General features: G+C 54.5%; 51 protein-coding genes, 1 pseudogene and 1 other annotated feature (2 of these 53 only partly in view). Of the genes and pseudogenes, 31 read left to right on the top strand and 21 right to left on the bottom strand.

Translation table 11 applies throughout. The features are described 5' to 3' along the window. From RE418_RS22950 to wcaJ, 7 genes are all read left to right on the top strand, one after another. Positions 1–2,603: the 3' portion of a DUF4214 domain-containing protein gene (locus RE418_RS22950; RefSeq protein ID WP_089180711.1), read on the top strand. 37 nt of this gene lie to the left of the window's left edge; the window shows 2,603 of its 2,640 coding nt (coding positions 38–2,640); the start codon falls outside the window, past its left edge; its stop codon occupies positions 2,601–2,603. Between the two features lie 390 nt (positions 2,604–2,993). Then, complete coding sequence (locus tag RE418_RS22945) at positions 2,994–4,766, top strand: type I secretion system permease/ATPase (RefSeq protein WP_025302175.1); 1,773 nt, start codon at positions 2,994–2,996, stop codon at positions 4,764–4,766. A gap of 52 nt (positions 4,767–4,818) precedes the next feature. Then, positions 4,819–6,150, top strand: coding sequence for an HlyD family type I secretion periplasmic adaptor subunit (locus tag RE418_RS22940; RefSeq protein WP_025302176.1), 1,332 nt, complete (start codon positions 4,819–4,821; stop codon positions 6,148–6,150). Positions 6,151–6,152: 2 nt separating this feature from the next. After that, positions 6,153–7,529, top strand: coding sequence for a TolC family outer membrane protein (locus RE418_RS22935; protein ID WP_049207878.1), 1,377 nt, complete (start codon positions 6,153–6,155; stop codon positions 7,527–7,529). A 602-nt stretch (positions 7,530–8,131) separates the two neighbouring features. Continuing rightward, positions 8,132–9,556 (top strand): mannose-1-phosphate guanylyltransferase/mannose-6-phosphate isomerase, encoded by a 1,425-nt coding sequence (locus RE418_RS22930; protein WP_399675593.1) that lies wholly within the window; start codon positions 8,132–8,134, stop codon positions 9,554–9,556. A 12-nt stretch (positions 9,557–9,568) separates the two neighbouring features. Next, positions 9,569–10,942: a phosphomannomutase CpsG gene (gene cpsG / locus RE418_RS22925; RefSeq protein WP_089180712.1), complete on the top strand. Its 1,374-nt coding sequence runs from the start codon at positions 9,569–9,571 to the stop codon at positions 10,940–10,942. 69 nt (positions 10,943–11,011) lie between these two features. After that, on the top strand, positions 11,012–12,409 hold the full coding sequence (gene wcaJ, locus RE418_RS22920; RefSeq protein WP_060447519.1) for an undecaprenyl-phosphate glucose phosphotransferase: 1,398 nt from the start codon (positions 11,012–11,014) through the stop codon (positions 12,407–12,409). 364 nt (positions 12,410–12,773) lie between these two features. On the opposite strand, the pseudogene RE418_RS22915 reads toward wcaJ, so the two are convergent. Next, a pseudogene (locus RE418_RS22915) lies at positions 12,774–13,747 on the bottom strand (IS3 family transposase). A 414-nt stretch (positions 13,748–14,161) separates the two neighbouring features. Between RE418_RS22915 and galE the strand changes: the two are divergent. The 11 genes from galE (at position 14,162) to gndA (ending at position 26,600) form a co-directional block, all read left to right on the top strand. Next, positions 14,162–15,175 (top strand): UDP-glucose 4-epimerase GalE, encoded by a 1,014-nt coding sequence (galE, locus tag RE418_RS22910; protein WP_049295295.1) that lies wholly within the window; start codon positions 14,162–14,164, stop codon positions 15,173–15,175. 553 nt (positions 15,176–15,728) lie between these two features. Beyond that, a complete protein-coding gene (gene rfbC, locus RE418_RS22905; RefSeq protein WP_049295296.1) occupies positions 15,729–16,262 on the top strand; it encodes a dTDP-4-dehydrorhamnose 3,5-epimerase in 534 nt (177 codons plus the stop codon). Next, a complete protein-coding gene (gene rfbD / locus RE418_RS22900) occupies positions 16,263–17,144 on the top strand; it encodes a dTDP-4-dehydrorhamnose reductase (RefSeq protein WP_049295297.1) in 882 nt (293 codons plus the stop codon). A 1-nt stretch (position 17,145) separates the two neighbouring features. Next, complete coding sequence (locus RE418_RS22895; RefSeq protein ID WP_049295298.1) at positions 17,146–17,925, top strand: ABC transporter permease; 780 nt, start codon at positions 17,146–17,148, stop codon at positions 17,923–17,925. Continuing rightward, entirely contained in the window at positions 17,915–19,132 is a 1,218-nt protein-coding gene (locus RE418_RS22890) for an ABC transporter ATP-binding protein (RefSeq protein ID WP_072070345.1), read from the top strand. Before RE418_RS22895 ends, RE418_RS22890 begins: the two co-directional genes overlap by 11 nt. Before the next feature lie 2 nt (positions 19,133–19,134). After that, positions 19,135–20,109: a methyltransferase domain-containing protein gene (locus tag RE418_RS22885; protein ID WP_089180713.1), complete on the top strand. Its 975-nt coding sequence runs from the start codon at positions 19,135–19,137 to the stop codon at positions 20,107–20,109. A 24-nt stretch (positions 20,110–20,133) separates the two neighbouring features. Further along, positions 20,134–22,098 carry an HAD family hydrolase gene (locus RE418_RS22880; RefSeq protein WP_060447517.1) on the top strand — a complete coding sequence of 655 codons (1,965 nt, stop codon included), beginning with the start codon at positions 20,134–20,136 and terminating at the stop codon, positions 22,096–22,098. Beyond that, the gene (locus tag RE418_RS22875) at positions 22,098–23,342 is read left to right on the top strand and encodes a glycosyltransferase family 4 protein (protein ID WP_089180714.1); all 1,245 of its coding nucleotides are present in this window, start codon (positions 22,098–22,100) and stop codon (positions 23,340–23,342) included. Before RE418_RS22880 ends, RE418_RS22875 begins: the two co-directional genes overlap by 1 nt. Then, on the top strand, positions 23,343–24,257 hold the full coding sequence (locus tag RE418_RS22870; protein ID WP_049295303.1) for a glycosyltransferase family 2 protein: 915 nt from the start codon (positions 23,343–23,345) through the stop codon (positions 24,255–24,257). It begins immediately after the preceding gene. Positions 24,258–24,330: 73 nt separating this feature from the next. Beyond that, positions 24,331–25,047 (top strand): glycosyltransferase, encoded by a 717-nt coding sequence (locus RE418_RS22865; protein ID WP_080350752.1) that lies wholly within the window; start codon positions 24,331–24,333, stop codon positions 25,045–25,047. A 146-nt stretch (positions 25,048–25,193) separates the two neighbouring features. Further along, positions 25,194–26,600 (top strand): NADP-dependent phosphogluconate dehydrogenase, encoded by a 1,407-nt coding sequence (gene gndA / locus RE418_RS22860; RefSeq protein ID WP_025302186.1) that lies wholly within the window; start codon positions 25,194–25,196, stop codon positions 26,598–26,600. A 73-nt stretch (positions 26,601–26,673) separates the two neighbouring features. Here the strand turns inward: gndA and hisIE are convergent, their stop codons facing one another. The 9 genes from hisIE to hisL form a co-directional block, all read right to left on the bottom strand. Next, positions 26,674–27,294, bottom strand: coding sequence for a bifunctional phosphoribosyl-AMP cyclohydrolase/phosphoribosyl-ATP diphosphatase HisIE (gene hisIE, locus RE418_RS22855; protein WP_015377251.1), 621 nt, complete (start codon positions 27,292–27,294; stop codon positions 26,674–26,676). Next, positions 27,288–28,064: an imidazole glycerol phosphate synthase subunit HisF gene (gene hisF, locus RE418_RS22850; RefSeq protein WP_033637764.1), complete on the bottom strand. Its 777-nt coding sequence runs from the start codon at positions 28,062–28,064 to the stop codon at positions 27,288–27,290. The genes hisIE and hisF overlap by 7 nt, the downstream gene beginning before the upstream one ends. Beyond that, a complete protein-coding gene (hisA, locus tag RE418_RS22845) occupies positions 28,046–28,783 on the bottom strand; it encodes a 1-(5-phosphoribosyl)-5-[(5-phosphoribosylamino)methylideneamino]imidazole-4-carboxamide isomerase (protein ID WP_025302188.1) in 738 nt (245 codons plus the stop codon). Before hisA ends, hisF begins: the two co-directional genes overlap by 19 nt. A gap of 5 nt (positions 28,784–28,788) precedes the next feature. Further along, positions 28,789–29,379 carry an imidazole glycerol phosphate synthase subunit HisH gene (hisH, locus tag RE418_RS22840; RefSeq protein WP_025302189.1) on the bottom strand — a complete coding sequence of 197 codons (591 nt, stop codon included), beginning with the start codon at positions 29,377–29,379 and terminating at the stop codon, positions 28,789–28,791. Next, complete coding sequence (gene hisB, locus RE418_RS22835; protein ID WP_016928404.1) at positions 29,379–30,446, bottom strand: bifunctional histidinol-phosphatase/imidazoleglycerol-phosphate dehydratase HisB; 1,068 nt, start codon at positions 30,444–30,446, stop codon at positions 29,379–29,381. Before hisB ends, hisH begins: the two co-directional genes overlap by 1 nt. After that, a complete protein-coding gene (gene hisC, locus RE418_RS22830) occupies positions 30,443–31,531 on the bottom strand; it encodes a histidinol-phosphate transaminase (protein WP_049205882.1) in 1,089 nt (362 codons plus the stop codon). The genes hisB and hisC overlap by 4 nt, the downstream gene beginning before the upstream one ends. Then, a complete protein-coding gene (hisD, locus tag RE418_RS22825; protein WP_089180715.1) occupies positions 31,528–32,835 on the bottom strand; it encodes a histidinol dehydrogenase in 1,308 nt (435 codons plus the stop codon). Before hisD ends, hisC begins: the two co-directional genes overlap by 4 nt. 4 nt (positions 32,836–32,839) lie before the next feature. Next, a complete protein-coding gene (hisG, locus tag RE418_RS22820) occupies positions 32,840–33,739 on the bottom strand; it encodes an ATP phosphoribosyltransferase (RefSeq protein WP_015377256.1) in 900 nt (299 codons plus the stop codon). Between the two features lie 71 nt (positions 33,740–33,810). Continuing rightward, positions 33,811–33,937, bottom strand: a sequence feature (His leader region). Further along, complete coding sequence (gene hisL / locus RE418_RS22815) at positions 33,913–33,960, bottom strand: his operon leader peptide (protein WP_100396937.1); 48 nt, start codon at positions 33,958–33,960, stop codon at positions 33,913–33,915. Its footprint overlaps the feature before it by 25 nt. A 229-nt stretch (positions 33,961–34,189) precedes the next feature. Here hisL and RE418_RS22810 point away from each other — a divergent pair, with 229 nt between their 5' ends. Further along, positions 34,190–35,014, top strand: a complete 825-nt coding sequence (locus tag RE418_RS22810) for an SDR family oxidoreductase (protein ID WP_043137858.1) — start codon at positions 34,190–34,192, stop codon at positions 35,012–35,014. Positions 35,015–35,029: 15 nt separating this feature from the next. Here the strand turns inward: RE418_RS22810 and RE418_RS22805 are convergent, their stop codons facing one another. Then, entirely contained in the window at positions 35,030–35,914 is an 885-nt protein-coding gene (locus tag RE418_RS22805) for a LysR family transcriptional regulator (RefSeq protein WP_089180716.1), read from the bottom strand. A 137-nt stretch (positions 35,915–36,051) separates the two neighbouring features. Here RE418_RS22805 and RE418_RS22800 point away from each other — a divergent pair, with 137 nt between their 5' ends. After that, positions 36,052–37,242 (top strand): MFS transporter, encoded by a 1,191-nt coding sequence (locus RE418_RS22800; RefSeq protein WP_025302194.1) that lies wholly within the window; start codon positions 36,052–36,054, stop codon positions 37,240–37,242. Here the strand turns inward: RE418_RS22800 and RE418_RS22795 are convergent. Continuing rightward, positions 37,233–38,138 carry a LysR family transcriptional regulator gene (locus RE418_RS22795; protein ID WP_025302195.1) on the bottom strand — a complete coding sequence of 302 codons (906 nt, stop codon included), beginning with the start codon at positions 38,136–38,138 and terminating at the stop codon, positions 37,233–37,235. The two genes, RE418_RS22800 and RE418_RS22795, sit on opposite strands and share 10 nt — an antisense overlap. A gap of 249 nt (positions 38,139–38,387) precedes the next feature. Here RE418_RS22795 and speB point away from each other — a divergent pair, with 249 nt between their 5' ends. The 4 genes from speB to RE418_RS22775 all read left to right on the top strand — a co-directional run bounded on the left by speB (position 38,388) and on the right by RE418_RS22775 (position 43,036). Further along, complete coding sequence (gene speB, locus RE418_RS22790) at positions 38,388–39,320, top strand: agmatinase (protein ID WP_043137848.1); 933 nt, start codon at positions 38,388–38,390, stop codon at positions 39,318–39,320. Positions 39,321–39,397: 77 nt separating this feature from the next. Further along, on the top strand, positions 39,398–40,783 hold the full coding sequence (locus RE418_RS22785) for a sodium:solute symporter (protein ID WP_049205893.1): 1,386 nt from the start codon (positions 39,398–39,400) through the stop codon (positions 40,781–40,783). Positions 40,784–40,799: 16 nt separating this feature from the next. Beyond that, positions 40,800–42,227 (top strand): cytosine permease, encoded by a 1,428-nt coding sequence (locus RE418_RS22780; protein WP_049205896.1) that lies wholly within the window; start codon positions 40,800–40,802, stop codon positions 42,225–42,227. After that, a complete protein-coding gene (locus tag RE418_RS22775; protein WP_089180717.1) occupies positions 42,224–43,036 on the top strand; it encodes a nitrilase-related carbon-nitrogen hydrolase in 813 nt (270 codons plus the stop codon). The genes RE418_RS22780 and RE418_RS22775 overlap by 4 nt, the downstream gene beginning before the upstream one ends. 74 nt (positions 43,037–43,110) lie before the next feature. Here the strand turns inward: RE418_RS22775 and RE418_RS22770 are convergent, their stop codons facing one another. Both RE418_RS22770 and RE418_RS22765 read right to left on the bottom strand, forming a co-directional pair. Further along, the gene (locus RE418_RS22770) at positions 43,111–44,094 is read right to left on the bottom strand and encodes a magnesium and cobalt transport protein CorA (RefSeq protein WP_043137840.1); all 984 of its coding nucleotides are present in this window, start codon (positions 44,092–44,094) and stop codon (positions 43,111–43,113) included. 11 nt (positions 44,095–44,105) lie between these two features. Beyond that, the gene (locus RE418_RS22765; protein WP_025302201.1) at positions 44,106–44,525 is read right to left on the bottom strand and encodes a GNAT family N-acetyltransferase; all 420 of its coding nucleotides are present in this window, start codon (positions 44,523–44,525) and stop codon (positions 44,106–44,108) included. A 130-nt stretch (positions 44,526–44,655) separates the two neighbouring features. Between RE418_RS22765 and RE418_RS22760 the strand changes: the two genes are divergently transcribed. Then, positions 44,656–45,756 carry a PQQ-dependent sugar dehydrogenase gene (locus RE418_RS22760; protein WP_049207932.1) on the top strand — a complete coding sequence of 367 codons (1,101 nt, stop codon included), beginning with the start codon at positions 44,656–44,658 and terminating at the stop codon, positions 45,754–45,756. Positions 45,757–45,769: 13 nt separating this feature from the next. Here RE418_RS22760 and RE418_RS22755 read toward each other — a convergent pair whose 3' ends face one another. Together RE418_RS22755 and RE418_RS22750 are read right to left on the bottom strand one after the other, a co-directional pair. Further along, complete coding sequence (locus tag RE418_RS22755) at positions 45,770–46,390, bottom strand: glutathione S-transferase family protein (RefSeq protein ID WP_025302203.1); 621 nt, start codon at positions 46,388–46,390, stop codon at positions 45,770–45,772. 89 nt (positions 46,391–46,479) lie between these two features. Further along, positions 46,480–47,136, bottom strand: coding sequence for an HAD family phosphatase (locus RE418_RS22750; protein WP_025302204.1), 657 nt, complete (start codon positions 47,134–47,136; stop codon positions 46,480–46,482). 107 nt (positions 47,137–47,243) lie between these two features. Between RE418_RS22750 and RE418_RS22745 the strand changes: the two genes are divergently transcribed. Continuing rightward, on the top strand, positions 47,244–47,480 hold the full coding sequence (locus RE418_RS22745) for a hypothetical protein (protein ID WP_072008235.1): 237 nt from the start codon (positions 47,244–47,246) through the stop codon (positions 47,478–47,480). Beyond that, the gene (locus tag RE418_RS22740; protein WP_089180718.1) at positions 47,425–48,447 is read left to right on the top strand and encodes an isopenicillin N synthase family oxygenase; all 1,023 of its coding nucleotides are present in this window, start codon (positions 47,425–47,427) and stop codon (positions 48,445–48,447) included. Before RE418_RS22745 ends, RE418_RS22740 begins: the two co-directional genes overlap by 56 nt. Before the next feature lie 59 nt (positions 48,448–48,506). Here the strand turns inward: RE418_RS22740 and RE418_RS22735 are convergent, their stop codons facing one another. Both RE418_RS22735 and RE418_RS22730 read right to left on the bottom strand, forming a co-directional pair. Beyond that, entirely contained in the window at positions 48,507–49,652 is a 1,146-nt protein-coding gene (locus RE418_RS22735) for a PLP-dependent aspartate aminotransferase family protein (RefSeq protein ID WP_025302206.1), read from the bottom strand. A gap of 12 nt (positions 49,653–49,664) precedes the next feature. After that, a complete protein-coding gene (locus RE418_RS22730; RefSeq protein WP_089180719.1) occupies positions 49,665–51,032 on the bottom strand; it encodes a cystathionine beta-synthase in 1,368 nt (455 codons plus the stop codon). 466 nt (positions 51,033–51,498) lie between these two features. On the opposite strand from RE418_RS22730, the gene RE418_RS22725 reads away from it, so the two are divergent. Further along, on the top strand, positions 51,499–52,704 hold the full coding sequence (locus RE418_RS22725; RefSeq protein WP_043137823.1) for a serine hydrolase: 1,206 nt from the start codon (positions 51,499–51,501) through the stop codon (positions 52,702–52,704). Positions 52,705–52,801: 97 nt separating this feature from the next. Here the strand turns inward: RE418_RS22725 and RE418_RS22720 are convergent, their stop codons facing one another. The 3 genes from RE418_RS22720 to RE418_RS22710 all read right to left on the bottom strand — a co-directional run bounded on the left by RE418_RS22720 (position 52,802) and on the right by RE418_RS22710 (position 54,696). Beyond that, complete coding sequence (locus tag RE418_RS22720) at positions 52,802–53,293, bottom strand: fimbrial protein (RefSeq protein WP_225735588.1); 492 nt, start codon at positions 53,291–53,293, stop codon at positions 52,802–52,804. 19 nt (positions 53,294–53,312) lie between these two features. Further along, the gene (locus tag RE418_RS22715; protein WP_038630232.1) at positions 53,313–54,131 is read right to left on the bottom strand and encodes a fimbrial protein; all 819 of its coding nucleotides are present in this window, start codon (positions 54,129–54,131) and stop codon (positions 53,313–53,315) included. Between the two features lie 232 nt (positions 54,132–54,363). After that, positions 54,364–54,696 (bottom strand): hypothetical protein, encoded by a 333-nt coding sequence (locus RE418_RS22710; protein WP_025302211.1) that lies wholly within the window; start codon positions 54,694–54,696, stop codon positions 54,364–54,366. Positions 54,697–55,361: 665 nt separating this feature from the next. On the opposite strand from RE418_RS22710, the gene RE418_RS22705 reads away from it, so the two are divergent. From RE418_RS22705 to RE418_RS22695, 3 genes are all read left to right on the top strand, one after another. Then, positions 55,362–55,883 carry a fimbrial protein gene (locus tag RE418_RS22705; protein ID WP_025302212.1) on the top strand — a complete coding sequence of 174 codons (522 nt, stop codon included), beginning with the start codon at positions 55,362–55,364 and terminating at the stop codon, positions 55,881–55,883. Between the two features lie 78 nt (positions 55,884–55,961). Next, positions 55,962–56,498, top strand: a complete 537-nt coding sequence (locus RE418_RS22700; RefSeq protein ID WP_025302213.1) for a fimbrial protein — start codon at positions 55,962–55,964, stop codon at positions 56,496–56,498. 47 nt (positions 56,499–56,545) lie between these two features. Continuing rightward, positions 56,546–57,671, top strand: partial view of an outer membrane usher protein gene (locus RE418_RS22695; RefSeq protein WP_075201352.1) — the 5' end (the start) only. The gene runs 1,409 nt beyond the window's last position; 1,126 of the gene's 2,535 nt are visible here — the first part of the coding sequence; it begins with the start codon at positions 56,546–56,548; its stop codon lies off the right edge, out of view.

The raw sequence follows: 57,671 nt of genomic DNA, 5'->3' as shown, positions 1-57,671 counted from the left end.
TACTTTATGCCGTTATGGGTAAAGAGACATACACAGGTGTTGTTGCGTTTGACGATGCTGCCTTGAAAATTGGCCATGGGCAGCTTACATATCAATCATATATAGATGGTCTACTTACTTCATCCGCTGGCCAAGCGTTGTACGGCAATCAAACTGAAGTCGAGATTTTGCAGTCTATTTATCAGAAAGTTTATGGTTCATCACCAGCTGTTAATGATTTGCAGCAAATACTAAATAATACTTCTTTGAGTAATGCTATTTTCAATGCAATAGACTCTCTTCTAAATTATCAAGGGTTTGATGCTGCAACGCTGCAGAGTCAGTCTGTTTTTGATGCCCATGTTGAACCTATTATTTATAAGTCTTATGGTTCGGCAGCATGGAACCAGTGGTCTGTCGATCTTGCTTCTCAAGAACGTGTTGCCTCAGTCTACCTTGCAGTGCCTTATCGCGGCATTGATGCTTTAGGATTGGATTCATGGACAACCTATTTACTCCAACCTAACAAATCGTTTGATCTTTTGATTAAGAATCTTTTGGGTTCTGTGGAATTCCAGAGAAAAGGTGCCCAGTTAACTGGTGATGATTTTATTAAGCATGTTTACTTTGGGGTTTATGGTCAAGATCCGACTGCGCAAGAGATTGCTATTTATAGTGGTTTGACAGATAAAGTAGCCATTACTTCGGCTATCATCAACGATCTGCGCAATTCAACGGCTACTGATGCGGCTACGATGACCCAGCAGCATGCGTTTGAATATGACATCGGCACCAGTCTGTTATACAAAACTGCGGCAACTCTTACGGCGACAACTGGAGGGGGGAATGCTACAAGTGCGGTAAACACTGGTTCTTCCCATCAAATCAGCAACGCCGAAACAGCGGTACTGACGAATGTTCAACTGAACGCCAATGCCGCCAGCACCGTGAACCTGAAGTTCGCCGACCATCTGGCGAATCTGACCATCAACGGCACCAGCGCAGCAACGGTCAACTTGTCTGACAATGGTGTTAATCCAGGTGTAGATATCACCGTGAATAACGGCAACGTCATCCTGAACGCCAGTTCGGGTGCGGATGACGTAGTTGTCACATCGACGGCCAACATCGCGACCGGTACCGCACAGTTCAACCTCGGCGCCGGCAACGACAGCCTGCACTGGGTGGGCAACGGGGTTTCCGGTGGGGCGAACACTGTCGCGAACACGGTTAAGGCTGATGGTGGTGCGGGTACGGACTCCATCTCCGCCAACTTCATCACCAAAACTGTAGTAACCAACCAAAACGCCCTGGGCGTTCGCACCAGTACCGTGACTAGCAACGCCAACAACTTCTCGAACTTTGAGAAAATTGACCTGACCGGCTATATCGGCAAGTCCGTCGGTACGCTGATTACGACTCCGCTAATCGGTTCACCGACCACCACCAGCGTCACAACGCCGACCCACACCTTTGACTTTGGCCTGACCAACGGCACATCTACGGTGGAAGGCACCACGGGCGGCACGGTTACGCAGAACGCGGCGGCCACCAACCTGGGCTCACAAGGTTTTGTGATCTCCGGTCTGGCTAACGTCAACGTCATTAACGCCGCCGGCGGCAACGCCGCGCAGTTGGAAGTGAAAGGGGACGCGACTTCCGCCAGTACGCTGAACTTCACCTTCGTGCAGAACGCCACCGATCATTTCAATATCAACTTTGATGCGGTGAGTTCTTCCAATGTGAATGCCGGCGCCATTACCCTTAACAGCAGCAGCAGCGCCTTGTTGGGCACCGCTCTGACCACGGTGAACGTGGCCTCAGGCGGTACCGGCAGCTTTGACAACATTCTGTCACTGGCCGGCACCAATGCGCAGGTTCAGACCATCAACGTGACCGGTGATCACGCGCTGGATCTGACGTTGGGCAGCGGTTTCAGCAACGTGCGTGATATCAATGCGTCCACCAACACCGGGGGGCTGAATCTCGACTCCAGCCATGGCGGTACCGGTGACGGTATCATCGTTCAATTGCTGAACATTCTGCCGCTGAGCGTCATTACCACCAACCTGTTGGCGCCGGTGTTGACGGCGTTGGGCCTGAACGGTTACCAGATGACCGTAGAAGGCTCCAGTGCTGCCGATACCCTGGGCGTGATTGGCAACACCACGCTGACCGGTGGCGCAGGTGCCAACACCTATGACATCAAGGCGAGTAACACGCAGGCGGGTGTGACCATCAAGGACTTTAATAGCCTCAAGGACTCGATTGTCGACGTGAACCATGGCGGCCTGACTATTTCCGATGACGCCAGCGGCACTGCGGTAGCGAACTACGGTACGCGCTCTGCCGACACGTTGGATGCGTTGTTGGGGACACTGGTGGGCGGTTTGACCAACGGCGTTATCGGCCTGTTGGGTGGTATCTTGGGTCTGGATAGCAGCAACTCGCTGACGGCGAAAGTGGGTGTGGCATCCGTTGTATTCAGCGGTGGCGGTAACACTGCAAGCTCGTATGTAATTATCGACAACAACGATAACCACACGCTGGACCTCAACGATACCGTGGTATACCTGACAGGGCAAAACCACCAGCAATTGGTGGATACTCTGCACTACGCGTAAGTATGAATTCCAGTGGGTTATAATGCCCATTGAAACTGTTAGTCAATCAATAATACGGGGTGTGTAAACACCCCGTATTCTTTGAAAATTGTGAACTACGTCATTATCTCTAATTTATTCCCTTTCGTACTAAACTCGCGTTGCCCTGTCTACTATTTACCTCACTGTTTTCATTTGTTTTTTTCTGTAGTTCGTGAGGCGATTTTTTTTGCTTACGGCCTTGCTGATATCCGCTTTCTCTACCTATAGTTAGAAAAAGTATCTGCAGTCTCGAGCATGTCTGGGGTGGGGGTTCTTTAGGATTTATTTTATTTTTCCCTTTTTAGGATTTTCCTTATAAGAGTCCAATGCGGATTTTGACTGACAGTGCACATGATGTAAGGGCAGAAAGTGAATCAATTTATACCGCGCAATGAAATTGCGGATGTTATACGGACTCGCAGTAAGGTTTTTTGGACCGTTGGCATATTTACCGCATTTATTAATTTATTAATGCTAGTTCCTTCTATCTATATGCTCCAGGTTTACGACCGGGTGCTTCCTTCGCGTAATGAAATCACGCTGTTGATGCTGACGCTGATCATGCTGGGCATGTTCGGCATGATGTCGCTGTTGGAATACGTGCGCAGCATGGTGGTGATCCGTATCGGCAGTCAGCTGGATATGCGTCTCAACACGCGAGTCTACACTGCGGCCTACGAGGCGAATCTGAAAAACGGTTCTTCTGACGCCGGCCAGATGCTGAGCGACTTGACCAATCTGCGCCAATTCCTCACCGGCAGCGCGCTGTTCGCCTTCTTTGATGCACCGTGGTTTCCGATCTATCTGTTGGTGATATTCCTCTTTAACCCTTGGTTGGGGCTGTTCGCCCTGGTCGGTGCACTGTTGTTGATCGCATTGGCGGTGATCAACGAAATGGTGTCGAAAAAGCCGCTGGCGGAAGCCAGCAAGCTGTCGATTATGTCCGGTACGTTGGCCAGCACCAATCTGCGAAATGCCGAAGTGATCGAGGCTTTAGGGATGTTGCCTAACCTGAAACGCCGGTGGTTCGGTCTGCACCAGCGATTCTTGAACAGCCAACGCATCGCCAGCGAACGCGCATCGCGGGTCACGTCGATCACCAAGTTTGTGCGCATGTCACTGCAATCACTGGTGTTGGGGCTGGGGGGGTGGCTGGCTATCGATGGGCACATCACACCCGGTATGATGATTGCCGGCTCCATTCTGATGGGGCGAACGCTGGCGCCGATTGAGCAGGTTATTAACGTCTGGAAGAGCTACAGCGCGGCGAAGCTTTCTTATGGCCGGTTGGTCAAGCTGCTGGAAACGCACCCGCAACGTGGTACCGGTATGTCCTTGCCGCGTCCGGAAGGGGTGCTTGCCGTAGAAGGCGTCACCGCCACGCCGCCGGGATCCAAAGGCGATGCGGTATTGCATAACGTGAGTTTTGCCATTCAGCCTGGTGACGTGCTGGGGATCATTGGCCCGAGCGCGTCGGGGAAATCGACGCTGGCTCGTTTGCTGGTCGGCATTTGGCCGGTCAGTGAAGGGATTGTTCGGTTGGATAATGCTGACATCTATCAGTGGAACAAGGATGAGTTGGGGCCGTATATCGGCTATCTGCCGCAGGACATTGAGCTGTTTGCCGGGACTATCGCCGAGAATATCGCTCGCTTTAACGAGATCGACTCAGAGAAGGTCATTGAAGCTGCTAAGTTGGCCGGTGTGCACGAACTGATCCTGCGTTTCCCGAACGGCTATGATTCGGTGCTCGGCAACGGTGGCGCTGGGCTGTCCGGTGGGCAGAAACAGCGTATCGGCCTGGCGCGCGCACTGTACGGCGACCCTTCGCTGGTGGTTTTGGATGAGCCTAACTCCAATCTGGATGATGCAGGCGAGAAAGCGTTGAACCAGGCCATTATGTTCCTCAAGCAACGTAATAAAACGGTGGTTCTGATTACCCATCGCACCAATTTGCTGTCGATGACCAGCAAGCTGTTGCTCTTGGTGAATGGCAACGTCAACGCGTTCGGCCCGACTCAACAAGTGCTTCAGGCGTTAGCCAATGCGCAAAAAGCGCAGACGCAACAGCCTCAGCAAGCGGTGAGGGCGGTAAATTCTGAGCCAGATGAAGGCAATATCCCAAAAACGCAAATTAATTAAGCCGTGAATTGCCTGATGGCTTTATTGCCGTCCGCAGTTTAAAGGAGTTGGTATGTCGACGCACATTGGCGAGCCGCAAGACTCGTATATTGAAGAGATCCCACAGGATGAACGGCGGTTTACCCGGATGGGCTGGCTGGTCGTGGGAATTGGTCTGTTCGGATTTTTGGCTTGGGCAGCGTTTGCGCCCCTGGATAAAGGGGTGGCATCACCGGGATCGGTAACCGTTTCCGGCAACCGCAAAACGGTGCAGGCACCGGCCAGCGGCATCATCAAAAATATCGCGGTGAAAGAGGGCGACAAGGTGAAAGCCGGTGAAGTCCTGGTGCAGTTGAGCCAGGTGCAGGCACAGGCGCAGGTCGATTCCCTGCGCGACCAGTACTACACCACGCTGGCCACCGAAGGGCGTTTACTCGCCGAACGCGATGGTCTGAGTAGCGTCACTTTTTCTCCCATTTTTACCCAGATCAAGGATCAGCCGCGTGTGGCTGAAATTATCGCGTTGCAAACGCAGCTGTTCGCTTCCCGCCGCCAGGGGCTGCAAAGTGAAATTGACGGTTATAAGCAGTCGATGGACGGGATTCGTTTCCAATTGAAAGGCCTGCAGGATTCACGCGTCAACAAGCAGATCCAACTTTCCAGCCTGCGTGAACAGATGAACAGCATGAAGCAGCTGGCTGCGGACGGCTACCTGCCACGCAATCGCTATCTGGAAGTTCAGCGTCAGTTCGCCGAAGTGAATAGCAGCATCGATGAAACTGTCGGGCGGATTGGCCAATTGCAAAAGCAGCTGCAAGAATCTCAGCAGCGTATCGATCAACGTTTCGCCGACTATCAACGCGAGGTCAGAACGCAACTGGCACAAACCCAAATGGACGCCAGTGAGTTTCGCAATAAGCTGCAAATGGCCGATTTCGATCTGGGCAACACCGCCATCACCTCACCGGTGGACGGCACCGTGGTCGGATTGAATATCTTCACTCAGGGGGGTGTCGTGGGAGCGGGTGACCACCTGATGGACGTTGTACCCAGCCAGGCGACGCTGGTGGTGGATTCTCGCCTGAAAGTCGACCTGATCGATAAGGTGTACAACGGGTTGCCGGTGGATCTGATGTTTACCGCCTTCAACCAAAACAAAACCCCGAAAATTCCGGGAACGGTCACGTTGGTTTCCGCCGACCGTCTGGTCGACAAAGCCAACGGTGAGCCTTACTACCAGATGCAGGTTACGGTCTCACCGGAGGGCATGAAGATGCTCAGTGGCGAGGACATCAAGCCGGGGATGCCGGTAGAGGTGTTCGTGAAAACGGGGTCGCGCTCACTGCTGAGTTATCTGTTTAAACCTATTTTGGATCGCGCTCATACTTCATTAACCGAGGAATAATTTTGATTCAATCAAAACGACAGGCTGCCGGTCTGGTTATCGGCACCCTTTTGTTTGCGATATCTGCGCCGGTTTATTCGATAGGGATTTTAGACGCATATTCGCTGGCATTAGAAAAGGACCCGACCTTCCGGGCGGCTATAAAAGAGAAAGAAGCGGGAGATGAGAACGAAAACATCGGCAGGGCGGGGCTGCTGCCGAAAGTGTCGTTGAACTATCAGAATTCGCCGCGCAATTGGCAGACGCAAAAATATCCGCAGAGCGACTTTTTCGGCAATGTTTCGGAGGTCACCCGGCGGCAACAATATCGCAGTTATTCCAGTTCGATCACGCTGACGCAGCCGCTGTTCGATTATGAAGCTTACGCGCGTTACAAAGCCGGCGTAGCGCAGACGATGATGTCGGACGAGCGCTATCGCAGTAAGTTGCTGGATCTTGCTGTTAGGGTGATTAACGCCTATGTCGAAGTGGCCTATTCCAAGGATCAAATCGCGTTGGCCGAAGCGCAAAAGGCGGCTTACAAGGAACAGTTAACCTTGAACGATCGCCTGATGAGCGCCGGTGAAGGCACCATTACCGACGTATCAGAAACCCAGGCGCGCTACAGCCTGGCCGAAGCGCAGGTAATCGAAGCGCGCGATGCGCTGGACGCCGCGCAGCGCGAATTGGAAGTGATTATCGGCATACCGCTGAACCAACTGGATGAATTGCAGGTTTTGCGGCCGGGCAAGTTTAAGGTGGCGCCGCTGATCCCGTCCAAATTTGAAGAGTGGCAAAAGATCGCGCTGGAGAACAACCCGGTGCTAGCCGCCTCGCGTCATGGCGTGGATGCCGCGAAGTATGACGTCGAAAGGAATCGGGCGGGCTTTATGCCGCAGGTTCAGCTGTATGCTTCGCATTCGGAAAACGATTCCAGCAGCGATAACACGGTTAACCAGAAATACCGTACCGACAGTATCGGCGTGCAGGTCAGTATGCCTATTTATTCCGGCGGCGGCGTTTCGGCGTCGACCCGGCAGGCGGCGGCGCGCTATGGCCAGGCGATGTATGAAATGGATGCGCAGACGGGCACCACGCTCAACGATCTGCGCAAGCAGTACAATCTGTGCATCAGCAGCCGCGCCAAGGTGGCGGCCTATGAGCTGGCGGTACAGTCTGCCACCACACAGGTGACGGCGACCCGGCAAAGCGTGCTGGCCGGGCAACGTGTCAACGTTGACGTGCTCAACGCCGAACAGCAGCTCTATAGCGCTCAGCGCGATCTGGCCTCCGCCAAGTACGCCTACATCAAGTCCTGGATTACCTTGCTGAGCGACTCCGGGACGTTGGACGAGAAAGATGTTATGCGGGTAGCGCAGTATTTTTCTGCTGCGCGTTGAACAATAATTCGACGAACAGCTCCGCTACCCTAAGTATAAATCTGAAAGAGCAGCTCAAAGCTGCTCTTTTTTGTGTTTATACGCTATGTTAACGCTTAAAAGATGGGGTGAGATAGAAATGTCCTACCTCTCTTTTATAAGAGCAATGGCGTTAAGTGACGTAACACGCTCTCTCATTTTTCATCACTTGCCGCGCGGTGTTTGTGAAAAGCAAGGTGTAGTAATGAACAATAATGATGACAAATTAGGGTACGGATCAGGGATTGGTAACTGGAAGCCAGGGGCGGTAGCGTGCAAGATGCAAATGTTTCTTTTAACTTATTGATTTTAAATTGATTTTTATTTGATTTCATTATGAAACTATAAGAATTTCTGGAAGGGGCGACTATACTTCATAGTATGATATATTCCCCTCTATTTGGTAATATTATGATTAAGACACATCTGGTTGATAATTTCGGTGTGTTGCCGATTTTTATATTTTATGTGATCTTGGATTTAGTTCAGTGTGGAAGGTGATGTGATTAATTCCGCCTGCTGCTTTACAGCTGAAGATAAATTTAAAGTTTATTTAAAATAATAGGTTAATGAAGGGTTTAATTATGTCTAAAATAGTTCCGGTAATTATGGCCGGAGGAACAGGCAGTCGCCTATGGCCTTTGTCCAGAGAATCTTTTCCTAAACAATTCCTATCTATTGACGATAGTGGATTAAGCTTGCTGCAACAAACGTTAGTGCGATTGGAAAATACCTCCAACCTAGAAGTTGCATCTCCATTAGTGATTTGCAATGAAGAGCACCGTTTTTTGGTCGCCGAGCAGTTGCGAGAAATTGGTCAACTTGGCTCAAATATTATTTTGGAGCCTATTGGTCGGAATACGGCGCCGGCGGTGGCTTTAGCGGCGCATCTTGCCGCAGAAGAGACTCCTGACAGCATGTTGTTGGTATTAGCTGCCGACCACTTGATTACCAAAGTCGATAGATTTCATGATGCAATCAATACGGCAGCCCGGTTTGCAGGGCAAGATCGCTTGGTAACGTTTGGCATCATACCTGAACACCCGGAAACGGGATATGGATATATCAAACGAGGGGCCAGCCTCTCGAGGGAATGTTTTGAAGTTGACTCTTTTGTTGAGAAGCCGTGTCTGGAAAAAGCAAAGGAATACGTAGCCTCCGCTGAGTATAGCTGGAACAGTGGCATGTTTATGTTCAAAGCTGATAAGTTCCTCAGCGAGCTGGAAAAATTCAGTCCTGACATTTATCAGTCTGCGAAGGAATCCGTTATTAAAAGCCAACGGGATATGAACTTCATTCGCGTTGAGCCAGAAGCTTTTCAACGTTGTCCGAGTGACTCCATTGACTATGCGGTTATGGAAAAAACTCAAGATGCCGTCGTGATCCCCATCGATGCTGGGTGGAGTGATGTCGGGTCGTGGTCATCACTGTGGGATGTGTCTGTAAAAGACAATTTAGGTAATGTGAGCGTTGGTGAAGTTATTTCCATTGACTCAAATAACAATTACATTTCCTCCGATTCAGCGCTAGTCGCAACGATCGGATTGAATGATATGGTTGTTGTCACTACCAGTGATGCCGTACTTATTGCTACCAAAGATAAAGTACAAGAGGTGAAGAAGATCGTTGAGGAGTTAAAAAAACGCAATCTTCATCATTTCCGTCAGCATTCTGCGTCCTATCGTCCCTGGGGCAAGATTTGCGACGTCGACAGCGGCACGCACTTCCAGGTGAAGAAAATCATTGTCCGGCCAGGTGAAGGCTTGTCAGTACAACGCCATCTCCACCGTGCTGAACATTGGGTCGTCGTGAGTGGGACAGCAAGAGTTAACGTTGATGACCAAGAGTTCTTCTTGTCGGAAAATCAGTCTACCTTCATTCCTGCGGGCAGTGTCCATACGCTAGAAAACCCGGGAAAAATCGATTTGGAAATGATCGAGGTCAGGTCGGGGCACTATCTGGAAGAAGATGATATTGAGCGTTTGCAAGATCGCTATGGCAGAGTTTAATAGGGTTTGGTAATGCAAAAATTGACGTGTTTTAAAGCTTATGACATTCGGGGAAAGCTGGGCGAAGAGCTGAATGAGGACATCGCGTATCGTATTGGACGCGCCTATGGCGAGTTTTTAAAGCCCAAAAATATCGTGTTGGGCAGCGATGTGCGGTTAACCAGTGAAAGTCTGAAGTTGGCGCTGGCGAAGGGTTTACAGGATGCGGGTACTGATGTGATAGACATCGGTTTAACCGGTACCGAAGAAATCTATTTCGCCACAACCTATTTAAATACTGATGGTGGCGTAGAAGTCACCGCCAGCCATAACCCTATTGATTACAACGGCATGAAGTTAGTGCGTGAGGGCTCTCGCCCGATTAGCGGCGATACCGGGTTACGGGCGATCCAAGAGCTGGCGGAGAAAAACCAGTTTCAGGCGCTAGCAGCAACAGCAACGCGCGGCAGCTACGTACGCCAGGACGTATTAGGGGCTTATGTAGAACACATTCTGTCCTATGTAGACGTGAAAAATTTCAAACCGTTGAAGCTAGTGATCAACTCGGGCAACGGTGCTGCGGGGCATGTGATCGATGCTATTGAAGCGCAACTGAAGGCGCGGGGGGTGCCGCTGGAGTTTATCAAGGTGCATCACCAGCCGGACGGCTCTTTCCCCAACGGCATTCCAAATCCACTGCTGCCTGAGTGTCGTGCGGATACCGCCGATGCGGTGCGAGAGCATGGCGCTGATATGGGCATTGCGTTCGACGGCGATTTTGATCGCTGCTTCCTGTTCGATGAAAAAGGCGATTTCATTGAGGGCTATTATATCGTCGGCTTGCTGGCGGAGGCCTTCTTGCAGAAACAGCCGGGCGCGAAGATAATCCACGATCCACGCCTGAGTTGGAACACCGTCGATGTGGTCACCGGTGCCGGGGGCGTACCCGTGATGTCGAAAACCGGTCATGCTTTCATTAAAGAACGCATGCGTGCGGAAGACGCCATTTATGGCGGCGAGATGAGTGCTCACCACTATTTCCGTGATTTTGCTTATTGTGATAGTGGCATGATCCCATGGCTGCTGGTCGCTGAGCTGGTCAGTGTGAAGGGACAAACTCTGGGGCAACTGGTACAGGATCGCATTGCCGCCTACCCGTCTTCCGGTGAAATTAATATCAAGTTATCGAACCCAGAAAGTTCGATTGAAGGTGTGAAAAGCCATTATGTTTCTAAAGCAAATTTAGTCGACTATACCGACGGCATAAGCGTTGAATTCCCTGAGTGGCGTTTCAACCTTCGTTCATCAAATACGGAGCCCGTAGTTCGGCTTAACGTTGAGTCTAGAAATAATAAGGAATTGATGGAAGAGAAGGTTAAGGAAATTTTGAATCTGTTAAGTTTATAATTTAAAGAATACGCTTTTCTTCTTTTTATAGGGGTGATTGCGTATTCTTTTAATAAGAGTGCTTTTATTATGAAAATACAGCATCAGCGGGCGCATTCCAAAGCAAATGCATCTCTCATATCTATGGTTCAGCGTTTTTCTGATATCTCTATTATTTTCTTCGGCGGATTTGTTGCAAGTAAAATAAATGGCTTTAACTTTAGCTATGAGAGTATTTTGGTTGCGCTCATAGCTTTAGTTGCATTTCAAATGATAGGCGGGATAACGGATTTTTATCGCTCTTGGCGCGGTGGAAAATTTTCATCGGAGCTCCGGCTTATACTTAAAAACTGGACGCTAAGCTTGGTGGTGACTGCCGGAATAACTTCGTTCATGCCGAATTCCAGTTTTAACTTTGAGTTTTTTTCATACTGGTATATTTCAGTGTGTATCGGATTTACATTCTGCCGCTCTGCCATTCGCTTTTTGGTAGGGATGATTAGAAATCTGGGGTATAACAATCGTAAGGTGGCTGTTGCAGGGTCGATGCCTATTGGTGTTAAGTTGCTGAAGAATTTTAAAGAAGAACCCTGGTTAGGATTCATTGTTGAGGGTATATACGATGATATACAAAGCTACGAAGATAATGAAATAAAGTATTGTGGTGACTTGGATAAGTTAGTTGAGGATGCTCGCCAGGGGCGACTAGATTATGTATATATCGCGATGAAAATGAGCGAAGAACATAAATTCAAGAAAATACTGAGTCAATTAACAGACACCACGTGTTCTGTCATGTTTATCCCTGATGTCTTTACGTTTAATATTTTGCAGTCAAGAACTGAAGAGGTTAATGGGGTGCCTGTTGTTCCATTATTCGATACACCACTAAATGGGATAAATAAAGTTTTCAAAAGAGTTGAAGATATTTTATTGTCAACTTTAATATTGATATTCATCTCTCCCGTACTTGCTTTGATCGCTTTCGCCGTCAAGTTCACATCTCATGGACCGATTATATTTCGTCAAACACGTTACGGCATGGACGGAAAACCTATTATGGTTTGGAAGTTCAGATCTATGACTGTCATGGAAAATAATGATGTAGTTATCCAGGCAAAAAAAGGAGATACCAGAGTGACTAAGGTAGGTGCATTTTTGCGACGTACCTCTTTGGACGAGTTGCCGCAATTTTTCAATGTGCTGATTGGTGGGATGTCGATCGTTGGGCCTAGGCCGCATGCCGTGGCGCACAATGAACAATATAGAAATCTTATTGAAGGTTATATGCTCAGGCACAAAGTCAAGCCGGGAATCACCGGTTGGGCACAAATTAATGGGTGGCGGGGTGAAACGGACACGTTGGATAAGATGCAAAAACGTGTTGAATATGACCTCGAGTATATTCGTGACTGGAGTATTTGGCTCGACTTAAAAATAATTTTCCTCACTGTATTTAAAGGTTTTATACACAAGTCGGCTTATTAGTTGATATACTCTATCACCCGGTTGTTCAAGTGGTGGCTAGTTGTTGGCCATCACTTTGATCCTAAACGTTAGAAATTCGCCTCCTGATTATCCCTTCCTTGTTTCTTTCTTTCTTTCTTTCTTTCTTTCTTTCTTTCTTTCTTTCTTTCTTTCTTTCTTTCCTTACTTTTCCGTGGCTTTTCCCAATGCTCATTTTTTGGATGGAATTCATTGGTGCATGCACAAGAGGGATTTAAAGAAAAATGGATACCATTATGTGAGTGGAGTTTAATTTTTAGTCTGTTTTCCGGTTTAAAGAGGTCGCATAGTACGGCAAGCTATTTCATAAATTAGACTGCCCCACGGCAGTAGACAAATTCTGTCCTCACGACGAGGCCTGTTCAAAGGCCTCCAGACTGGCGCCGCGGAGGTGACTGTGACGCCGGGCCCGGTTGTAGAACACTTCAATGTAATCGAAGATATCCGCCCGGGCCAGATCCCGGGTTTTGTATATTCTCTTCCTGATACGTTCTTTTTTCAGTGAACTGAAGAGCGATTCGGCCACCGCATTATCCCAGCAGTTGCCACGCCGGCTCATGCTCCGAGCCAGGTTATTGGCCCGGCAGAAGCGCTGCCAGTCGTCACTGCCATACTGGCTACCCTGATCACTATGTGCGATGACCTCACCGTCCGGTTTTCGACGCCAGACGGCCATCATCAGCGCGTCGAGCGTCAGTTCACGTGAGAGAGTGGGTTTCATCGACCAGCCGACCACGTTACGGGCGAAAAGATCGAGTACGGCTTTATCAGGTTCAGTTGCATAATACGACCCACCCGGTTTTTGCCGAAGGTTTCCCCGATTTCGTTCAGATCACCATGAACCCGCCGATAACCGTATACGCCTCCGTTCAGTGAATGTGAGTCGCGGATAAGCATCAGCAGACGCTGGTTATCTTTATCACGCACCGAAAATGGGTTGTGAAGCCACGCATAGAACCCGGCCCGGGCGACATTCAGTACCCGACACATCGTCATCACATCCCATACAGTACGGTGCTCATTGATAAAGCGGTACTTCAGTCGGGCTTCCTTGCAAAGTACCGCGCGGCCTTTTTCAGGATATCCCGTTCTTCTTCGGTACGTTTTAGCGCGCCCGAAGTTTCAGGATCTCGCTTTTGGCTTCCAGTAAATCCTGGGCATGCTGTTCGCTGTTATCAGGCTTGATAGCCCGTAGCCACTGTAGAGGCTGTGCGCAGAAACGCCCAGACGGTCAGACACTTCGTCAACGGAATAATAGCGTTCCGTTATCTGACGGACGGCTTCTTCCTTAAATTCAGGTGTAAATCGTGGTGTGCTCATGCGCTCCCCCTATGCTCAAACTATAGGGCAGGATCGTCTACCGGGGTGGGACAGTCCGAAGTACATGGGACTAAAACAGGTGTGTTTACATTAGTATTCATAGTGACGGCAGTTTTGAAGGTTTAGGGGCGAATACAAACCCAAACGTTCTGACTGCCGTTTTCTATTGGTTCACGCTAAGACGCGGTGGACCAATATTTTAGCCTCTTTGTAGGGAGCCAGGTCAAAGCCTCCTGGCAGGCCGATTGTTTACTTGCTGGCCAAAAACGAGTGTACCAAGGGAACTCTGGGGACATATGGATGGTCAATTATGATCGAAAAGGCGTGCGTGAGTCCAAGCTTCGTTTAAAATCAATTGATTGCTTAAAGAAGACAGTTCATCTTGAGCGCCAGGGGCGCGAGTAAGGAGTTTTTATGGCGGTTTTAGTCACCGGTGGGGCCGGTTATATCGGTTCTCACACTGTTCTGGCTTTGTTGGAACATGGCGAAGATGTCGTAGTGTTAGATAATTTATCGAACTCTTCCGATGAGTCTCTGCGTCGCGTTGAGAAACTCGCGGGCAGAAGTGCTCAATTCTACCAAGGCGATATCTTGGATGCTGAGTGTCTGCACCGTATCTTCGAGGCTCACGCCATTTCGGCCGTGATCCATTTTGCTGGGCTAAAGGCTGTCGGAGAGTCGACGCGCAAGCCGCTAGAGTATTATCAGAACAATGTCACTGGCACGTTGGTATTGTTGGAGGAAATGCGTCGTGCGGGTGTGCATAAGTTTATCTTCAGTTCTTCTGCCACGGTGTACGGTACTCCAGAGCAAGTTCCTTTGACTGAGACGTCACGCGTTGGCGGTACGACGAATCCTTACGGCACGTCGAAGTTGATGGTAGAACAAATTCTGCAAGATTTCGCTAAAGCAGAACCGCAATTCTCCATTACCGCCTTACGTTACTTCAACCCGGTCGGTGCGCACGAATCTGGCATGATCGGTGAAGATCCAAATGGTATTCCTAACAATCTGATGCCTTATATTGCTCAGGTGGCAATCGGAAAATTGGAGAAACTGTCAATTTTTGGTGACGACTATCCGACACAGGATGGCACGGGTGTCAGAGATTACATTCATGTCATGGATTTGGCTGAAGGTCATCTCAAGGCGATTGAACACATCGATGAACATCAAGGTTTTACGGTCTATAATCTGGGGACTGGGGTAGGGTATTCGGTGTTGGAGATGCTCCATGCTTTTGAAAAGGCTTCAGGTCGCAATGTAGCTTACCAAATTGTACCACGTCGAGAGGGCGACATTGCAGAATGCTGGTCCGCTCCAGAATTGGCGTTCAAAGAATTGGGATGGAAGGCTACCCGTGATTTGGATGCCATGATGCGTGATGCGTGGAATTGGCAGAAGAACAACCCTCGGGGTTATCGTTAAAGTAACCCGAAACAGGTGTGATTTTTTATTACACCTGTTTTACCTAAATTATATGAATGCTTGTTTTTTACATTATATTTAAGTCAGTCTCATGTATTAAAAAATTTATTATCACCATCAGAGTTATCCTATATTAAGTTTTGTCGAGTAAATGTTACTTTTAACAAAATTTTTTAAAACTAACTTTATCTCGATGAGATTAACGAGGAATGGTTTTTTCGCGTTGTTAGCGTCCGCTATCATCATTAGCCAGCTATCATTTCTATGTCAAGCCGGACATTATAACGCTTAACGATTTGATATGTTAGAGTATTGTTATTACTAATGCGGTCGCTAGAGGTAGGTTGAGTGCATGCTGGAGGATGCTTTAACGGAATGAGGAAACTGTGCTATCCTGCAATGTCTTCAATAGCGAACTATCTGAAGTTGATTTAGAGGGCGTTTAGACCCATTTAAATATAGTTCAATGTGGGGTGTTCTCGGCTTATTCAGGATGACGCAGCGCTAGGGAGACACTGGTTGGGTAGGAAATTCCGAGTGAGTGAGTAGTCAAATGAAAGTAATTGATACAAAGATTGCCGGCGTCAAAGTGATTGAACCTAAGATTTTCGGTGATCAGCGTGGCTTCTTTTTCGAAACGTTCCAAAAGCAACGCTACCGAGAACTACTTGATATTGAACATGATTTTGTTCAAGACAACTATTCTCGTTCGACACATGGTGTGCTGCGAGGTTTACACTTTCAGACCTCTCGCCCTCAGGGGAAGCTGGTCTATACCCTAAGAGGGGAGGTCTATGATGTCGTGGTGGACATCCGTCCAAATTCACCTTCTTTCAAACAGTGGTTAGGGATCAATCTGTCTGAGGACAACAAGAAACAGCTTTGGATCCCACCTGGCCTTGCTCATGGTTTCTTGGTGTTAAGTGATGAAGTCGACTTTGCTTATAAATGCACCGATTACTATGATCCGAAGAACGAGCACTGCTTGAGCTGGAACGATCCTGAACTGGCGATTGAATGGCCGATAGAGCATCCTCAGCTTTCTGAGAAGGATCTTAAAGGTAAATTATTCAGCGAGCTTTTTTAAATGCGCATACTGGTAACTGGCGGTAATGGCCAGCTAGGCCATTGCTTGGCGGATACATTGCCTGACAATTGGCAGATCATTAGCCTAGACCACAAACAACTTGACATTGCTGATTGGCCTGCAGTTCAGCAAACTGTCGCGGCGTTGAATGTAGATTTCATTGTAAATGCAGCAGCTTATACGTTAGTGGATAAAGCTGAAGAAGAAATCATCGCTGCGGAGGCTGCAAATGTTATCGGTCCAGCTAATCTGGCTATGATTGCTGAGAGCCTAAGCATTCCACTGATTCATATTTCGACAGACTATGTTTTTAGTGGCGCAGAAAAAGGTATTTCTTTGTGTGAAAATTCACCAACGGGGCCGCTAAACGTCTATGGACAAACCAAACTGCTTGGCGAACAAGCCGTACTAACCACGTGCTCACGCGCCGTGGTGATCCGCACATCCTGGTTATTCAGTGAGTATGGCAGCTCTTTTGTGCATACCATGCTTAAATTGGGAAAGACACGTAAATCGCTTGCTATTATTAACGATCAATTTGGCCGTCCTACCTATGCTGGTGATTTAGCTAAATGTATTCTCACTATTATTAGCCAAGGGGTTAATGAACCCAAGCTATATCATTTCTGTGGAGATAAGATTGTCTCGTGGTATGAGTTTGCTGCGGAGATTTTTTCTTTAGCTAAGTTGTTTGATGATAGTTATAGATTTATGGTTTTGTCTTCTATTAACAGTGAGCAATATAAATGCGCGGCCAAAAGACCTAAGCATGCGATACTTAACTGCGAAAAAATATATCGTGAACGTGGGATCTGCAATAGCAATTGGCGAATGAGCCTAGACAAAGTAGTTCCGAAAATTATTTATCAGATGAATAATTAATATGAAGACATTGTTGAAAAATACAGGTTTGATTTTTAATCTTACTAAGCGGGATGTTGAGAGCCGCTATCGTGGGACCAGTCTTGGTATAGTATGGTCACTGCTAAATCCTGTGATTATGCTTTCTATCTATAGCTTTATTTTTGGTTTTGTGTTTAAAGCCAAGTGGGGGCTGACAACGACAGAGAATTACACGTTGATTATGTTTACCGGTCTACTGACGCATGGTTTTATTGCTGAGTGTCTTGGCAAGGCGACAACGATATATGTATATAATGTCAGCTATGTAAAAAAAGTTTTATTCCCTCTTGAGTCCTTGTGCTGGGTGTCTGTTTTTGGCGCATTATTCCAATTCTTTATGGGATGTATTGTTTTCGCCATTTTTTGTGTTTTATTAAAACAACCTGTTAGTCTAATGGCATTATTGGTCCCTATTGTCATTCTGCCATTGGTTTTATTATCATATAGCATTTCATTATTCTTGTCATCGCTAGGTGTTTATATTCGTGATATGGGGCAGGTTGTCTCAGTTATCATTGCCTTAATGTTATTTATGTCACCTATATTTTATCCTATCACTGCTGTTCCAGAACAATATCGCATGCTGATTTATATTAATCCGTTAACGTTTATTGTCGAAGCTTTACGCGATGTTGTATTGTACGGAAAATTATTCAGTCTTGAAGGGTATGCACTCTATTGGGGCATCAGTATTATGCTGTACGTATTAGCTATAACTTGGTTCAAAAAGGTAAAGAGGGGCTTTGCTGATGTCCTCTAATGTTGTTGTCTCTGCGCAAAATTTGCGTAAAGTTTATCAGATTTATTCCAGCCCGATGCAGCGTCTGGGGGCTTTGCTGGGTTATCGGGGGGCTAAGGGCAGGGAGTTTGTCGCTCTGGATTCCGTTAACTTTGAGATTAGAAAAGGTGAAACAGTCGGTATTATTGGTGTCAATGGTTCCGGTAAATCAACTTTGTTGCAAATGATTTGTGGGACTTTGGCGCCTACAAGCGGCAGTGTATTTACTAAAGGGCGTATTGCACCTTTGTTAGAGCTTGGTGCTGGGTTTAATCCAGAATTTACAGGGCGTGAAAACGTTTACCTGAACGCCTCTCTTCTGGGCCTAACGCGTAAAGAAATTACGGAGCGTTTCGATAAAATAGCTAGCTTTGCCGATATTGGTGAATTTCTCGAACGGCCGGTTAAGACTTTTTCGAGCGGTATGTTTGCACGTTTAGCCTTTGCAACAGCCATTCATGTCGATCCTGAGATATTAATTGTAGATGAAATTCTTGCTGTCGGAGATTCACGCTTTCAGCGAAAATGTGTAAAGAAGTTTAATGAAATCAGAAACGATGGGTGTACAATCCTGTTCGTTTCACACGATGATTATCAGGTTCGCAATATTTGTAATAGTGCACTATATCTTGAAAAAGGTGTGCAGCGTTATTTTGGAAATGCAGATGTTGCTGTTCAGCATTACCTTTCTGATATGCAGAAGAGTGTGGTGGAAGCTCAAGATGCAGAAAATAAAGCTATTGAAAATGAAATAAGTAGCAGATTGGTAAAAATAGCTAATGTCTCTCTTCTCGATCAGTCTGGAAATTCAGTAACAGAGCTGGCAAGCGGCGACAATGTTAAACTGTCTTTCGATTATAAATATGAAGGAAGTGACGGGGAATTCGATGGGCTGACCTTTGTCTTTAATCTTTATCGTAAAGATGGAGTATATATCTGTGGGACGACTACAGCAATGCGTGGCTTAGAACCATTTCCCCTTAGTCGGGAAGGTCGAGTGACCATTGATTTCCCCGCATTGAAGTTGTTATCAGGTATTTATAACTGGCGAGTAGCTGTCAATGATCAAGATGGGATACAGATAATTAACGAAGCTGTACCGGTCTGTGAGTTTTCTGTAGCCGATAACTTCAGTGCCGTTGGAATTTATGATATTGAACATAGCTGGTCTGTGGTGGCCAAGGGGTAAGTATGGAACGGATTGAGAACGATCTTCTTAAGTTGCAGTTTTTAAGAGAAGAACATCACCAGCGTTATCAGTACGTTGCCAGTTTTGCCAAGGGAGTTGTGGTTGACTGTGCATGCGGTATCGGATATTCGGCACCTATTTTCTTGTCTAACCCTGCTGTAGTTAGTTATACAGGGTTGGATGTTGATCGTGAGGCGATCGCCTATGCAAAAGAGCATAATACGACGAATTCTCGTTTTGAGCACGGTTCGATTTTAGCCTTGCCGTTCGATGACTGTAGCATCGATACATTTATCTCATTAGAAACGTTGGAGCATCTTGAGCAACCTGAATTAGCGATTGCAGAAGTCAAACGCGTGTTGAAACCAAATGGGGTATTTATTTGCTCGGTGCCAACTAAAGATTACGAGAATTTTTGTGTCAGTTTGTATGGGCCGAACCCGTACCATATTCAGGCCTTCTCTTTGGATGCCCTGAAATCATTGTTGCAAGCTCAATTCGCGCATGTTGATATTGCTGTTATCGCTCAAGAACTCGTCTCTATAGTGCATACGTTTCAAGATCAACAGATGCCGCCTACGGTATTTGATGCAAAAAACAAGAACGTAATGAATGGCTCTTTCATTGCGATTTCATCTAATGCTGATGCTATTTATAATAAGAATACGCTATTTACAGGTATGAGTCGCATAGAATATGATCAAGAATTGGTCTACCCATTGCGCCAAAGTTTAGAGTTTGCAGAACGCTTGGCTGAACAACGTTGGCAGTTGTTGCTTGAAGCTGAAGAAAGAATCAATGAAGTAACACGGTATAAAGAACAGGCAGAGCGCATCTCTGAAGAAAGAATGCAAGCATTCAGGGACACGGAAGAGATGGTCCGTTCTCGTGATCAAGCTTTGTCTGAGGCAGAGCGGATTATTCAGTCGCTTAAGGAACAGCTGGAAAGCGTTTCAAAGCAAAATTCGAACCAATAACTCTGTGAATGGATTATATCTACAATGATTGTCACGATTGCCGATAATATCGAAACCATTCTGGTCGACTTTTTTGATACTGTAGTCGAGCGTAGTTGTCACCCTGAGGTCGTGAAACGTAAGTGGGCTGCTGCTCTCGTGGATTCATATCGTCTTTCTCTATCCGTAGAGGAGCTATATACGCTACGTTTAAGAATCGAAGCGGGATTGTGCGCCAGTAGTCAAATGCAAGGCGATGACGCTGAGTTCCGTTACGACGATATGTCGCTTGCCCTGTATTATGAGCTTCAACGTGCACAGATTGTGGTTCGCTTGCCTGAAAGTGAGCCCTTCGTCGCTTTTTGCCGTGATCTAGAGTTGGCTATTGAACTATCGGTGCAAAAACCGATAGTAGCAACGTTGGATATGCTGAGAGCTGAAAAAGCGAAAGGTAGACGTATTTATCTGGTTTCTGATTTTTATTTGGACCAACAGTCAATTATCTATTTCGCCAAACATCATGGATTCTATGATATTTTTGATGGATTCTTCGTTTCTAGCGAAAATAAGCGAACGAAGAAAGAAGGGCGAGCTTATGACGTGGTTATTGCAAGATTAGGTTTGGATGTTAAAAAGACGATCATGTTGGGGGATAATGCGCACAGTGATGTGGCGATGTCGGTAGCCAGAGGGCTGTTTGCGCATCATTTACCTGTGGAACAGCACCGATATGATGAGAGCCTACGGGCGGATCGTGAGCGCCTTGCGGTAGAGAATAAAGTTAACCAAGTGATCGCTGAAGATAATTTCAACTTCAACTGGATAAGTAGTGCTATTTATTTATTCACTCGTCGGCTTTATTGGTCTTTGGTGATGAATAACGCTAAAAACGTTTATTTTTTTGCAAGGGAAGGCGAGTTTCTTCAAAAGGCATTTGATAAATTTCAAGCTAGCTTGCCGAAAGATTTTTCGCGTATTACTAGCCATTATATGTATGTGTCGCGTCGATCAACCTACCTACCTTCATTAGGGCCTTTGGGCGGTAGCACATTCAACAAATTATTATATCAGTATGGTTCATGTAGTCTGGCTGCCTTTTTGAAAAGCATTAATCTCGATGATTATGTATCTGAGTTTAAAGTGCGTTTCCCTCAGGTGGACTTCGAAGAGCAGCACTTGAATATCGCCGGGTTACCAGCGTTTTCTGCGTTAATGGATGATGAATTCTTCAAGACTATCTACGAGCGTGAGCGTAAAGAGCAGAATGTCTATCTTAATGACTACTGTGACTCGTTGATGACGGAAAAGCATGATGAATGGGTTCATGTAGTTGATGTTGGCTGGAAGGGCAGTATTCAAGATAATTTGGTAAAAGCGACCCAGCGCAATATTTCTGGTTATTATTTCGGCATTTTGGATGGGGCAGAAACCCATAAGAATAATATTAAAGAGGGGTTGCTGTTTGACCATCAGTGGGGGCAACGCCTCGGTGATGGTATGTTTAACGAGTTCCGTGCCGGTTTTGAAGTTTTTATGGGAGCATCGCATGGCAGTCTGAAGAGATATGGCGACAGTATCGATAATTTTGTTTTCGACCACAACGATTCAGAGCTCGCTTTCTTCTATGAGCAAATAGCGCCATTCCAAGAGCGTGCGTTGCATCAGTTCAATGGTTTTGCAAAAATAGAGCGTGCTTATTCGCTATCTGATCATGAGATCAGCAAAGCGGTTAAAAAATTTTACTTTCGTGGTGTGATGTTGCCGAGCCGGGTCGAACGAGAAAAGTTTTCGTTAATCAAACACTATGAGAATTTTGGAGTATTCAACTTTAGCTCCTTTGGGCAGAGCAGACGCTCCTCTCTGTCTTATTTTAAGCGCTTGGTGAGAAATCCTAGACATACCCTTGGTTCTGCTTGGTGGAAACCTTTGGATTTTCATGCGAATGGCGTGTGGTACTTGAAATATCCTTATTTTTTGGTGAAAAGAATAAAGTTTAAAGGGGCTAAATAATGAGTAAAATTGCTTTTTTACTATGGAGTCCGGATATCAGTGGCGGCACTAATGTCATTTTTGAGCATGCTACACGTTTGCGAAAGAATGGTGACGATATCACGATTATCACTGAGGATAAACCGAACGATAAGCGATTGCAGTGGTTTCCAGGTGCAGAAAAAATGACCTGGATGGATTATTCTGAAGCTGCTGACAAACAGTTTGATCTGGTTATTGCGACCTGGTGGCGTACTGTATTTTATCTTCATAAAATCAATGCGAAGAAATATGCATTTTTTGTTCAATCCATCGAATCGCGTTTCTATCCGGAAGGTGAGGTAACTTTACGCACGCTTGTCGATCTTACCTACAGTTTGCAAGTTAATTTTATCACTGAAGCAACATGGATTAAAGAATACCTTAAAGAGCATTTTGACCAAGATGCGTTATTGATCCGAAATGGGATAAGCAAGGATTATTTTAACGATGGGATTAAACCCAAAGTGCCTCGAGCGCCTGAAAAGCTGCGTGTATTAGTGGAAGGTCCGTTAAACGTTAGCTTTAAAAATACGGAACTTGCGGTGGAGTTATGCCGACAGTCTCGCGCTGATGAGGTCTGGTTTGTCACATCTACAGAAATTGGCGCTTACCCGAATGTTGATCGCCTGTTTAGCCGCGTGCCAATTTCTGAGATCGGTAGTATTTACGCCTCTTGCGATGTTTTGGTTAAACTTTCCACTGTTGAAGGAATGTTTGGCCCACCGTTGGAGATTTATCATACCGGTGGAACCTCTATCAGTTATGATGTGACCGGCTACGACGAATATATTGAGCATAATGTCAATGGACTGGTATCTTTCAGTCGCCAAAACCAAGAAATCATCGAATTTATAAATCGCCTTAAGGATAACCCTAATGAGCTGGCTCAATTGAAAGCAAATGCTTTGGCTACCGCTGAAAAGTGGCCGGATTGGGAAAGCAGTTCCAAAGAGTTTGCAGCAGCATGCGAGCAGCTTATTGCATCGGGAGTTATTACCTCGGTTACCTTACTTAAGGCGCAGACCGAGCGTTTTTGGCTCTTCTATGAGGAGTCTTTGCGTCAGGTACCGTTGAGTGGGCAGGTGGGAATTCCCTCTCTAAATCGGTATGCACATTTTCGTCAGCGTGTTATCAATAAATTGCATCGTGAGTATCCTGCGATTTTTTCCTTGCTTCGAAAAATAAAATGGACGGTAAAATCTTATCTGCCGGGAGCTCGATAAGTGTTTGAGTACGAAGTTGTAGTTTGTACTTACAACGGTGAACGCTACATTGTCGAGCAGCTTGCCTCGATTGTAAGCCAGACAATCTGTCCGCAAAGGATCATTGTCAGTGACGATGGTTCTACGGACAATACGCTTAAATTGGTTGCTGATTTCGCTGCAACGACATCAGTTCAGTTCGATGTACAGCAGCGTGTTGCGGGTCCAAAAGGACCCGCGCATAATTTTCTGCATGCGCTTTCTTTGACGACGGCAGCTAACGTCTTTTTAAGCGATCAGGATGACGTTTGGGTAACTGATAAGATTGAACATTATCAGCGCGTAGTAAGCCAAATCGGAGATGATTCTCAGCCTTTATTGATCTTTTCAGATGCTGAATTAGTCGATAGCGAACTTCGTTTCTTGAACGCTTCTTTTTTACAAAATGAGCGTCTTAATCCTGTACAGCAGTTGGTGTTTCCTCGCTTGATTTTCCAAAACTGCATCCAGGGTGCAACAGTGATGGTGAATCGAGCATTGCTTAAGCATCTTCGCCCTAGTCAGCATATGTTGATGCATGATTGGTGGCTGGGATTGCTGGCCATCACTTTTGGACGCTTGGTATTCCTTCCTGAACGCTTGATCAAGTATCGGCAACATGCGAATAACGTGGTTGGCAGCAGTGGCTATGGATTGAAACGTATTCTGGCGAAATTTATGCGACTGTCCTCAGTTGCACATCAGAATCGGCTAGTGATTGAGCAGGCGGTAAGTTTCTATGAGATTTACGGTAAGGGGCTCAAAAAAGAGGATAAGAAATTTTTGGAGAGGATGTTAAGATCCCGTCGCTTTATGCTTTGGCAGCTTTTCTTGCTAAAATTTGCGGTTGCAAGAACAACCATTACGAGAACTGTTTCCTTGTATTTCTTATATTAGAGTTTTTATGCCTGAATCTTTAGTTAAGCCATGTCGGTGCTTCATTTCAGTTATATCTCACGGTCATGGCAGCATGATCATTGCCGATGGATGCCTAAAACTGCTGGCTTCAAAAAATTACATTGTTGTTTTGAAAGATAACAAGCCACAGCGTGAACTTCAGGAATATTGTCAGGACTCTGGCATTCATTATCTTGTTGATCAGCCTATGGGTTTTGGCGCAAACAATAACTATATTTTCACTTGGTGCCAGCAAGAGCTTGGAATGCGAGATGAGGATCGCTTTCTGGTGCTTAACCCCGATGTTTTTATCGAACCGACCGTGCTGGCAGCGCTGCTGTCGCATGCGGAACATAACTCATACCCGATAGTTGCGATCAATCTTTTCAACGATAAAAATTTTACTTTTTATGACAAGGGGATAAGGCATTTTCCAACCATTAGCAGCTTTGTCGTTTCATTCTTGGTGCAGAAGAATAAGTCTATCTACGACAAGAATAAAATTACCCAGGATACCGAAGTTGAATGGGCGGCAGGCTCATTTTTGCTGTTTAGTGCCCAATGTTATCGAGAGCTGGGAGGATTTGATACGCGCTACTACATGTACTGTGAAGATCTTGACATTTGCTGGCGAGCGAGGCGGGAGTTAGGGATAAACGTCGTTTATTTGCCTCAATTTAAAGCATTGCATCTTGCTCAAATGCGCAGTCGCTCACTTTTTTCTAAACATTTTATCTGGCACGTTACCAGCGCTTTGCGTTTTTGCTTGAAACAAGCGTTGAATAGATAAAATTGTCTTATCAACCTCACGAGAGTGTCGACCTATCGCACCAATCACTACCCACGCGGCTCAATCCTGAGTTAACATGTGTGCCACATCACAAAACCTGCTGGCCGACGTTGCCGGCAGGGTCATCCTCAGACAGGAGTTCCTAAATGTCCAAGCAACAAATCGGCGTTGTCGGCATGGCGGTAATGGGCCGCAACCTCGCGCTGAACATCGAGAGCCGTGGTTACACCGTTTCCATTTTCAACCGTTCTGGCGACAAAACTGACGAAGTGATCGCTGAGAACCCGGGCAAGAATCTGGCGCCGTATTACACCGTAGAAGAGTTTGTCGAATCGCTGGAAAAACCGCGCCGCATCCTGCTGATGGTGAAAGCGGGCGAAGCGACGGATAAAACCATTGCCTCGTTGACTCCGCACCTGGACAAGGGCGATATCCTGATCGATGGCGGCAACACCTACTATCAGGACACCATCCGTCGCAATCGCGAACTGTCCGACCAGGGCTTTAATTTCATCGGCACCGGCGTTTCCGGCGGTGAAGAGGGCGCGCTGAAAGGGCCTTCCATCATGCCTGGCGGCCAGAAAGAAGCTTACGAGCTGGTGGCACCGATCCTGGAGAAAATCGCTGCGGTCGCGGAAGGCGAGCCTTGCGTGACTTATATCGGCGCTGACGGTGCCGGCCACTATGTGAAGATGGTGCACAACGGCATCGAATACGGCGACATGCAGCTGATTGCCGAAGCCTATTCCCTGCTGAAGCAGGCGCTGAACCTGAGCAACGAGCAGCTGGCCGAAACCTTCGCCGAATGGAACAAGGGCGAACTGAACAGCTACCTGATCGACATCACCAAAGACATCTTCACCAAGAAAGACGAAGAGGGTAAATACCTGGTCGATGTGATCCTGGACGAAGCCGCCAACAAAGGCACCGGCAAGTGGACCAGCCAGAGCTCGCTGGATCTGGGCGAACCGCTGTCGCTGATCACCGAGTCGGTGTTCGCACGCTACCTGTCCTCGCTGAAGGACCAGCGCGTTGCCGCGTCTAAAGTGCTGACTGGCCCGAAAGTGGCGCCGTTCAGCGGCGACAAAGCCGAATTCATCGAGAAAGTGCGTCGCGCGCTGTATCTGGGTAAGATCGTGTCCTACGCACAGGGCTTCTCACAGCTGAAAGCCGCTTCTAAAGAAAATAACTGGGATCTGCACTACGGCGAAATCGCCAAGATCTTCCGCGCCGGCTGCATCATCCGCGCCCAGTTCCTGCAGAAGATCACCGACGCTTACGCGGCGGATGCCGATATCGCCAACCTGCTGCTGGCGCCATACTTCAAGCAAATCGCTGACGAGTACCAGCAGGCGCTGCGTGACGTGGTGGCTTACGCCGTGCAGAACGGTATCCCTACGCCAACCTTCTCCGCCGCGATCGCCTACTACGACAGCTACCGTTCTGCGGTACTGCCGGCGAACCTGATCCAGGCGCAGCGCGACTACTTCGGTGCGCACACCTACAAACGTATCGACAAGGAAGGCGTGTTCCATACCGAATGGATGGAATAAGCCCGCTCGTTGAACGATAAAAAAAGCCGCCGAGGTTAACGCCCGGCGGCTTTTTATTGCGCGTGATTTAACGTCACGCTTTTTTCTGATGCCTTTCGCGCAGCCGGCCGATCACCGCGCTCAGATCCAGATCCTGGTCCTGCAGCAGCACCAGCAGGTGATAGATCAGGTCCGAGGCTTCGTTGGTCAGCTCTTCGCGATCGTTGACCGTGGCGGCCAGCGCGGTTTCCACACCTTCTTCCCCGACCTTCTGCGCGATGCGCTTGGTGCCGCTGGCGTACAGGCTGGCGGTGTACGAGCTGTCCGGGCTGGCGTGCTTGCGCTCCGCCAACAGCTGCTCCAGCTGATAGAGGAACGTCCAGTCGCTGGCGGCCGGGTGGAAGCAGCTGCTGTTGCCGAGGTGGCAGGTCGGGCCGATCGGGTTGGCCAATACCAGCAGCGTGTCGTTATCGCAGTCCGGCGTGATGCTGACCACCTTGAGGAAGTGGCCGGAACTTTCGCCTTTGGTCCACAGGCGTTGCTTGGTGCGCGAGAAGAAGGTGACGTTACCGCTCTGCTCGGTGGTCGCCAGCGCTTCCGGCGTCATGTAACCCAGCATCAGCACTTCGCCGGATACGGCGTGCTGCACGATGGCCGGCATCAGGCCGTCGGTTTTTTCCCAGTCCAGCTGGTTTCTCTGTTGTTCTGTCAGCACACGCGAATCTCCACGCCTTGTTCGACCAGGAACCTTTTCAGTTCGCCGATATTGATGATTTGTTTGTGGAACACCGACGCCGCCAGCGCGCCGTCGACGTCCGCATCGCGGAACGCTTCCAGGAAATGCTCCATGGTGCCCGCGCCGCCGGAGGCGATCAGCGGCACCTTGCAGGCCTCGCGCACCCGGCGCAGCTGCTGCAGATCGTAACCGTTGCGCACGCCGTCCTGGTTCATCATGTTCAGCACGATCTCACCGGCGCCGCGGCGCTGCACTTCCTGTACCCAGTCGAGGGTTTCCCACTGGGTGATGCGGGTGCGGCTCTCGTCGCCGGTATATTGGTTGACGTGATACTTGCCGGTTTCACTGTCGAACCAGGTATCGATGCCTACCACGATGCACTGCACGCCGAAGCGTTCCGCCAGGCGGCTAATCAACTCAGGATCGGCCAGCGCCGGCGAGTTGATCGAAATCTTGTCGGCGCCGAAAGACAGGATCTGGCTGGCATCCTCGGCGCTTTTAATGCCGCCGGCGACGCAGAACGGAATATCAATCACCTCCGCCACGCGCGATACCCAGCTTTTGTCCACCACCCGGCCGTCGCTCGAGGCGGTGATATCGTAAAACACCAGCTCGTCCGCACCTTCTTGCGCATAGCGCTGCGCCAGCGGCACGATGTCGCCGATGATTTCGTGGTTGCGGAACTGCACGCCTTTTACCACTTGCCCGTCTTTAACATCCAGGCACGGGATTATCCGTTTTGCCAGCATGCGATCGCCTCCTCAACGCTAAATTTACCTTCCAGCAGGGCGCGCCCTACGATCACGCCGGCAACGCCGCTGCCACGCAGCTGGGCGATGTCGTCCAGATTGCCGATGCCGCCCGAGGCCTGGAAGGCCACCTGCGGATAGCGGCGGCTGATCGCCTGATACAGCGCCACGTTGGAACCGGCCAGCGTACCGTCGCGCGAAATATCGGTGCACAGCACGTGCTTGAGCCCGTAGGGCAGGAACTGCTCCACCACCTGTTCCAGCGTGGCGTCGGAATCTTCCTGCCAGCCGCTGATGGCCACGCGTTTCACGCCCTGCGGGTCGATACGCACGTCCAGCGCCAGCACCAGCGCGTCGGCGCCGTAGCGCTCGAACCAGCTCTGCACCAACTGCGGTTGTTTCACCGCGGTAGAGCCGATCACCACGCGTGTGGCGCCGGCCTCCAGCAGGGCGCTGACGTCTTGCTCGTTGCGGATGCCGCCGCCGACCTGCACCGGCACGTTAACCCCCGCCAACAGCTTGCGCAGCAGCGGGATCTGGCGTGCGGCCGGATCCTTGGCGCCGGTCAAATCGACCAGGTGCAGTACCTGCGCGCCCTGTTGTTGATAGTCCTGCAGACGCAGCAGCGGATCGTTGCCGTAGTCGCGCTGCTGGCCGTAATCGCCCTGATGCAAGCGCACCACGTTGCCGTCGATCAAATCCAAAGCCGGAATAATCATGCTGCCTACATCTCCAGAAAGTTTTTCAACAGTTGCGCGCCGGCCGCTCCAGATCGTTCTGGATGAAACTGCACGCCGAAGAAGTTGTCTTTTTGCACGGCGGCGGTGAAGGGCTCGCCGTAGTTCGCCTGGGCGATGGTGCTGGGGCATATCGGCATCGCATAGCTGTGTACGAAATAGAAGTAGGCGCCGTCATCGATGCCGCGGAACAGATGGTGGCCCGCCTGCGCGGACACCTGGTTCCAACCCATGTGCGGCAGTGGCAGGCCGAAGTCGGTCATCTGCTTTACTGGCGTATCGATGAGGCCGAGCGTCGTCACGCCGCCGTTCTCTTCGCTGCTGGCCGCCAACAGCTGCATGCCGAGGCAGATGCCCAGCACCGGTTGAGAGCAGGCTTTGATCAGTTCGATCAGATCGCGTTCGCGCAGTTGATCCATCGCCGCCTGTGCGGTGCCGACGCCCGGCAGGAACAGCTTGTCGGCGCGTAGCACGATCTCCGGATCGCGGCTCACCGCCGGCTGGTAACCCAGGCGCCGCACCGCGTAGGTGACGGAGGCCAGGTTGGCGCAGCCGGTATCCAAAATCACCACGTTCATCACAGCACTCCTTTCGAGCTCGGCAGGGTATTGCCTTCGACGCGTATCGCCTGGCGCAGCGTACGGCCAAACACTTTGAACAGGCTCTCGACCCGGTGGTGGTCGTTTTTGCCCTTGGTCTTCAGGTGCAGCGTGCAGCCCATGGTGTAAGAGAGCGAACGGAAGAAGTGCTCGACCATTTCGGTGCTGAGATCGCCGACGCGCTGATAGTTGAACTCGGCTTTGTACTCCAGGTGCGGGCGGCCGGAGATATCCAGCGCGCAGCGCGCCAGGCATTCGTCCATCGGTAACACGAAGCCGAAGCGGGCAATACCGCGCTTGTCGCCCAATGCCTTGTTCAGCGCTTCACCCAGCGCCAGGCCGGTGTCTTCCACCGTGTGGTGATCGTCGATATACAGGTCGCCTTTGACGTCGATCTCCATGCGGAAGCCGCCGTGGGTGGCGATCTGATCCAGCATGTGGTCGAAGAAGCCGACGCCGGTTTTGATTTTGCTGCCGCCTTCGCGATCCAGCCACACGTTGACGTCGATCTGCGTCTCTTTGGTCACGCGGTTAACCCGCGCGTGACGGTCACGCAGGGTCAGCTGGCGCACGATCTCTTTCCAGCCCAGCACGCCGCGCTGGTAGCGCAGCCCCTGGATGCCCATATTTTCCGCCAACTGCACATCGGTCGGCCGATCGCCGATCACGTAGCTGTGCGCGGTATCGAGCACGCCGGGTTCGAGGTAACCCTTCACCAGCGCGGTCTTCGGCTTGCGGCAGTCGCAGTTGTCCGCCGGCAGGTGCGGGCAGATCAACACATCGGTGAACTGAATGCCCTGCGAGCTGAGGATCTGCATCATCAGGTTGTGCGGCGGATCGAAGGTTTCCTGCGGGAAACTGGCGGTGCCGAGCCCATCCTGATTGGTGATCATCACCAGCTGATACCCCGCCTGTTGCAGCGCCAGCAGGGAAGGGATCACGTCTGGCTCGAGCGCCAGCTTGTCCAGGCGATCGACCTGGAAATCTTCCGGTGGCTCGGCGATCAGCGTGCCGTCACGATCGATAAAGAGGATTTTTTGGCTCACATTGGCTCCTGGCGAGTCGGGTTGGCGCCGGGCAGGGCGGACAAAGCGTCCACCACGCGTTGACATTCGTCGCGGGTGCCTATGGTGATGCGCAGGCAGCCGGACAACCCGGGCTGTTTGTTTTGGTCTCGTAAGATAATGCCCTGATCCCACAAGCTTTTAAACACATTACTTGAGGCGGTGAAGCGGGCCAGCAGGTAATTGCTGTCGCTGGCGAAAACCTGCTCGACGCAGGCGCATTTCTCCAGCTGTTGCTGCAGCCAGCTGCGGGTGGCGGCGATATCGGTGACGCGCTGGCGCATGGTGCGGATACCTTCTTCGCTCAGCGCCTGCGCGGCGATATCCGCCACCGGCGTCGAAAGCGGGTAAGGCGCGATCACCTTCAGCAGCAGGGCAATCAGATCTTCATTGGCGAGCGTAAAGCCGCAGCGCAGGCCAGCCAGCGCAAAGGCCTTCGACAGCGTGCGCAGGATAGCCAGGTGCGGATAGTCGCTCAGCCAGCCGGCCACCGTGGCCTGCGGGCAAAACTCGATATAGGCTTCGTCCACCGCGACGATCGCCTTGCCTTTGGCCAACTCCAGCAGGCTGCGCAGAGAGTCAGGGTCGATCAGGTTACCGGTTGGGTTGTTCGGGCTGCAGACGTAGATCAGCTTTACGTTGTCCAGGCTGTCCGCGATAGCTGGCAGATCCAGCTGCCAGTCTTCTTTGGCGGCTACGGTGCGGCGCTCCACGCCGAAGGTTTCGGCGCTGACGGCGTACATGCCGTAGGTCGGCGGGCAGAACAGAATGGCGTCTTTGCCCGGCTCGCAGAAGGCGCGGATCAGCAGCTCGATGCCTTCATCGGCGCCGCGGCTGACCAGCACCTGCTCTTTCTTGACCCCAGCATAGGCGGCGTAGCGTTCGATCACCTGCGCCGGCTGGCACTCCGGATAGCGGTTGAAGGTTTGCGCGGTCAGCTGGAATTCCGGGGCGATCGGGTATTCGTTGGCGTTCAGCCACACGTCGCCCTTACCGCCGAGGCGGCGCGCCGATTGATAAGGGGTCAGCTCGCGAACGTTGGCGCGCGCCAGTTTTTCGATGCTCATGCTTGCTCCTTCAGGGCGGCGACGCGCAGGGTCACGGCGTTCTTGTGGGCGATCAGCTGCTCGGCGGCAGCCAGCGTCTCGATGGTGGCGGCCAGGTTGCTGAAGCCCTGCGGCGTCAGCTCCTGCACCGTCATGCGTTTTTGAAAATCGGCCAGCCCGAGGCTGGAGCAGGTGGCGGTGTAGCCGTAGGTCGGCAGCACGTGGTTGGTGCCGGAGGCGTAATCGCCGGCGGACTCCGGCGACCAGTCGCCGAGGAACACCGAACCGGCGCTGGTGATGCTGTCCACCAGTTCGCGCGCATTACGGGTCTGAATAATCAGGTGCTCCGGGCCGTAGCGGTTGCTGATCGCCACGCACTCAGTCAGATCGCGCGCTACGATCAGGCGGCTGCTCGCCAGCGCCTGGCGTGCGGTGTCGGCGCGCGGCAGCTCGGCCAGCTGGCTTTCCACCGCTTCGGCCACCGCCTGCGCCATCGCCGCGTCCGGCGTCAGCAGGATCACCTGCGAATCCGGGCCGTGTTCGGCCTGCGACAGCAGATCGGAAGCGACGAACGCCGGGGTGGCGCCGGCGTCGGCGATCACCAGCACTTCCGAAGGGCCGGCCGGCATGTCGATGGCCGCGCCGTCGAGGCGCTGGCTGACCTGCCGCTTGGCTTCGGTCACGAAGGCGTTGCCCGGCCCGAAGATCTTCGCCACGCGCGGCACGCTTTCGGTGCCGAACGCCAGGGCGGCGATCGCCTGCGCGCCCCCAACCTGAAACACTTCCTGCACGCCGCACAGCTGCGCCGCATACAGGATCTCATCGGCGATCGGCGGCGGCGAGCACAGCACCACCCGGCGGCAACCGGCGATGCGCGCCGGCGTCGCCAGCATCAGCACGGTAGAGAACAGCGGCGCCGATCCGCCGGGAATATACAGGCCCACCGAGTCGATTGGGCGGGTCACCTGTTGGCAGCGCACGCCCGGTTGCGTTTCGACGTCCACCGGCGGCAGTCGCTGCGCGTTGTGGAAGGTTTCCACGTTGGCGACGGCCACCGCCATCGCCTGTTTGATGTCATCACCCAACCGCGCGGCGGCGGCGGCGATCTGCTCGGCGCTGACGCGCAGCGCCGAGACTTCCGCCTTGTCGAAACGGGCGCTGTAGTCGCGCAGCGCCCGATCGCCATTGGCCTTCACGTTGTCGAGGATCTCACTCACCGTGCGGGTGATGCTGTCGGAGGCGGCAATCGCCGGGCGCATCAGCAGCTCGGCCTGGCGTTCGGCGCTGCACGTTGCCCAATCGATCGGCGTGTTGAAGGTCGACATGGCGTTACTCCATCATCTTTTCAATCGGCAGCACCAGAATCGAGCTGGCGCCGAGCGCTTTCAGTTTTTCCATGGTTTCCCAGAACAGGGTTTCGCTGCTGACCATGTGCATCGCCACGCGATTCTGCGCGCCGGCCAGCGGCAGAATGGTCGGGCGTTCGGCGCCCGGCAGCAGCGCGACGATCTCGTCCAGCTTCTCGCTCGGCGCGTGCAGCATGATGTATTTGGATTCGCGCGCCTGGATCACGCCCTGAATGCGGGTCATCAGGCGGTCAATCAGCTGCTGTTTGGCTTCAGGCATTTCGCCGTCGCGCTGGATCAAGCAAGCTTTGGAGCGGTAGATCACCTCCACTTCGCGCAGGCCGTTGGCCTCCAGCGTGGCGCCGGTAGAGACCAGATCGCAGATGGCGTCGGCCAGGCCGGCGCGCGGCGCGACTTCCACCGAGCCGTTCAGCAGGCAAGATTTGAAGCGCACGCCTTGTTTGTCGAGGTATTGCTTCAGCAGGTGCGGATAAGAGGTGGCGATGCGGGCGTCCTGCAGGCTTTGCGGGCCGGCGTATTCGGCGTCGAGTGGGGTGGCCAACGACAGGCGGCAGCCGCCGAAATCGAGGCGGCGCAGGGTGAAGTAACGCGGGTCTTCACCCTGGGCGCGGCGGCTGAGCAGCTCTTCTTCCAGCACGTTCTCGCCGATGATGCCGAGATCGACCACGCCGTCCATCACCAGGCCCGGGATGTCGTCGTCGCGCACGCGCAGGATATCGATCGGCATGTTTTCGGCGAAGGCGATCAGACGCTGCTGCTGCAGGTTGATCTTGATGCCGCAGCGTGCCAGCAGTTCCTGGGATTCATCGCTCAGGCGGCCCGACTTCTGCATTGCGATCCGTAAACGTGTCTTGTCCAGCATGGTAACCTCTGTTTAATCTGTAATTTTATGAATTTATTGTAAAAAACTTTCTTTTCTGTCTGTCCGGAGCCAAAAAAAAACCCTCGGAAGAAATCTTCCGAGGGCTCTCTCTTGCGTTCTGCGCGCCACTGGAAGATTAACAAACCGTCTTCCAGCACACATCGCCTGAAAGACTAGTCAGGGTGATGGTGATGATGGTGGTTGAACTGAACGCGTGTCATGGTGTTTTTCTCTAATCAAAAGCCGGTAAAAACCGTATGCCAATTAAGCTAAACTATCCGCTGTCCACCGTGCAACCCTTTTTTAACGTCATAAATTTAATTTATTGAAACAGGTTGAGTTATTAGCCACACACGGCTTTACCTAACCTTAAGCCGGGCAGATTGTATCGCCGTGTACAGTGGCGTAGCCTTAGGGGCAGGGCGCTGCGATCTTCAGGAGAGGAAGAGGATGAAAAAGGTAGCCATTATTGGTTTAGGTTGGCTGGGCATGCCGTTGGCGTTATCGCTGATGGGCCGCGGGTATGATGTGGTCGGCAGCAAAACCACGCCGGACGGCGTCGAGGCCGCGCGCATGAGCGGCATTGAATGCTATCAACTGGAGCTGACGCCGGAGCTGGTGTGCGATCCGGACGATCTGGAATCGCTGCTGCGTGTGGATGCGCTGGTGGTGACGCTGCCCGCTCGCCGTACCGTCGAAGGCAGCGAGAACTATTTCAATGCGGTGCGCATGCTGGTGGACAGCGCGATGGCCTTTGGCGTGCCGCGGGTGATCTTTACCAGTTCCACCTCGGTGTACGGCGAAACTGCCGGCACGCTGCGCGAAGAGTCGCCGCTGCGGCCGGTCTCGCCGTCGGGCCGGGTGTTGGCCGAGCTGGAGCGCTGGCTGCATGAATTGCCGAACACCTCGGTGGACATTCTGCGGCTGGCGGGGCTGGTGGGCGCCGATCGTCACCCCGGCCGCTTCCTGGCGGGCAAACTCGACGTGAAGGGCGGGTCGCAGGGGGTGAATTTGGTGCACCAGGACGACGTCATCGCCGCCATCCAACTGCTGCTGAAGCTGCCGAGGGGCGGTCACGTGTACAACCTGTGCGCGCCGCATCATCCGGCCAAACGCGAATTTTATCCTGCGCTGGCCGAACAGCTGCACCTGGCGCCGCCGCAGTTCGCCGACGAAGCGGATCAGGATGAGCGGCTGGTGGACGGCAACCGCATCTGCAACGAGCTGGGTTTTGAGTACCAGTATCCCGATCCGGCGCGTATGCCGGTCAGTTAAGGCGGCATACGTTGTTTAAAGCGGGAAAAGGTGGCTCGTCACAAAGTCGACGAACAGCCTGATTTTGACTGACAGGTGGCGGCCCGACGGCCAGAGGACATGAAAAACCATGTTCTCGCGGTTGTAGTCATCCAAAACCGTCACCAGGCTGCCCTGTTCCAGTTGTCTGCGCACGGCGATCTCCGGCAAATAAGCGATGCCCAGCCCTTGTTCGGCGAAGCATACCTGCGGATCGAGGGTATTTGTCACCATGCTGGCCGGCCGTTCGGGGATCATCTCCGTCTTGTCTCCCAGCGGCCAGACATCCAGTTTGCCGGTGCTGGGAAAGCGATAATGCAAACGGGCATGGCTTGTCAGATCCTCGGGCTTGCGCGGCATACCCACTTTGCTGAAATAACCCGGGGCGCCAACGAAAACCTTGCGGCAGGTACCCAGCCGGCGGGCAACCAGCCGTGAATCGCTCGGGGTTCCGCTGCGGATAACGGCATCGAAACCTTCCTCAATCACGTCAACCAGCCGATCCGAATAATCAATATCCAGCTCGATCTCAGGATAGCGGCGCTTGAAGTCCCCCAGTTTTGGCATGAAAAGCGTGCCCAGCGACGGGAGACTGATGCGCAGCTTGCCCTGAGGTGTTCCCCGCGTTTGCAACAGTTCGGCTTCCGCCTCTTTCACCTCACTCAAAATGCGTCGGCACCTTTCCAGAAACAAGGCCCCTTCCGGTGTCAGGTTGACCGTGCGGGTAGAACGGTGAAACAGGCGCACGCTGAGCCGTTCCTCCAGCCGGGCGATGGTCTTGCTGACCGCCGAGGCGGAGATCCCCAGCTGTTGCCCGGCCGCCGTGAAACTGCGGCTTTCACTGACCCGCACGAAAACGTCGAGAGAACCCAGACTTTCCATAGGCTTCCATTCTATTGATGAACTTTATGTCATGAGTGTTGTTCACTTTAGCCTGTTTTTCTTTTATCAGCGAGTGGGCAGCATGATGCAAACGTCATCCGCGATGGGCGGAAACATCTTTGAATGGGGAGTGATTAATGAATCAAACGACGATATCTGCGCCTGCCGAGGGCATCGATCGGTTGCCGCTGGGCGGCCTGCTGGCGTTGGCGATGGCCGCTTTTATCACGCTGCTGACCGAGATCATGCCGGCGGGCGTGCTGTCTTCGATCGCGGGCGATTTGAATGTATCTGAAAGCCTGGCGGGGCAGTTCATCACCGCCTATGCGGTGGGCGCGTTGGTCGCCGCTATTCCGCTCACCGCATTGACGCAGGGCATGCGGCGCCGCCCCTTGCTGTTGAGCGCGATCGGCGGTTTTGCCATCGTTAACCTCGTCACGGCGCTGTCGAACGATTATCACGTCTCATTGGCGACGCGTTTCTTCGCCGGCGTTTTCGGCGGCATCGTTTGGTCCTTGCTGGCCGGTTATGCGGTGCGCATGTCACCGGCCCACCTTGGCGGCCGCGCTATTGCGATCTCCGGCGCCGGCGCCACTTTGGCGTTGGTGCTTGGCGTACCGCTCGGCACGTTGCTTGGCCGAGCCATCGGCTGGCAGGGCGCCTTTGGTCTGATGACGTTGATGGCGCTGGTGCTCGTGGTGTGGATCATCGCCATCGTGCCGGATTTCCCCGGCCAGGCTAAGGCGCATCGGCCGTCTCTGAGCGGCGTATTCTTGCAACGGGGGATCCGCGCCGTGCTGTTCGTGGTGTTCACCTTTATCGTTGCCCATAACATTCTGTATATCTACCTGGAGCCTTTTCTCAAGCCGTCGGGGTTGTCCGAGCGGGTTGATATCGTTCTGTTTATCTTCGGGCTGGGCGCGATTGCCGGATTGGGCGTCGCCGGGATGCTGGTCGATCGGCGAGTCCAATCTCTTACGGTGATGAGTATCGTCATCTTTGCTCTCGCTGCCGTGCTGCTGGGGAGTGGGGGACGGATGATCCCGATGGTCTATCTCTCCGTGGCTTGTTGGGGCTTGGCTTTCGGCGGTTTCGCCACCCTCACGCAGACGGCATTGTCACGCCTTTCCGGTCGCGCGGCCGACGTGGCGCAGTCCATGTATACGACGGGCTGGAATACCGCCGTGGCAGCCGGTGGCGCGGTCGGCGGCATGTTGCTCGACAAGGGCGGGGCGCCCTCTTTCGCCTGGGCCATCATCGGATTACTCGTCCTGTCTTTAACCGGCACGCTGTTTGCCATGAATCGGGCGCTGGCCTCTCAGCGATGAGGTGATGGGCGTGCGGCGCGCGCCAAATCCTCCAGCAGCGCGTTCAGCGCCTCGTCGGGCTGGACGGGGCGGCTGACCAGGCTGAGCGTGGCGCGGTATGAGAGCGCCGTACCGCCCAACTGCCGAAGCAGCCCCTGTTCCACCCAACGCGCCGCGTAGTGGGTGGGCAAATAGCCGAGACAGGTGCCGCTCAGCACCAGATGGGCGACGCTTTCCATATGGTGGGCCACCGCGGCCAGATGCGGCGGCGCGATCGGGCACAGCTGCTGCGCCAGCAGGTAGCCGCGCTTGACCCAGCGCGCGTTTTCAATCTGCTCGCGCCCCGGTTCTTCTACCGCGAACAGCGGGTGATCCCTACTGCAGTAGATCGCCTGCGTCTCCTCCAGCCACGGCTGATAACGCAACGCCTCCAGCTGCTGGCCGAAGTAGCCGATGCCCAGATCGAGCTGCCGGTGCAGCAACCCTTGTTCAATCTCGTTCGGCGAACAGATGCGGCACTGCAATTGCACGTCCTGATGTCGGCGTTGGAAGTGTTGGATGGCCTGACTGAACGGATTGCCCGGCAGCGAAACCAGATTATCCACCAGACCGATCTGCAGATCGCCGGTCAGCAGGCCGTTCAGCGACTGGCTGACCCGGGTGAAGTCGCGGGCGGCGTTGAACAGCGAGCGGCAGGCGATCAGCATGCGTTCGCCCTTGGGCGTCAGCCGGAAGCCGGAGCGGCCGCGTTGACACAGGCGAAAACCCAGCCGGGTTTCCAGCGAGGCCAGGTGGGTGCTGATGGTGGATTGGTTCATCAACAGCGCTTCCTGTGCGGCGCTGACGCCCTGGGCTTCCGCCACCGCGACGAACACCCGCAGCAGTTTCAGATCGATATCGCTTAGGTTGGTGAGCATCGCCCCCTCCGCAGAACGTCGGCCGGTTAACCCATTTTTAACATCGAAGAAATAGGTGCGGCGCTGAAGATATGGTCTTCCTTATGGCATGAATTTGAAATAAAAATCAATACTTCAATAGGTTAGTTGCATCGCGTTTTCCGATGTTTACATGCAAAAGCGGGAATGGTAGCCGAGGCGGCCAACGGGGTAGTCTGCGAATGTTGCTCAAATGTTTCAATTCATCGCAGATCAAGACAAGGATACGCCATGCTGAACCAACCCCAAAGCGGTAACGACATGCCGCGCTTTGCCGGTATTCCCACCATGATGCGCCTGCCCGCCGCCGAACAGGCGCACGGTCTGGACGCCGCCTTTGTCGGCATTCCGCTGGATATCGGCACCTCCAACCGCAGTGGCACCCGCTATGGCCCGCGCCAGATCCGCCAGGAATCGGTGATGATCCGTCCCTACAACATGGGCACCGGTTCCGCCCCGTTCGAACGGCTGCAGGTGGCCGATCTGGGGGATGTCGCCATCAACCCTTACAGCCTGGCGGACAGCGTGCAGCGCATCGAGGCGGCTTATCACGAGATCCTGGCACACGGCTGCATGCCGTTGACGCTCGGCGGCGATCACACCCTGACGCTGCCGGTGCTGCGCGCCGTCGCCCGCCGACATGGCCCGGTCGGGCTGATCCACGTCGATGCGCATTCCGATACCAATGAGGAGATGTTCGGCGAACAGCTGGCGCACGGCACCACCTTCCGCCGCGCGTTTGAGGAGGGGCTGCTGGCGCCCGAAAAGGTGGTGCAGATTGGCCTGCGCGGCAGCGGCTATGCGGCGGATGACTTCGATTGGTCACGGCGCCAGGGCTTCCGCGTGGTGCCGGCCGAGGCCTGCTGGCACCGGTCGCTGACGCCGCTGATGGCGGAGATCCGCGAGCAGATGGGCGATGCGCCGGTTTACCTCAGCTTCGATATTGACGGGTTGGATCCGGCCTTTGCGCCGGGTACCGGCACGCCGGAGGTCGGCGGGCTGTCGGTTTGGCAGGGGCTGGAGATCGTACGCGGTTGCCGCGGGCTGAACCTGGTGGGCGGCGATGTGGTGGAAGTGTCGCCGCCTTACGATCGCTCCGGTAACACGGCGCTGCTGGCCGCCAACCTGCTGTTTGAAATGTTGTGCGTGCTGCCGGCCCGCTGAGGCCGGCGTACTGACCCTACCGGCGGAGCGGTTGCGTCGGGCCCCCTGATAACAATAACAACGGAGTGGAGGTACCCATGAATCTCGATCTGCTGGTTGTGGTGATTTACTTTCTGGTGATAGGCGCGGTGGGATGGATGGGCATTCACCGCGCCAATTCCAAAGAGGCGTATCTGGTGGCCGGGCGCAACCTGGGGCCGGGGCTGTATCTGGGCACGCTGTCGGCGGTGGTGCTCGGCGGTGCGTCGACCATCGGCAGCGTCAAGCTCGGCTACACCTACGGCATCTCCGGTGTCTGGCTGTGCGGCGCGCTCGGGCTGGGCATCGTGGTGTTGAGCCTGGCGCTGGCCAAGCCGCTGCTCAAACTGAAGCTGTATACCGTCAGCCAGGTGCTGTCGCGGCGTTATCACCCGGCCGCGCGGGTCACCAGCGGCGCGATCATGCTGGCGTATGACCTGATGGTGGCGGTGACCTCGATCATCGCCATCGGCAGCGTGATGCAGGTGATGTTCGGCCTGTCGTTCAGCGCGTCTATCCTGCTTGGCGGCGGGCTGGTGGTGCTGTATTCAACGCTGGGGGGCATGTGGTCGCTGACGCTGACCGACATCATTCAGTTCATCATCATGACCGTCGGCATGATGCTGGTGCTGATGCCGATGAGCATCGTCAAGGCCGGCGGCTGGGAGGCGTTCACCAGCCTGCTGCCCGCCGGTTACTACCAGCTGTCGTCGATCGGGCTGGACACCATTCTGGTGTTCTTCCTGATCTACTTCTTCGGCATTCTGATCGGCCAGGACATCTGGCAGCGGGTGTTCACCGCCCGCAGCGCCAATGTGGCGCGCTTCGCCGGGCTGGGCGCGGGCGTCTATTGCGTGCTGTACGGCGTGACCGGCGCGCTGATCGGCATGGCCGGCAAGATCGTGCTGCCGTCGCTCAGCAACACCGACGGCGCCTTCGCCGCTATCGCGCAGGCGGTGTTGCCGGTCGGCGTCAGCGGGCTGGTGGCCGCCGCGGCGTTGGCGGCGCTGATGTCTACCGCCAGCGCCTGCTTGCTGGCGTCTTCCACCATCGCGCTGGAGGACGTATTGCCGGCCATCCGCCGCAAACCTTCCGGCGGGCTGGCCGCCGGGCGCTTCACCACGCTTTTCATGGGTGTGGTCATGCTGGGGCTGGCGTTTGTGGTGCGCGACGTGCTGGCGGCGCTGACGCTGGCTTACAACCTGTTGGTGGGGGGCATGTTGATCCCGTTGGTGGGGGCGATCTTCTGGCCGCGCGCTACCAGCGCCGGCGCGATTGCCAGCATGCTGACCGGCAGCCTGTGTGTGGTAGGGCTGATGATCTGGCACGGCATCGATGCCAACAGCCCGATCTACGGCGGTCTGCTGGGCGGCGGCGTCGCCTTCGTGTTGGGCAGCCTGTTGAGCCGCCCGGCAGCGCAGCTGCAGCCGCAAACCGAGCGTTGAAACGACGAGGTGGGACATGAACAATCGCAATGTGGCGTCACGCCCAAAAATTGAAGTGCGCTCGATAGACTATGTGCCCCGTCACGAGCGGCATGGCAAGGTTTGGCATCAGGCGCCGTTTTGGTTTACCGGTAATTTCGTTTTGACGACGATGGTGGTCGGTTTCAGCGGCCCGGCGTTGGGGTTGGGCGCGCTTTATTCGATGCTGGCCATTGCCGTCGGCGTGGGGTTCGGCACGTTCTTCATGGCGTGTCATGCCAATCAGGGGCCGCGCATGGGGCTGCCGCAGATGATCCAGTCACGGGCCCAATTCGGCCTGCGTGGCGCCATCGTTCCCTTTGCCGCCGTGGTGTTTGTTTACATCGGTTTCAACGTGTTCAACGTTATTCTCGCGACCGATGCGATCAACACGGTGTTGCCGGGCCACCGTCTGCCTTGGTATGCGTTGCTGATCGCGGTGGCCGTGCTGTTGGCGATCGTCGGCCACGACATGCTGCATGCGGTGCAGCGCTGGCTGACCTATGTGATGATGGCAGTGTTCGGCGTGCTGACGGTCGGCGCCGTGTTGTCGCTGCGGATGGACGCCGTCGTCGGCGCTGGGCATTTTTCGTGGGCGGCCTTTTTGATTCAGCTGTCTGCCGCCGCCGGCTATCAAATCAGCTACGCAGTGTACGTTTCCGACTACTCGCGTTATTTACCGCATGAAACGCCGTCGGCCAACGTGATCTTTTGGACTTACCTGGGGGCGGCCGGATCGGCGCTTTGGCTGATGTCGCTGGGCGCGTTTCTGGCTTCAGCCTTACCGGCCCCCGATGCGATCGGCAGCGTACAGGCGGTGGGTAATGCCGTCTATCCTGGGTTTGGCACGTTGGCCGTGCTGATCGCCGTGCCCTCGCTGGTCGGTATCATGGCGGTCAACTGTTATGGCGCAATGCTGACCAGCCTCAGCGCGATTGACGCGTTCCGTAAAGTGACGCCAACGTTGAAATTACGCATGGCCGGCATTGGCGTCGTCGCTATGACGGTGTTTGCGGTGGCGTTGGCCATCCCGGCGAGCTATCTCGCCAGCTTCAATACCTTCGTACTGCTGATGCTGTATTTTCTGGTGCCCTGGACGGCGGTGAACCTGATGGACTTTTACGTGGTGCGCGGCGGGCATTACGCGATAGGTGAAATCTTCAACCCGTCGGGGATCTACGGCCGCTGGGGCGGCTCCGGTCTGACGGCTTACGCGGTCGGTCTGCTGGCGATGGTGCCGTTCATGACGTTGGGCTTTTACACCGGTCCCTTTGCTGTTTTACTGGGCGGCGCGGATATCGCTTTTCTGATCGGCCTGCTGGTGGCCGGGAGCGTTTATGTCGTAATGTGCCGTAAGCTCGATCTTGAAGCCGAACGGCGGGTGGCGTTGCGCTGCGAGGGGTTATTGGAAGGAGAACCGGAGTGAAGGAAAAAATCAGCGTCGCATGCTGCCAGTTAGCGTTGCGGGTAGGGGAAGCGGAGCACAATCGGGCGCTGTCCGCCCAGGCTATCCGCCGGGCGGCGCAGCACGGCGCCAACGTCATCGTGTTGCCGGAGTTGGTGAACAGCGGCTACGTGCTGCGCGATAAGGCGGAGGCGCTGGCGTTGGCCGAGGCCGAAGACGGGCCTAGCCTCAGCCTGTGGGGGGGACTGGCGCGTGAGCTGGATGTGGCGATCGTCGCCGGTTTCTGCGAGCGCCTGCCCGAGGGTGAGGTGGCCAACAGCGCGGCATTGATCGATGCGCAGGGGGTGAGGGCGATTTATCGCAAGGCCCACCTGTGGCATGAAGAGAGCACGATCTTTACCGCCGGCGATCGGCCACCGCCGGTCGTCGAGACCCGCTTTGGCCGCTTGGCGGTGATGATCTGTTACGATCTCGAATTCCCTGAGTGGGTGCGGCTGCCGGCGTTGGCCGGCGCTCAACTGCTGTGCGCGCCGGTCAACTGGCCGCTGGCGCCGCGCCCGCAGGGTGAACGGCCGGCGGAGATGGTGAAGGCGCAGGCCAACGCCGCCGTCAATCGGCTGTTCATTGCGGTGTGCGATCGCTGCGAAACGGAGCGCGGCGTTGCGTGGATCGGCGGATCGGTGATCGTCGACGCCGATGGTTATCCGTTGACGCAGAGCCTGGAGGGCGAAGGCATGGTGCTGGCATCGATGGATATCGGCGCAGCCGATGACAAGCACATCGGCCGCCACAATCACGTGCATCGCGATCGACGGCCGATGCTGTACTGAAGCAACGGGGCGGCCGGTGGATCCGGCTGCCTCGCAGAGCGTCTTTGCCGGCGGGAAAAGCCGCCGTTTTGGCGCTACAGCCAGCCCGATTTCTTCAGCTTCTGATACAGGAAAATGCAGCCGACGGCGGTCACTCCCAGCGTGGCGTGATAGGCCCACGGGAACTTCAGTTCCGGCATATCGGCGAAGTTCATGCCGTACAGGCTGAAGACCACCGTCGGGATGGCCAAAATCGCCCCCCAGCCCGCCAGCCGTTTCACCACTTCGTTCTGTTTGACCGTCACCAGCGCCAGGTTGACGTGCATGGCGTTGGTCAGCATTTCGCGCATGTCGTCGATGTTGCTGACCACCTGATGCGCGTGATCCTGCACGTCGCGCACGTAGGCGCGCAGCTCCTTCGGGATCACCTCTTCGTGCAGGCGGATCAGCTGATTGCAGATTTCATCCATCGGCAGCGCGGCGTTGCGCAGCGCCAACAGGTGGCGGCGCAGGGTATAGACGTTCTCGATCGCCGCCTGATCGAACTCCGACTGGAACATGTTGGCTTCGATGTTCTCGATGGTGCTCTCGAAGCGCGTCACCACACTGCGGTAGTTGTCCACCACGAAGTCCAACACCGAATAGAGGGCAAAGCCCGGCCCGTGGCACATCTGCTTGTGGTTCTCTTCCGCCTTGGCGCGGATCGGCGCGTAGCTGGGCGAGGCGCCGTGGCGCACCGTCACCAGAAAGTTTTTGCCGACGAAGAAGTGGGTTTCGCCGTATTCGATTTCGTCGTGTTCGCCCCACTGCGCGGTTTTCACCACGATGAACAGCGAGTCGCCGTAGGTTTCCAGCTTCGGCCGCTGATGCGCGCACAGCGCGTCTTCGATCGCCAGATCGTGCAGGCCAAACTCCTCCTGCACCTTGCGCATAAACGCCGGCTCCGGCTGCCGCAGCCCCAGCCATACGAAGGTGTCCGGCTGTTTGACCACCTCACTGATATCGTCGATGGTCACTTCGCCCAGCCGTTGGCCGGCTTTGTACGCCACACAGTTCACCACCATGCTTTTGCTGTCCATCCGTCCATCCATTAATCAGTCAGGGTTTTGGTGAGAAAATAACACTCATGTTCCACCGGATAATCTTTCAGCGTCATTTGCAACTGATAGCCGAGTTTTTCGTAGAACGGCCGCGCCTGGAAGCTGAAGGTATCCAGGCGAGCGTAGCGGCAGCCGCGCGCCTGCGCCTCGCGTTCGGCGGCGCGCATCAACCGGCCGCCGAGGCCGCTGCCGCGCTGGGTATCCGCCACCCACAGCCACTCGACGCTCAGCCAGTTGCCCCAGGTTTCGGCGGTCAGGCCGCCGATCACCGTACCGGCTTCGTCGCGCGCATAGACGCTGAGCGGCTTGCGGTGGCTGGCGTCGATATGCGGCAGGTTGTAAGCGCGCAGCCCTTGCCTGATCGCATCGAGGGTTTGTTCGTCAATCGCGTCGGTAACGGTAATGTCCATTTTTCCTCCTGGGTGATGCGTTAACTTAAGCACACTACGGCCAAAAGGCAACCTATTGAAATGTAATGCAAACGACCACATCCGCTGAGTGGGCTACACTAAACGGGTCATTTCACCCCAGGAGGACACCATGCCCCGATTGACTCTGCTGGCCGGTTTGCTGCTGTGCAGCGGCCTGCTGCACGCCGCGCCGACGGTCAGCCAACTGCAGGACGGCCTGGAACACCCCTGGTCGCTGGCCTTCTTGCCGGCGGATCAAGGCCTGCTTATCACTGAACGGCCCGGTCGGCTGCGGCTATGGCAGCCGGGCAAAGGCCTGTCGGCACCGATCGCCGGCGTGCCGCAGGTCTACGCCGAGGGGCAGGGCGGCCTGCTGGAGGTGTTGCCGGCCCCCGACTTCGCCGCCAGCCGCCGGGTATACCTCAGCTTCGCCGAACCGGGCGAGGGCGGCAAAGCCGGCACGGCGGTCGGCTATGGCCGCCTGAGCGACGATGGCGCGCGGCTGGAGAACTTTAAGGTGATCTTCCGTCAGCAGCCCAAGCTGTCGGTCGGCAATCACTTCGGCGGCAAGCTGGCGTTCGACAGGCAAGGCTACCTGTTTATCGCGCTGGGTGAAAACAACCAGCGGCCGACGGCGCAGGAAACCGACAAACTGCAGGGCAAGCTGGTGCGGCTGACCGCCGAGGGCGCGATACCACCAGATAATCCCTGGGTCGGCCAGGCAGGTAAACGCCCGGAGGTCTGGTCTTACGGCCACCGCAATCCGCAAGGGCTGGCATTGAACCCGCGGAGCGGCGCGATCTGGGAACACGAGCACGGCCCGCGCGGCGGCGATGAGCTCAACATCCCGCTGCCGGGTAAAAACTACGGCTGGCCGCTGGCCACCTACGGCATCAACTATTCCGGCCAGCCGATCCCGGAGGCGAAAGGAGAGCGGGTGCCCGGCACCGAACAACCGCTGCACTATTGGCGAGTCTCGCCCGGCCTCAGCGGCATGGCGTTCTATGACGGGCAGCGCTTCCCTGCCTGGCGTCACTCGCTGTTCATCGGCGCGCTGGCGCAAAAGGAACTGATTCGCCTGACGCTGGAGGGTGACAAAGTGGTGGCGGAAGAGCGGCTGCTGGGCGATCGCGGCGAACGCATTCGTGAGGTGCGCAGCGGGCCGGATGGCTACCTGTATCTGTTGACGGACGAACGGGACGGCAAGCTGCTGAAGGTCGGGGCGTCGTAACGCCCCGCACGCATCAGGTGAGCTCGCTCATCACGCCGCGCTGATAGGCCGGGCGAGCGCGCAGTTGCTGATACCAGCGCTCCATGTTCGGCCGTGGGCGGCGGGCGATCGGCATCTCGAACCAGCCGTAGGCGAAGCTGCCGAGCGGAATATCGCCGAAGCCGAACGCGTCGCCGGAGAGGTAAGGCTGGTGCGCCAACGTCTGTTCAATGATATCGAAGTGTTTTTCCAGCGTGGCGATCGCCGCTTCTATTTTCGCCATGTCGCGCAGCTCCGGCGCGGTGCGGATCAGGCCCCAAAAGACGATGGTGAAGGCCGGAACGATGGTTGAGGTGGTCCAGTCCATCCATTTCTCGGCGGCGGCGCGCGCCTGCAGATCTTGCGGATAGAACGTCGCGTCGCCGAATTTCGCCGCCAGGTAGCGCACGATGGTGTTGGACTCCCACAGCACGAAGTCATCGTCCTGCAGCAGCGGCACCAGGCCGTTCGGGTTCAACGCGCGGTAACTCTCTTCGTTGACCTTGCCGAACGCGCCGCCGGCGTTGATGTGGGTATAGCTCAGCCCCAGTTCGGCGGCGCACCACAGCACCTTCCTGACGTTGTTCGAATTCTCACGACCCCAAATGGTCAGCATGGGATAACTCCGTTAGCGGATTAAAGACCCTTAATACCTACGCCACAATGCGCTTTTTGTCACACCGCAGGGCATTTTTTGTCTGCCGATCAACGCTCCCAGCGGCACACTTCCCAGCCGTGCTCCGCCGCTAGCGCGCTCAGTTCGCTGTCGGGGTTGATCACCGTGGCGCTGTCGACGAATTGCAGCATCGCCTTGTCGTTGAGAGAGTCGCTGTAGCCGTGGCTGTGCTCGAACTTCAGGTGCGGATGCTGCGCAAGCCAGTGCTGCAGGCGGATCACCTTGCCCTGTTGGTAGGTCATGGTGCCGTAGGTGTGGCCGGTGAAGCGACCGTCGCTGATTTCCACGCCGATTGCCAGCGCATCGTCGGCGCCGAGCTGTTCGGCGATCGGCGCCACCAGGTGCTCGCCGGTGGCGGAGATCACCAGGATGCAGTCGCCGCGTTCGCGGTGCCACTGCAGGCGCTCACGGGCGGCGGGATAGACGCGCGGCAGGATATCGCGGCGAATGTAGCGTTGCACCCAGCCGGCCACGGTTTGCACGCTCAGGCCGGTCAGCGGCGCCAGCGTGGCCTGCATGTAGTCCTCCATCGACAGCTTGCCCTGATAATAGAGCTGCATCAGCTGCTGCTCCTGCAGTTCCAGCTCCGCCGGCGCGAAGCCCTGGCCGACCAGCCAGCGGATCCACAGGCTGGCGCTGTCATCGTCAATCAGGGTTTCATCCAGGTCGAATAAGGCTAAATCCATCAGTATTTCTCCGGCAGGCAGGGTATGAAGTCGTTTACAGGATAGCGGATAGCGCCCATCGCCAGCCAGCGGCGTCGGCGAAATTGCGCAGAGCATAAGAAACATTGATGACGGTTTTGCGACAGTTTGTTGAACGTTTGCATAACTTAGAACGCAACAATATTGGCCGCTCCGGCGAGCGCGGTGATAACTATGGGGCAAATGCAGCTACCCGCTGGGGAGTGACAATGTTGATTATTCGTCTGTATGGCAGCCCGATCGTGATCGGGGAAGAAGAGGAACCGCATGATGACGCATCTGACGACGCTGAAGACGCTGCCGCTGCTGGATCTTTCGCAGCTTGACGGTGATGCGCGCCAGCGGCACGCCTTTCTCGACGATTTGCGCGCGGCGGCCCGCGATGTCGGTTTTTTCTATCTGCGTGGGCACGGCGTAGACGGCGCGTTGAATGCGCGACTGCAGCACGCCGCGCGGCAATTTTTCGCCCTGCCGGAAGCCGACAAGCTGGCGGTGCAGATGGTGCATTCGCCGCACTTTCGCGGTTACAACCGGGCGGCGGCGGAGCTCACGCGCGGGCAGCCTGACTGGCGCGAGCAGTTCGATATCGGCGCCGAACGCCCGGCGCTGACGTTGTCTGACGACACGCCACGCTGGGCACGCCTGCAGGGGCCAAACCAGTGGCCGGCAGCGCTACCGACGCTGAAACCGCTGCTGCTGCAGTGGCAACAGGCGATGACCGCCATGTCGCTGCGGCTGCTGCGCGCTTTCGCTTTGGCGCTGTCGCTGCCGGAGCAGGCGTTCGATCGCTTGTACGGCGAGAAGCCCAACGAGCACATCAAACTGATCCGCTATCCGGGGCGGGAGGCTACCGGCAGCGCACAGGGCGTTGGCGCACACAAGGACTCCGGGTTTCTCAGCTTCCTGCTGCAGGACGCGCAAAAAGGGCTGCAGGTGGAGGTGAGCGAAGGGCGGTGGATAGACGCGCAGCCGCGTGAAGACACTTTCGTGGTGAACATCGGCGAGCTGCTGGAGCTGGCGACCAACGGCTATCTGCGCGCCACGGTGCACCGGGTGGAGACGCCGCCGGCAGGGCGCGACAGGTTGTCGATCGCGTTCTTCCTCGGCGCACGGCTGGACGCGGTGGTGCCGCTGTATCAACTGCCGCCGCCGTTGGCGGCGCAGGCTCGGGGCCCGGCCAGCGATCCGCTCAACCCGCTGCTGCGCGACGTGGGGTATAACTACCTGAAAGGCCGCATTCGTTCCCACCCCGATGTGGCACAGCGCTTTTATCGGGACGTCATCGGCGTCTGAACATCAGGCACAAAAAAGCCCGGCGCGCCGGCCGGGCTGATGACGATTGATTCAGGCGATTATTCCGCCAGCGCCTGCTGCAGATCGGCGATCAGATCTTCCACATCCTCAATCCCTACCGACAGGCGCACCAGCTGCGGCGTGATGCCGGTTGCCAGGCGCTGTTCCAGCGGAATGGAGGCGTGCGTCATGCTGAACGGCTGGCTAATCAGGCTTTCCACGCCGCCCAGGCTTTCCGCCAGGGTGAACAGGCGCGAACGCTGGATGACCCGACGCGCATAGGCGTCGTCGCCTTTCAGCCGTACCGAGATCATGCCGCCGAAGCGCGTCATCTGGCGTGCCGCCAGCTCATGCTGCGGATGGCTCGGCAGGCCGGGATAGTAGACGTTTTCCACCTGCGGCTGGCTCTCCAGCCACTGGGCGATGCGCAGCGCGCTGTCGCTGTGGCGCTGCATGCGCAGGGCCAGGGTGCGAATGCCGCGCAGCGTCAGGAAGCTGCTGAACGGATCGAGAATGCCGCCGACCGCGTTTTGCAGGAAGCCGAGCTGTTCCGCCAGCGCCGGGTTATCCCCCACCGCCGCGACGCCCGCCACCACGTCGGAGTGGCCGTTGAGGTATTTGGTGGCGGAGTGCACCACCACGTCAAAACCTAGATCCAGCGGACGTTGCAGATACGGCGAGGCGAAGGTGTTGTCCGCCACGCTGATGAGCTGATGCTTTTTGGCGATCGCGGCGATGGCGCTCAGATCCGCCAGCTTGAGCAGCGGGTTGGTCGGCGTTTCGACCCAGATCATTTTGGTATCCGGTTCGATCGCCTGTTCCAGCCCGGCGAGATCCGCCGGCGACACGTAAGTCACGCGCAGGCCGGCGGTGCGGCTGCGCACTTTTTCCAGCAGGCGATAGGTGCCGCCGTACAGGTCGTCTACCGCGATCAGGTGGCTGTCTTTATCGAGCAGCTCCAGCACCGTGGAACAGGCCGCCAGACCGGAGGCGAAGGCGTAGCCGCGGCTGCCGCCTTCGAGTTCGGCGATGGCGCTTTCCAGCGCGGTGCGCGTCGGGTTGGCGCTGCGGGAGTATTCGTAGCCGGTATGCTCGCCCGGTGCCGGTTGGGCGTAGGTGGAGGTGGCGTAAATCGCCGGCATCACTGCGCCGGTCGCGTCCGGGGTGTAACCGGCGTGAACGGTCAACGTATCAAACTTGGCCATAATGGGTCCTTATTAACGTAATTTTTGGCGCCAGGAGTTAAGCACGTCTGTGCGGGTAATCAGGCCGAGGAAGCGCTCGCCGTCGAGCACCACCGCGACGTGGCCATGGTTGAAGGTGGCCTGTAATTCCTCGTAGCCGGCTTCCTTTTGCAGCGTCTGGACCTGCTTGGTCATCGCGCTGCCGGCCGGCAGGCTGAAGTGGGCGGCGTCGGCCTGGACGGCGTTCAGCAGATCCCACTCATCGATCAATCCGACCACCCGATCGCCTTCCAGCACCGGTAGCTGCGAGATGTCGTACAGCCGCATGCGGGCGTGCACGATCGCCAGCGTGTCGTCCGGCGCGGCGGAAACGGCGGCGCCTTCGTCGTGGCGATAGGCGATCAGATCGCGCAGATCGCCGTGCTGCGGTTTGCTCAGCAGGCCCTGCTCCAGCATCCAGTGGTCGTTATACATTTTAGACAGGTATTTGTTGCCGCTGTCGCAAACGAAGGTCACGACCCGCTTGGGTTCGGTTTGCGCGCGGCAGTAACGCAGAGCGGCGGCCAGCAGGGTGCCGGTGGACGATCCCGCCAGCACGCCTTCCTTGCGCAGCAGATCGCGCGCGGTGGTGAAGGCCTCCGCGTCGCCGATGCGGTAAGCGTTGCGGACCTGGTCAAAGTCGCTGAGCGGTGGGACGAAGTCTTCGCCGATGCCCTCAACTAACCAACTGCCCGCTTCGCCGATGTGGCCGTTGTCGAGATAGTCCGCCAGGATAGAGCCGGCAGGGTCGGCGAGCACAAATTCCGTCTGCGGCGAAACGTCGGCGAAATAGTGGCTCAGCCCGCCCAGCGTGCCGCCGGAGCCGACACCGACGACGATAGCGTCCACGTCATGCTCCATCTGCTGCCACAGTTCGGGCGCGGTGGTGGTGGTATGGGCCGCCGGATTGGCCGGGTTGTTGAACTGATCGATATAAAAGGCGCCGGGGATCTCTCCAGCGAGGCGTTTGGCGTAATCCTGATAGTAAGCCGGGTGCCCTTTGCCGACGTCCGAACGGGTCAGCAGCACTTCCACGCCCAGTGCGCGCAGGTGGAAGATCTTTTCGCGGCTCATCTTGTCCGGCACCACCAGCAGCAGCTTATAGCCTTTCAGCGCCGCTACCAGCGCCAACCCCAGGCCGGTATTGCCGGCGGTGGCTTCGATGATGGTGCCGCCCGGCTGCAGTTTGCCGTCGCGCTCGGCCTGTTCGATCATCGACAGCGCGACGCGGTCTTTGATCGAACCGCCGGGGTTTTGGTTCTCCAGCTTGACGAACAGCCGGCATGGGCCGGTATCGAACTGGGTCAGTTCCAGCATCGGGGTATTGCCAATCATCTCGATGACGGAATGGGGGATCGCCATGACTCATCTCCAGGATTATTCGGTATAAAAGTCGTTGTGCGGATGATAGCGCTGAGGATAAGCGCTTTAAAAAGAACAAATAACGGTTCTATATGCCATTATGGAATATATTAATCTTTTTTGGACGTATGGAAGCGCAGATGTTTAGCGGTGCAGATGCTTGGCCGTTTAGCCGTGGGTGGGTGTAAAAATGCGCGCCTCGATGCTTTTTTGAACGATAAGTGGGGGGCTGCGTACAGTTATGTAAAAATGCTGAAAATTCACGCTAAACCCTGCAAAAATAAGATAAATCACATAAACTCACAGCAAGGGCATTTTCGGTGCGTTGTGTTACCCGCTATGGGCGCCGCAGGGGGTTGCGGCCGGCATGCGCGCACCGGGCCACTCTCGCTGGTTGGCTTAAAACGTGAACATGTTTGAAAGTTAACGCTATTTCAATGGTTTGAATGGACACTCTGGCGACGTCATGATGAAAAAAAACTTATCCACTTCCCTGAAAAAACTGACCTTCAGCGTAGGCATCCTGTTGCTGGCTGCCCCGGCCGTGCGCGCCGCCGAGCCGCCGGCGCCGCCGCAGGTAGACGCCAAGGCCTACATTCTGATGGATTACAACAGCGGCAAGGTGCTGACCGAAGGCAATGCCGACACCCGTCTCGATCCCGCCAGCCTGACCAAGATCATGTCCAGCTACGTGATCGGCCAGGCGATCAAGGCCGGCAAGATCAAGCCGGAAGACATGGTCACCGTCGGCAAAGACGCCTGGGCGCCCGGTAACCCGGCGCTGCGCGGCTCTTCGCTGATGTTCATCAAGCCGGGCGATCAGGTGCCGGTGCTGGAACTGAATAAGGGCATCGTGATCCAGTCGGGTAACGATGCCAGCATCGCGCTGGCAGACTACGTGGCGGGCAGCCAGGATTCGTTCGTTGGCCTGATGAACAACTATGCCAAATCCCTGGGCCTGCAGAATACCCACTTCCTGACGGTGCACGGCCTGGATGCGGAAGGGCAGTACAGCACCGCGCGTGACATGGCGCTGTTGAGTCAGGCGCTGATCCGCGACGTGCCGGACGAATACGCGCTGCATAAAGAGAAAGAGTTCACCTTCAACAAGATCCGCCAGATTAACCGCAACCGTCTGCTGTGGAGCAGCAACCTGAACGTCGACGGTATCAAGACCGGTTACACCAGCGGCGCCGGCCACAACCTGGTGGCGTCCGCTACCGACGGACCGATGCGTCTGATCTCGGTGGTTTTAGGCGCGCCGAGCGATCGCGTGCGCTTTAGCGAAAGCGAAAAGCTGCTGACCTGGGGCTTCCGCTTCTATGAAACCGCGACGCCGATCAAGGCCGATAAACCGTTCGTCACCCAGAAAGTGTGGTTCGGCGACGTCAGCGAAGTGCCGCTTGGCGTGGCGAAAGACGCCTCGGTCACCATTCCGAAAGGGCAGATGAAAAACCTGAAGGCCAGCTACAAGCTGACCCAACCGACGCTGGAAGCGCCGCTGGCGAAAAACCAGGTGGTCGGCACCATCGATTTCCAGCTGGACGGCAAAACCATCGAACAGCACCCGCTGGTGGTGATGCAAGAGGTGAAAGAGGGCAACTTCTTCAGCCGCATCTGGGATATGGTGATGATGAAGCTGAGCCAGTGGTTCGGCGGGATCTTCGGCTGAATAGCCTGATGTAAGGAGCGCCCCGGGCGCACCATCCTCGACCAAGCCGCAACGGAGATGTTGCGGCTTTTTTTCGCGAGTTTCTGCGGCGCGGTGATTAAAAGTAGTCCACCAGCATGGTGGCGCCGCTGGTGAAATCGCCTTCCGCCAGGGTGACTGCGCTGTTTTTTACCGGCACCGCATCAAGCGTCGGCGGATTGGCGTAGTCGATGTCCAGCGGCGTATTGATGGCGAAGGCCTTACCGTTGGCCAACAGCTTGATGCCCAATCCATTGACGCTGCTGGTTAACACGCTACCGTCGAAGGCCGCCGCGCCGCCCATGATCTTCATTTTCAGCTGGCGGCTGTTATCCAGAAACTCGCATTTGATGCTGTAATCGATGCGTTGCATATAGCGGTTGCCGTCGATGCGCTTGATGCCGACCTTGCCGAAGTCGATATCGATGGTGCGCCCGTCGTTGATCACGCAAGGCGGAGGCGCCACTACGGTGGCGGTGATGTTGACTTTGGTGCCCTGATCGGCGGCCTGAGCGGCCGAGCTAATCAATTCCAGCGCCAACAGCAGGGCGCAGCCCGTTTTTATCGTCATGTTCATTCTGGCTCCCGTCTCAAGGTGCGCTGAAGATCAGCGTGGCCGAGCCCGACAGCGGACCGGTGGCGATGCTGGTGTAAGGGACATTGTTCTTCACCGGCACAAAGGTCACGGTATCGTTACCTAGGCCGTTGACGATGCGTGTTCTGAAGGCATTGTTGGGTTTCACCACCGCGCCGTTATACACCATCGCCACGCCGACGTTAGGATTGGTGGTCTTGATAAAATCGCTGGAGAAGCCGCTGGCGTCGCTGACCATGCGGATCAGAATATCCTGCGTCGCACTCTGATCGTCGCACTGGTAGCTGAGCGCTTTGTCCTGTTTGATCTGGGCATCGCTGGCGCTTTGAGTCAGAAAGTCCTGGCGGATCTGACCAAAATCGACATTAATCTGCTGGCCGTTGTTAATGGTGCAACTGGTGGTGACGAAGTAGGCGTCGTTGTCGGCGATCAGGCGCCAGCGATAAACGCCGCACTGCGGACAACCCGGCTGATCGTTGGTCTGAATAAAGTTGATTTGGCCGATGACGTCGCCCTTGTTCACCTTGATGTCCGGCGTTGGGAAACGGTTCAACACGATATAGACCCGGATGGCGACAGACTGGGTCTGCAAGCCGGTGAGGCTGAGTACGCTGATGCCGGCAGGCACCGGGGAGTTATAGTCGCTGCCGTTGATGGTGGTACCGCTGCCGATGGCGCCAAAAATCGCACTGTTCATCGACAGCGCCGGACTGTCGGTTTTGAGATAGTCATACCAGCTCGCGACGTCGTTTTTACAGGTGACCTGGCTGACGTTGACGATTTCGTTTTTGCCATAAGAAAGCTGCGGCCCGATGCGAACCCGGACGTCAACCGGCGTGGTCGAGCCCCCGGGTGGAATCAGTCCGCCATCGGACGTGCGGCAGGTAAATGCGTTGGCGTTGCCAAGCAGCAGGAAGAAAGAGAGTGCCAGGCAGCAACGTAAAAATAGCAGGGCTGTTTTTCTCACGATAATATCCCGATATATATAAATGGTGTGCGGCGTTACTCCGCAATGAAATATTGCCAATCAGGCCGGCTGGCCCTATTTATTCCGTTAAAGGAGAGTGAGATGCATCTTTGTTGGGTATGCCGTTGTTATCACCACCGTCCAGCAACGCGGTGGGATACCACCTCAACGAGTTGTTGATGGAGCCGTCCGTCACAATCACTTCTTGTCGGGCGACAAGATCCAATAACAGCCGTCGAGCCCGGTAAACACCGACGTTGACGGCATTGGCCAGTTGCCGCGTCGAGAGCCACTGCTGCTGTGGCGGCGGCCCGGCGACGGGACATTGACGGGGCGATTGCGCGAATAATGTTTGCAGCAGATCGTGCTGCAATTGCCGTATTTCCTTTTGTTTCGGAGATAACGCTTCCATAGCACTTCCTCTGTATTCCGATTGCCGTATTCCTAAGAAAAAACAAACATTCGCCGCCTACCAACAACGAGGTAAAACGCGAACAAAGAAAATTCCTATCTATTTATCAGGATTGAAAAAAAAGGCGTTGCCCGCCCCGTTTTTACCTATGTTCAGGCAGGGGTGGCGTCACGCAGAAACCTAAAATTTTGGTTTATTATATTCACAAAGCGCCACTTTGCGATCTGATTACTTGTGAATCTCGCAAAAACAGGATATTGCTCTATAAAAGTATTTTTTACGATCTATGAGCCTAAAAATAACAGTAAATTAACTTCAATTAGGAAATAAATTGCGAATGTTCGCCTTGATCAAAAAAAGCCTTTTTTTGCTGAGAGGCATTTGCCAGAATATTCATCGCCGAACAAGAAGGGCGGATTAGAAAGTATTGGCCCCTGCTCGTTGTGATTTCGTTTATTTTTATAGGGCGAATTCATTAATGGGCGGGCCGCTGCAGACTTGCCGTTATCGACTTTTTTATTGTCGGTGCCTTTGGGGTTTGGCAGTTAACCAACTAGCAAGATGCTAAAGAATTAGGGCTGCGCACATATAAGCGCGAGCAGGTTTTCTGTGGCTCTTTTTCTTGATTGGAATATGCATTTTTTCTTATAAGGAATATAGGTTCTATGAAACTTAACAAAATCATGATGGCTGCAGTGATTGCATTTGGCGCAAGTTCTTTTGCACAGGCAGCCGATCAGGGACACGGTAAGGTCACCTTCACGGGCTCTATTATTGATGCGCCATGCTCTATTGCGCCTGAGTCGATCGATCAGACCGTAGATCTGGGCCAGGTGTCCAACGTGGCGTTGAAAAACGGCGGCAAATCCAACCCGCGTCCGTTTGAAATCAAGCTGGAGCAGTGCGACATCACCACCCTGAAAACCGTTAAAACCACCTTTAGCGGCGTAGCATCGTCTACCGATAAGGATCTGCTGGGCATCGCGGGCACCGCCAGCGGCGCCGGCGTAGCTATCTCTTACAACGGCCAGCCGATCAAACTGGGTGAAGCGACTACCGCGCAGACTCTGAACACCGGCAACAACACCCTGCATTTCGCCGCCTACCTGCAGGGCGAAGGCGCTTCCGCCGCCATCGTTCCGGGCGACTTCACCGCCGTAGCCGATTTCACCCTGGCTTATCAGTAAGTGAGTCCGAAGGCTTAATCAACCAGGCATGGGGCTCGCCACATGCCTGGTGAATCTCCCTGTCAAAGGAATGTCGCGATGTTTTTACCAAGGAATCGAGCGGGTGCCGTTCTTTTGGCGTCGTTGGCGTTTGCGCCCGGCTATGCAACTTCCGCCGCGCAGGGGTGGGGCAAAGTCAACATGCACGGCGCCATTATCGACACCGCCTGCGCCATTGCCGCCGGCAGCCGCGATCAGACGATCGATATGGACACTCTTCCTCTCGGGCAGATCATTCGTGACGGCCAGGGGATGACCAAACCTTTCAGTATTGAATTGGTCAACTGCATTTTGGAACGGCCGGAAAACAAACCTGATTGGAAATTCTTTCAGGTCACGTTTGATGGTTATGCGGAAGGCGCTCTGTTTGGCGTACAGGGCGAGGCGCGCGGCGTCGCATTGAAGATAAAAGACAGCAACGGCACGCCGGTTATTCCAGGGAAACCCTTACCGATGGAAGGAATAATACCGGGAAATAGAGTGCTGAATTATTCCATGACGTTGATGCCGAATCATCAGCCGTTGAAGGCGGGAGCGTATTTTTCCACAGTGCGTTTTAAGCTGGATTATTTTTGATTTTTTCTCGTACTGACGGTTAATTCGTTATTGAAAGGACTTTTATTATGCTTTCACCGGCAGGGAAGTTATTTCGTCTTCAAGCTTTGGGGCTCTGTGTTGCCCTTTCTCTGGGAAATCCGATCGCGTTGGTCTATGCCGCCGACGTTATTCAATTCAATACTGACGTATTAGACATCAACGATCGTAAAAATATCGATCTGAGCCAATTTACGCGCAGCGGCTACATCATGCCGGGCGTTTATACCATGGTGGTGCACGTCAATAAGAACGACCTGCCGGAACAGCCGGTGACGTTTTTGGCACCTGAGAACGATCCTAAAGGCAGCGAAGCCTGTCTTTCGCCGGAATTGGTCAACCAACTGGGGCTGAAAGAAAAACTGTTAAGCACGCTGAACTGGACGCACGGCGGCCGTTGCCTTGACGCCTCGAGTCTGGCGGGGATGGAAGCCCGCGGCGATCTTGCCAGCTCCTCGTTGTATCTCAACATTCCTCAGGCCTATCTGGAATACAGCTCGGAAAACTGGGACCCGCCTTCGCGCTGGGATGACGGTATTCCTGGGCTGCTGTTTGACTATAACGTTAACGCCCAAACGCAAAAACACCAGAAAGGCGGCAGCAGTTACAGCCTGAGCGGCAACGGCACCGGCGGCGCCAACCTGGGCGCCTGGCGTCTGCGCGCCGACTGGCAGGCCAACCTCAACCATCAGACCGGTTCTTCTCAGCCTACCGATAAACAGTTCGACTGGAGCCGCTATTACGCCTACCGGGCGATCCCGGCGCTGCGTTCGCGGTTGACGATGGGTGAGGATTACCTGAACTCCGACATTTTCGACAGTCTGCGCTTTACCGGTGTCAGTCTGCGATCCGACGACAGCATGTTGCCGCCCAACCTGCGCGGCTATGCGCCGGAAGTGACCGGCGTGGCGAAAACCAACGCTAAGGTGGTGGTCAGCCAGCAGGGACGCGTGCTGTATGAAACGCAGGTGGCGGCGGGGCCGTTCCGCATTCAGGACATCAATGACGCCGTTTCCGGCGAGCTGGACGTGCGCGTCGAAGAGCAGGACGGCAGCGTGCAGGAGTTCAAGATGAACACCGCCAACATCCCTTATCTGACGCGCCCGGGTACGGTGCGTTACAAGCTGGCGACGGGCAAACCGTCGGAGTGGGGGC

Origin of the sequence: Serratia sp. szju (assembly GCF_044594185.1) — a bacterium.
GTDB lineage: Bacteria > Pseudomonadota > Gammaproteobacteria > Enterobacterales > Enterobacteriaceae > Serratia > Serratia bockelmannii.
This window is presented reverse-complemented; position numbering and strand designations above follow the sequence as displayed.

Bases quoted from the DNA above. Each gene is read 5' to 3' on its own strand.
- hisG (WP_015377256.1), bottom strand. From the start codon at position 33,739: ATGCTGGACAAGACACGTTTACGGATCGCAATGCAGAAGTCGGGCCGC.
- RE418_RS22705 (WP_025302212.1), top strand. From the start codon at position 55,362: ATGAAACTTAACAAAATCATGATGGCTGCAGTGATTGCATTTGGCGCA.
- RE418_RS22885 (WP_089180713.1), top strand. From the start codon at position 19,135: ATGGAACGGATTGAGAACGATCTTCTTAAGTTGCAGTTTTTAAGAGAA.
- RE418_RS22760 (WP_049207932.1), top strand. From the start codon at position 44,656: ATGCCCCGATTGACTCTGCTGGCCGGTTTGCTGCTGTGCAGCGGCCTG.
- RE418_RS22755 (WP_025302203.1), bottom strand. From the start codon at position 46,390: ATGCTGACCATTTGGGGTCGTGAGAATTCGAACAACGTCAGGAAGGTG.
- galE (WP_049295295.1), top strand. From the start codon at position 14,162: ATGGCGGTTTTAGTCACCGGTGGGGCCGGTTATATCGGTTCTCACACT.
- rfbC (WP_049295296.1), top strand. From the start codon at position 15,729: ATGAAAGTAATTGATACAAAGATTGCCGGCGTCAAAGTGATTGAACCT.
- RE418_RS22890 (WP_072070345.1), top strand. From the start codon at position 17,915: ATGTCCTCTAATGTTGTTGTCTCTGCGCAAAATTTGCGTAAAGTTTAT.
- RE418_RS22720 (WP_225735588.1), bottom strand. From the start codon at position 53,293: ATGACGATAAAAACGGGCTGCGCCCTGCTGTTGGCGCTGGAATTGATT.
- RE418_RS22895 (WP_049295298.1), top strand. From the start codon at position 17,146: ATGAAGACATTGTTGAAAAATACAGGTTTGATTTTTAATCTTACTAAG.
- RE418_RS22700 (WP_025302213.1), top strand. From the start codon at position 55,962: ATGTTTTTACCAAGGAATCGAGCGGGTGCCGTTCTTTTGGCGTCGTTG.
- RE418_RS22875 (WP_089180714.1), top strand. From the start codon at position 22,098: ATGAGTAAAATTGCTTTTTTACTATGGAGTCCGGATATCAGTGGCGGC.
- wcaJ (WP_060447519.1), top strand. From the start codon at position 11,012: ATGAAAATACAGCATCAGCGGGCGCATTCCAAAGCAAATGCATCTCTC.
- RE418_RS22770 (WP_043137840.1), bottom strand. From the start codon at position 44,094: ATGGACAGCAAAAGCATGGTGGTGAACTGTGTGGCGTACAAAGCCGGC.
- RE418_RS22735 (WP_025302206.1), bottom strand. From the start codon at position 49,652: ATGGCCAAGTTTGATACGTTGACCGTTCACGCCGGTTACACCCCGGAC.
- speB (WP_043137848.1), top strand. From the start codon at position 38,388: ATGCTGAACCAACCCCAAAGCGGTAACGACATGCCGCGCTTTGCCGGT.
- hisA (WP_025302188.1), bottom strand. From the start codon at position 28,783: ATGATTATTCCGGCTTTGGATTTGATCGACGGCAACGTGGTGCGCTTG.
- hisC (WP_049205882.1), bottom strand. From the start codon at position 31,531: ATGAGCATCGAAAAACTGGCGCGCGCCAACGTTCGCGAGCTGACCCCT.
- cpsG (WP_089180712.1), top strand. From the start codon at position 9,569: ATGCAAAAATTGACGTGTTTTAAAGCTTATGACATTCGGGGAAAGCTG.
- RE418_RS22750 (WP_025302204.1), bottom strand. From the start codon at position 47,136: ATGGATTTAGCCTTATTCGACCTGGATGAAACCCTGATTGACGATGAC.
- RE418_RS22865 (WP_080350752.1), top strand. From the start codon at position 24,331: ATGATCATTGCCGATGGATGCCTAAAACTGCTGGCTTCAAAAAATTAC.
- RE418_RS22880 (WP_060447517.1), top strand. From the start codon at position 20,134: ATGATTGTCACGATTGCCGATAATATCGAAACCATTCTGGTCGACTTT.
- RE418_RS22710 (WP_025302211.1), bottom strand. From the start codon at position 54,696: ATGGAAGCGTTATCTCCGAAACAAAAGGAAATACGGCAATTGCAGCAC.
- rfbD (WP_049295297.1), top strand. From the start codon at position 16,263: ATGCGCATACTGGTAACTGGCGGTAATGGCCAGCTAGGCCATTGCTTG.
- RE418_RS22765 (WP_025302201.1), bottom strand. From the start codon at position 44,525: ATGGACATTACCGTTACCGACGCGATTGACGAACAAACCCTCGATGCG.
- hisD (WP_089180715.1), bottom strand. From the start codon at position 32,835: ATGTCGACCTTCAACACGCCGATCGATTGGGCAACGTGCAGCGCCGAA.
- RE418_RS22930 (WP_399675593.1), top strand. From the start codon at position 8,132: ATGTCTAAAATAGTTCCGGTAATTATGGCCGGAGGAACAGGCAGTCGC.
- RE418_RS22940 (WP_025302176.1), top strand. From the start codon at position 4,819: ATGTCGACGCACATTGGCGAGCCGCAAGACTCGTATATTGAAGAGATC.
- RE418_RS22740 (WP_089180718.1), top strand. From the start codon at position 47,425: ATGACGCATCTGACGACGCTGAAGACGCTGCCGCTGCTGGATCTTTCG.
- RE418_RS22730 (WP_089180719.1), bottom strand. From the start codon at position 51,032: ATGGCGATCCCCCATTCCGTCATCGAGATGATTGGCAATACCCCGATG.
- hisF (WP_033637764.1), bottom strand. From the start codon at position 28,064: ATGCTGGCAAAACGGATAATCCCGTGCCTGGATGTTAAAGACGGGCAA.
- RE418_RS22725 (WP_043137823.1), top strand. From the start codon at position 51,499: ATGATGAAAAAAAACTTATCCACTTCCCTGAAAAAACTGACCTTCAGC.
- RE418_RS22810 (WP_043137858.1), top strand. From the start codon at position 34,190: ATGAAAAAGGTAGCCATTATTGGTTTAGGTTGGCTGGGCATGCCGTTG.
- RE418_RS22800 (WP_025302194.1), top strand. From the start codon at position 36,052: ATGAATCAAACGACGATATCTGCGCCTGCCGAGGGCATCGATCGGTTG.
- RE418_RS22745 (WP_072008235.1), top strand. From the start codon at position 47,244: ATGACGGTTTTGCGACAGTTTGTTGAACGTTTGCATAACTTAGAACGC.
- hisH (WP_025302189.1), bottom strand. From the start codon at position 29,379: ATGAACGTGGTGATTTTGGATACCGGCTGCGCCAACCTGGCCTCCGTC.
- RE418_RS22780 (WP_049205896.1), top strand. From the start codon at position 40,800: ATGAACAATCGCAATGTGGCGTCACGCCCAAAAATTGAAGTGCGCTCG.
- RE418_RS22785 (WP_049205893.1), top strand. From the start codon at position 39,398: ATGAATCTCGATCTGCTGGTTGTGGTGATTTACTTTCTGGTGATAGGC.
- RE418_RS22805 (WP_089180716.1), bottom strand. From the start codon at position 35,914: ATGGAAAGTCTGGGTTCTCTCGACGTTTTCGTGCGGGTCAGTGAAAGC.
- RE418_RS22795 (WP_025302195.1), bottom strand. From the start codon at position 38,138: ATGCTCACCAACCTAAGCGATATCGATCTGAAACTGCTGCGGGTGTTC.
- gndA (WP_025302186.1), top strand. From the start codon at position 25,194: ATGTCCAAGCAACAAATCGGCGTTGTCGGCATGGCGGTAATGGGCCGC.